The following is a 54,869-nucleotide window of genomic DNA, read 5'->3' as shown; positions in this document are numbered from 1 at the left end:
GACGGCGCAGGCCGATCTGCACGAAGTCGCCAAGGCGCTGGAGCCCGTGCTGGGCGAGGCGGAAGGCGCCAAGCTCGCCTGGCGGCCGCAGACCATGGTTGCAGTCGATGAGGCGGCGGCGGCGACGCTGTTCAAGCTGATCGACACGCTGGACGATGACGATGACGTCCAGACCGTCTGGGGCAATTACGAAGTCTCCGACGAAGTGATGGAAAAGCTGGCCTGATCCCATTCCTCCCCAAGTATGGCTTGGGGAGGGGACCGCCGGGCAAAGCCCGGTGGTGAGGGGTAGGAACCATAGATTACCCCTCGCAAGGCAGAAGATGACCCCACCCCCCGCCATCATCCTTGGCCTCGACCCCGGTCTCGGCACCACCGGCTGGGGGGTGATCGCGGCGGAAGGTAACCGGCTGCGCCATGTCGCCAACGGCCAGATCAAGACCGAGCCGTCGATGCCGCTGCCCCGGCGGCTGGCGAACCTGCACGCCGCGCTCTACGACGTGATCCGCCAGCAACAGCCGGACGGCGCGGCGGTGGAAGAGGTACTGGGCAACAGCAACGCGCAATCAACGCTGAAACTGGGCCAGGCGCGCGGCATCGTCCTGCTCGCTGCGGCGCAAGCGGGACTGATCGTCGGCGAATATCATCCCAGCATCGTCAAGAAGGCGACCGTCGGCACCGGCGGCGCGGACAAGAAGCAGGTGCAGGCGATGGTCGGTCATCTGCTCCCCGGTGTGAAGCTCACCGGCCCCGACGCGGCCGACGCGCTGGCGGTGGCGATCACCCATGCGCATCATCTTGCCAGCGCGCGGGCGATGCAGCGACGGGCTTCGGCCATTTAGAAGACATGGTTCACGAGGAGGCGCGGAGACGCGGAGGTGTGCCACTCGCCGCGTCAGCGGCCCTCTGATCTCAACCGTCGGCAAAGCCCGCATGTCGTCCGGCAAGGCAACATCTCCGCGCCTCCGCGTCTCCGCGCGAACAAAATTATCCCGCTTCGCGGCGTCGCGTGATCCATTTTCCGTTCCACCGAAAGACGTGACGAAACCCCCGTTTTGTTCTAATCCGGCCGCATGATCGCGCATCTCAAGGGACGTTTGGACTCCACCGGCATCGACCATGCGGTTATCGATGTCGGCGGTGTGGGCTATCTGGTCGGTGCGTCGGCGCGCACCTTGTCCGTCATCGGTTCGGTGGGCGAGGCGGCGATGCTGCATACCGAGATGCTGGTGTCGGAGGATTCGATCCGGCTGGTCGGCTTTGCCAGCGCCGATGAGCGCGACTGGTTCCGGCTGTTGACCGGCGTGCAGGGCGTGGGGTCGCGGGTGGCGCTGGCGATCCTGTCGGCGCTCGAACCCGCCGACCTGATGCGGGCGATCGCCAGCGGCGACAAGGCGATGGTCGCGCGCGCGAACGGCGTCGGGCCGAAACTCGCGCAGCGGATCGTCATGGAGTTGAAGGACAAGGTCGGCGGCATCGTGCTGGCCCCCGGATCGGGTGGCGGTGCGGCGGCGACGGTCGGAGCGGGTGCGGATGCGGTATCGGCGCTGCTCAACCTGGGCTTCCGCCCAGCCGAGGCCAGCGCGGCGGTGGCCTCGGCGGAAGAGGAATTGGGGGCCAGTGCTTCCCTGGACGCGCTGGTGCGGTTGGCGCTCCGGAAGGCGGCGAAATAGCGGTGGTGGGGCGTGGGCTTCGACTTTGCTCAGCCTGAGCGGCTGTGGGTAGCTTACAAATCTCCGTTCAGGCTGAGCGAAGTCGAAGCCCAAAGGAAACCCTAACCCAGCAACCCCGGTACCTCCTGCCCGGCGAAATGCGCCTCCAGATTGGCGACCACCATGTCCGCCATCGCCGCTCGCCCCTCCCGCGTCGCGCTGCCCTGATGGGGGGAGAGCACTACATGGTTCATCCGGCGCAGCGCATAGGGCACATCGGGCTCGTCGGCGAACACGTCCAACCCCGCGCCGGCGATCCGGTGGGCGTCCAGCGCGGCGATCAGCGCCTCTTCGTCGACCAGGCTGCCGCGCGCGATGTTGACCAGCACCCCGTCAGGACCCAGCCGGTCCAGCACCGCCGCATCCACCACGCCCTTCGTCTCAGGTCCGCCCGGCGCGGCGAGGATCAGCACGTCGCTCTCCTCCGCCAGCGTGGCCAGGTCGGGCACGAAGTGCCACGCGACCGGCTTGGCCGAACGTGCGGTGTAGAGGATCTCGCCGCCAAAGGGCTCCGCGCGCCGGGCGATCGCCTGGCCGATCCGGCCCAGCCCGAACAGGCCGATCCGCCGCCCGCTGGCGCGCCGGCCCAGCGGCACGGTCCAGTTGCCCATCCGCATCGCCCGGTCGTTCGCCGCGATCCGCCGGTCGACCGCCAGCCACAGCGCGATCGCCTGGTCCGCGACATCCTCGGTCAGCACGTCCGGGGTGATCGCGATGCGAATGCCGCGCGCCGCCACGGCCTCCCGGTCGATGCCGTCATGGCCGACGCCGTGGACCGCAATGATTTCCAACTCCGGGAGTCGGTCGAGCAGGTTACGATCGACCGTCATCATGCCGCCGCCGACCATGGCACGGGTGGTGGCGGGCGGTGTATCGCGATAGAGCGTGTAGTGGTCGGCAAGCGCCAGTTCGAGCGCGGGCGGTATCTGGGTGGCCAGGAAGAGATCGTGCGGCATATCCCCCATTTAGCGCGATTCTGTACGCGAGTCCGCCACCCGGATCAGCTTCGCTCGGAGCATGGCTGTCCCTGCGGTGCATCGGCTGCTATGTTCGTGCAATGTTCGCTGATGCTTCCCCGATCCTGATGCTCGACAGTCGCCCGGCGCAGCCGCTAGGGCGCGCGCTATGACCGATCAGGATCGCCTCTTGTCCGCCAGCCGCCGTCCCGAGGATGTCGATGCTGCGCTTCGTCCGAAGAGCCTGGACGAGTTTGTCGGCCAGCATGCGGCGCGCGACAACCTCCGTGTCTTCATTCAGGCCGCGAAAGGGCGTGGCGATGCGTTGGACCATGTGCTGTTCTTCGGGCCGCCGGGGCTGGGCAAGACCACGTTGGCGCAGATCATTGCGCGCGAAATGGGGGTGGGCTTCCGCGCGACCTCGGGCCCGGTCATCGCCAAGTCGGGAGACCTCGCCGCGCTGCTGACCAATCTTGAGGATGGCGACGTCCTGTTCATCGACGAGATTCACCGCCTGCAACCGGCGGTCGAGGAAGTGCTCTATCCGGCGATGGAGGACCGTGTCCTCGACCTGATGATCGGGGAAGGCCCCTCGGCGCGGTCGGTGCGGATCGATTTGCCGCGCTTCACGCTTGTTGGAGCGACGACGCGGCAGGGGTTGCTGACCACGCCGCTGCGCGATCGTTTCGGCATTCCGGTGCGGTTGCAATTCTATACGGTCGAGGAATTGACCCGCGTGGTGACGCGTGCCGCGCGGCTGCTCGACCTGCCGATCGCCGAGGATGGCGCGATCGAGGTCGCGCGGCGTTCCCGCGGCACGCCGCGTATCGCCGGGCGGCTGCTGCGCCGGGTTCGCGACTTCGCCAGCGTGGCGGGGCATGAGATCGTCCATGCCGCCGCCGCCGACCAGGCGCTCAACCGGCTGGAGGTCGACTCGCTGGGGCTGGATGCGATGGACCGGCGCTATCTGACCATGATCGCCGATGTCTATCGCGGCGGCCCGGTCGGGGTGGAGACGCTCGCCGCTGGCCTGTCCGAACCGCGCGACACGATCGAGGAGGTGATCGAGCCCTATCTCATCCAGCTCGGCCTGCTGGCGCGGACGGCGCGGGGGCGAATCTTGAACCCGGGCGGATGGAAGCATCTGGGCCTCAATCCTCCGGTCGGGTCGCAGGACGGATTGTTCGACACCTGAGGGGGGAGGGGCGTGGCCTTCGACTTCGCTCAGGCTGAACGGCGGCGGGTAATATGGCTTGGCTCCCAAACTCCGTTCAGCCTGAGCGAAGTCGAAGGCCAAGGGCCAACCCTCAGGACTTGGCCGTTGCCGGCTCCTGGAAGCACGACGGCTTGTCCTCCGGCATCATACCGCCGCCTTCACGCTCATTCCGCCTTTTCCTCGCGATATTTCATTTCCAGATAGCGCCCCCGCGTCGACAGGCTGTCGAGATCGGCTTGGGCCAGCCGCTGGGTCATGTCGCCGATCTCCTGCTCGATCAGCTTCAGGCCATCGACCAGCTGCGCGTCGGGCGTCCGCCCATTGCGCTCGACCCGGCGTAGCGGCTCGGGCACGCGCTCATAGTCGCGGAGGAAGGCGGGGAGCTGCTCGCCGATCAGGCGGCGGACCTCCATCGCCTCGACCGTGTCGTTGTCGACGGCGGCAAGCTGCGGCGACAGGGTTTCCAGCCGCTGGCCGATCCGGTCGACCAGATTGACGGCCGGGGCGGGCAGGCGGGGGCGCTGCGCCTCCAGCCAGCGTTCGGTCTGCGCGGGGAGCGCCTTGATATCGACCTGGGCCAGCTTGGCGGGGCTGGGCGCGCGCGGGGCGGGGGCCAGCGCGATCATCAGCGTCACCGCCAGCATCAGCATCATCGCCGCCAGCGCGCCGAAAATGCCGATCCCGCCGGGCAGGATCAGGCCGGTCACCATCGCCGCGATCAGGATGGCGGCGTTGGCGATGGCGATCAGGATCACGCGGCGCACCGCCGAGCGCGCCTGGCGTCGGACGCGCTTGACGGTGGCCTGGGCCGTCCCCCGATAATCCTGTGAGATGCGCGCCATCACTTCGCGCGCACGCTCGATCTGGGCATCGACCTCGTTCGAGCGGGGCGTGGTCACGGGATTACAATGCCTCCAGCTTGAAGGACGAGGCGGACGATCCGCCGGTCAACTGCGGATTGGCCGCCCCTTCGGCGCGGGCGATATAGCCCTTCGACTTCTCGACCTCCTGGCCCAGCGTGTTGACCGTGGTCTTCATCGAATCGAGCGCCTTCAGCTTGAAGCTGTCGATCGCATCCATCGTGTCATAGATGTTCTGGAAGGCGCGTTGCAGCGTCTCCAGCGGAATGGTCGAGGCCGCCGCCTGCTCGTGGATCTGCGCGGTCTGGCTGCGCAGCAGCTTGCCGGTCGAATCGATGATGTTGGCGGTGGTCGAGTTGAGCGCGGTGATCTGGTCGAGCACCAGCTTCTGGTTGGCCAGTGCCTGCGCCACGGTGACGGCGGTGCGCAGCGCCGAGACGGTGGTGGTCGAGGCGCGGTCGACGCCCTTCACCAGCTCGACATTGTTCTTCTTGACCAGGTCGAGCGCCAGATAGCCCTGCACGGTCACCGCCATCTGGGTCAGCAGGTCCTGGGTCCGCTGGCGGGTGTAGAACAGCGCGGTCTCGCGGATCGCCTTGGCTTTGGCCGGATCGGTATGATCCAGCTCATTGGCCTTGTCCTCCAGCCGCGCGTCCATCGTCTTGGACAGATGGATCATCTGCTCCAGCCGGCCCATGGCGGACCAGAGATTGGCGCGTTCGGTGTCGATCGCGGCATTGTCCATCAACAGTTCCTCGCGGCCCGAGGACAGGCTCTTGAGGATCGCGGCGATATGCGTCTGCGACGAGCGATAGCCGTCGAAATAGTCGCGCATTTTGTTGCCGAAGGGCAGGATGCCGAGCAGCTTGCGCGGCGCGGACAGATTGCCCTGCTTGCCGGGGTCGAGGCTTTCGACGACGCGGCGCAGCTCGGTCAGGTCCTTGCCGACGCCGGTTTCGCCGTCCATCGCCTTGACCGGGCGATCGAGGAAGCGGTTGGACTGGCTGGCCGCCTCGCGGATTTCCTTCTGCCCCATGGCGGTGATCGCATCGACACGACGGCCGAATTCGGGGCTGTTGACGTCCTGCGCCACCAGTTCGGCGACGAAGCCGTCGACCTTTTCCTCCAACTGGGTGCGGACCTTGTCGTCGACGGGGACGAGCCCGGCGGCCTTGGCGGGCGCCACCGTCGGCACGGGATCGGGCGGCGTCAGCGTCAGCCCCTTTTCCTCGGTCGCGGTCTCGGCGGTCGTGGCCATGCTCAAAGTCTCCAAATGCCTTGAGCGATAGTGTGGAGGGGAAGGCCTCACGGTTCAAGTGTGTTACTGGAATAATACGTGATGCGTGGGTCCTTCCAACGGCCGTTCAGCCTGAGCGGAGTCGAAGGCCACGTACCGTCCGGCGTGGATGATGCGATAGCGGATAGGGATTCCCGTGGCCTTCGACTGCGCTCAGGCTGAACGGAGGATGGGGAAAGGTAGGGGGTGCTTCCCCCAAATGAAAAGAGGCTGCCGAGGCGTCATCGCGACGACCCGGCAACCCCTAAACATGGTCAGCGGCCGGAGAGCTCCAGCCCGGGAGACCATGTGGGCCTCACGACATCCAGACACGACCGTTGTTTGGGGGAGGATACCCCCCGGCCGCATCCATCAATGTCAGAAGCCAGTCCCCCGAACGAACTGAACCGACCCCATTGCTGAACCATGAGACATCGGATCACCTCCTTTCGCTAGTGGATAGCCAACGCGCCCGATCAAGGACGCAAAGGCAATGTGTATAGTCCGATCGCGATAAACAAGTCTTGTAATGCGATGGGGTTTGCCCGACTATCTTGCGCCCGCCGGATCAGGCGGGTTCATCCCCGGCAATCCTCGATCACCCGCCCGACCTCGGCATAGGCCGGGATGATCAGTGGCGGCTGTCCGGCCTGCTCGATCGTGAAGCGGCCGCGGCTAAAGGCCATGGCATCCAGCAACCGGTCGTTGCCGGCCAGCACCAGTTCAGCGCCTGATGCGCCTGCTTGCGCGGCGACGTTGCGCACCGTGCTCGACGTGCGGATCGTCCAGGCGCCGGCGACCGATCCGGGGCGGTTCAGGCGGACGGTCCGATTGCGCAGGTCGCAGGAGAGGATGAGGCGGGGCGCACCCGCCACGCCGAAGGTCGATGTCGAGCCTTGCCCCGTCCGCTGATAGCGCCAGTCGCCCGGCGTCAGCGGCCAATCGCGCCAGTCCGCCCCCAGTACGGGGCGCGGCTCGGGCGCGGGGCGCGGGGGTTGCTGCACCGGCGGCGGCGCCTGGGGCGGCGTGGTGGCGGGGATACAGCCCGACAGGGCGGCGGCCAGGATCAGGGTCGAGGCAAGCGGGGCAAAGGACAGGCGACGCATCGCGCCCAGCCTATGGGCGAGCGGCGTGCCGTGCTCAACCCCGTGCTGCGACGGGCCGTGCCGGGGCGGCGGGCATCGGAACCTGGGCTCAGGGTAACGGGTTCATCCGTCTAAACGGAGGTTAATTATGGCTGATCACGACACCCCCACCCTGATCCTCGTCCAGTCCAATGTTTCCGGAACGTTGAAGCTGGAAAGTCGGGACGGCGACTCGATCGGTAGCGTCCATGCCTTCATGGTCCACAAGCGCTCGGGGCGTGCCACTCATGCGGTGCTGGCGCTGGGGGGCTTTCTGGGCATGGGCAAAAGCTTCTATCCGGTGCCGTTCAGCCTGTTGCAGTTCGATCCGGTGAACGACCAATATGTCATCACCGTCGATCGCCGCCTGCTGGAGGGCGGCCCGAGCTGGGCGAACAATGCGCCAGTGTTCGACCAAGCCTATGCCGACCGGGTCGCGGGCTATTATGGCGTAACGACGGAGAATCTTGACCTGGGATAACACGTCATTGCGAGGAGCGAAGCGACGCGGCAATCCAAAGCGTCTGGACCCGTGGCCCTGGATTGCTTCGCTCCGCTCGCAATGACAGACCGGCGTCAGTTCGCCTTGCGCCCGCTCGCGAACTTCTTGCTCTTCCCGAATCGCGTCTTGCGCGTACCCGGCTTGCCCTCGTTCGAGCGGCCCATGATCGGCGCCTTCTGCTCATGGACGGGCAGGCCGAGTTCCTCATTCTCCAATTGCCGAATCTCGTCGCGCAACCGGCCCGCTTCCTCGAATTCGAGGTCCGCGGCGGCCTTGCGCATCTTCTTCTCGAGTTCCTCGATATAGGCGCGCAGATTATGGCCGACCATGTGCGGACGGTCCTCGTCGATCGGTACCGTCACCTGATCGCCCGACGCCACATGCGCGATGATGTCGCCGATCTGGCGGCGGATCGTCTGGGGCGTGATGCCATGCTCGGTGTTATAGGCCATCTGCTTCTCGCGACGCCGTGACGTCTCCGACATCGCCCGTTCCATCGACCCGGTGATCCGGTCGGCGTAGAGGATCACGCGGCCATCGACGTTGCGCGCCGCGCGCCCGATCGTCTGGATCAGCGACGTCTCCGAGCGCAGGAACCCCTCCTTGTCGGCGTCGAGGATCGCGACCAGCCCGCACTCGGGAATGTCCAACCCCTCGCGCAGCAGGTTGATGCCGATCAGCACGTCATAGACGCCCAGCCGCAAGTCGCGGATCAGCTCGATACGCTCCAGCGTCTCGACGTCGGAGTGCATGTAGCGGACCTTGATCCCCGCCTCGTGCATATATTCGGTCAGGTCCTCCGCCATCCGCTTGGTCAGCGTGGTGACAAGGGTGCGATAGCCGAGTTCGGTCGTCTTGCGCGCCTCGATGATCAGGTCCTGCACCTGCTCCTCGACCGGCTTGATCTCGACCGGCGGGTCGATCAGTCCGGTGGGGCGGATGACCTGTTCGACGAAGACGCCGCCGGTCTGCTCCATCTCCCAATTGCCGGGCGTGGCCGAGACGCTGACCGTCTGCGGGCGCATCGCGTCCCATTCGTTGAACCGCAGCGGCCGGTTGTCGATCGCGGAGGGCAGACGGAAGCCGTACTCGGCCAGCGTGATCTTGCGCCGATGGTCGCCACGCGACATGCCGTTGATCTGGCCGATGGTCACATGGCTCTCGTCGACGAACAGCACCGCGTTTTCGGGTAAATACTCGAACAAGGTGGGTGGCGGCTCGCCGGGCAGGCGGCCGGTCAGGAAGCGGCTGTAATTCTCGATCCCGTTGCAGCTGCCGGTCGCCGCGATCATCTCCAGATCGAAATTGGTCCGCTGCTCCAGCCGCTGGCGTTCCAGCAATTTCCCTTCGGCCTCCAGCTCTTTCAGACGCTCGGTCAGCTCGAATTTGATCGCCTCGACCGCCTGCTTCATCGTCGGGCCGGGGGTCACATAATGGCTGTTGGCGTAGATGCGCACCGAGTTGAGATGCGCGACCTTCTTGCCGGTCAGCGGATCGAACTCGACGATCTCCTCGATCTCGTCGCCGAAGAAGGACACGCGCCAGGCGGAGTCCTCATAGTGCGACGGGAAGATTTCGAGATTGTCGCCCTTCACCCGGAAATTGCCGCGCATGAAGGCGGCGTCGTTGCGCTTATATTGGAGTGCAACGAGCTTGCGGATGATCTCGCGCTGATCGACGCTCTGGCCCTTTTTTAGGTCGAAGATCATCGCTGAATAGGTCTCGACCGAACCGATACCATAGAGGCACGACACCGAGGCGACGATGATCACGTCGTCGCGCTCCAGCAGCGCACGTGTCGCCGAGTGGCGCATCCGGTCGATCGACTCATTGATCGAGCTTTCCTTCTCGATGTACGTGTCCGACCGGGGCACATAGGCCTCGGGCTGGTAATAGTCGTAATAGCTGACGAAATATTCGACCGCGTTGTTCGGGAAGAAGTTCTTGAACTCCCCGTACAACTGCGCCGCCAGAATCTTGTTGGGCGCGAGGATGAGGGCAGGGCGCTGCAATTCCTCGATCACCTTGGCCATGGTGAAGGTCTTGCCTGAGCCGGTGACGCCGAGAAGCACCTGATCCTTGTCGCCCGCACGCGCGGCGGCGGTCAGTTCGCGGATCGCGGCGGGCTGGTCGCCGCTGGCGGTGTAATCCGTCACCAGTTCGAACCGCTTGCCCCCTTCGGCCTTTTCGGGGCGCGACGGGCGGTGGGGGATGAAGCTGACCCCGGTTTCGGGCTCGTCGAGGGTGGTGCGGATCTGGATCGCCATGGAAGCGAATATGGGTATCTGTTCCCGTTTCGTCACCCCATGGAAATCCACAGATTCAAGATGAGCCGGCCCGGTGGGGCCGGCCCCTACTCACATCAGCATTTGCCAATGACCTTGGTCAGGACGACATGGCCGGCGATCGAAATGGTGATCTTGACGCCGGTGGGAATTTTCCAGGTCGTGCAAATGTCGAGACAGGCTTGGGCAGCGGTGCCATCGGGAAAGGGCGTCGGAATGGGTAGGCAAATGCTGCCAAAGCCGAGCGGCAGCTTGAGGCAGATCTGATGGTTTTGCACGGCGACGCTGATACATTCGGAACGAACAGAAAGCTCACCGCTGGCGGCGAGGTCGACACCCTCCATGTCCTGGCTGCGCTGGGTCAGCAGTTCGTCATGCTTCTCGAAAATATCGAGGACAGCCTGCGCCTTTTCTTCGCTGAATGCGTATGTCGTCATGATTTTTCTCCCTCAACTAGAATCCTTCTGGCGCGGGATTTATACTGTGACTCAGTATGGTGAGTCTTCGATGTCATAAAACAGTTTCATCCGAAATATCATCCCTTTCGGATGTTGCATGACAGCACTGAGAAGGTGTTGAATGTTATTACCGAAGTCGGCGGACCTGCGGCGTGTCAAGGCAGTGACGCATCGTGGCATCGTCGGTTTGCCCCGATACTGGCCGCGCCATTACAGGACCGATCGATACGGGCTGGCCCAATTTTATCGCCGCGAACCGCGCACCTGCTCGTGCCTTCGAACCGCGCATCGCCGCATCGAGCAGCTTGGGCGGCGTGTCATAGGCCTCATAGGAGAGACGGAACGTTCCCCAATGAATGGGGATCGCGGTTGAAGCGCCCAGCCGCTCGAAGATCTGCACGGCTTGCGGTGGCCCGATATGGCTGCCCGCCGCCATCTGGCCGGGGACGAAGCGGAACGCGCCGATCGGCAGCAGCGCCAGGCGGACGGGCCCCAGCCTAGCCGCCTCGGCGGGCCAGCGGCCATCGCCCATGCCGGTGTCGCCCGCGAAGAAGATGTTGCCGCCGGGCAGCTTGACCACGAAACTCGACCAGAGTGCCCGGTTGCGATCGGCGAACCAGCGGCTACCCCAATGATGGTTGCGCGTGACGACCACCGACACGCCCGGCCGGATCACCCGTTCGCGTCCCCAATCAAGCGCGGTGGCGGGCACGCCCACCTGACCGATCACGCTGTCATTACCCAGGCTGGTGACGATCAGCGGCCTGTCGCGCTGCCAGAGCTTCTTCAGCGTCGCCTGATCGAGGTGATCATAATGATTATGGCTGATCAGCACGAGGTCGATCTTGGGCAGGTCGTCGAACGCCACGCCCGGTTGCGCGACCCGCTTGGGACCGAAGCCGAACGGTCCCGCCCGCTCGGCATAGATGGGGTCGGTCAGGATGTTGAGGCCTTGGGTCTGCACCAGCACCGTAGCATGGCCGATCCAGGTCGCGACCATGGCATCGCCCGTTACGCGCGCCGCCGGACGCGAGGGGTGGACCGCGACATGGTCCGGCCAGGCCGGCCGCCCGTCATCGCCGGTCAATTGCCGCCAGAGAAAACCGCCTCGCCCACCGGCACGCGGTATGCGGAGCGTGTCGGCATCGCCGTCGGGGTTGAAGAAGCGCTCGCCGTCATAATGGCCGCTTTCGGGCCCTTCATAATAGAGACGGTCGAGATAATGCGGGACGATCGTGGCGGCGAGCCCGATCAGGATGACGAGAAGTGCAAGGGTCTTGGCGATCAGGCGGACGGCTTTCATGCGCTCGCCATGCCCTTATCCGCCGGGTGGCAGACGCTGGCGGCCCCAAGGACCGTGTCGGACATATCCATCATCTGCTCCTGGCGTCAGCGCGAAAGCCGGGCGACCCGCATCTGCCACAGCATAAGAAGCGGGACGACACCCAGTTCCATCACCAGTCCGAACTGATGTCCCGTGGAGGGCGCGCCCTCCACCATCCAAGAGGTGAGACGTGCCAGCCCTCCCGCCACGACCAGCAGACCCAATAGGTGGAACCGCGCGCCCTTGCGTTCGATCGCCGGGATGCATGTGACGAAGGCGAGGCCCAGCCCCAGGAAAATGCCGGAGACATAGCGGAACTGGCTGTCCAGATCGGTGGGCACGATCGGCGGATGGCCCAGCCAGCGCGGACCCAGCACGACGCTGATCCCTCCGATCGATAGTGGCACCAGACAGGCGATGGCAACCACCGCCTGCAGGGCGCGGCGCTCACGAAGCGACGCGCTCAATCCAGGATTTCCTTGCGGACATGAATGGCACGCAGCGAAATCCGCACCTCCACGGTGAAAGCGACCAGGCAGAGAATCAACAGGCTGACCGACAGGATGAAGGCGATCGCGATCCAAGTACCGAAATGATATTTGCCGATATTGGCGATGAACAGCACCGCGATGACGATGCACGCCATCACCGCGCTCGACACCGCCATCAACAGCGCCGCATTGATGATCGACATGCGCCGATCGAGCAGCCGCAACTCCCATTTGTGACGCATCAGGTCGGGGCCGTGGTCGATCTTGTGGATCATCAGCTCGAGCGCCCGGGCGCGGTCGATCACGCGCGCCAGTCGCCCGGCGAGCACGTTGAGCAACTGCCCGATCGCCGCCAGCATGAAGACCGGGGCAAGCGACAATTGGATCGTCTGGGCGATGGTGGTGACGGCGGGCAAGGTCGGCATGGTGGCCAAATGGTGGCGTGCCCGTCGCGTCGCGACAAGGGGGGATATGGCGCGGGGCACCCCGATCCTGTCCCGCAGCGGTTATTCCGCGTCGGTGGCGGCGAGGATCGTCTCGATCTCCTGCTGCGATATGCCGAATGCGCTGGCCAGCCCGGCAAGCGAGGCACCGCGTTTGGCGAGTTCGCGTATCCGCCCCTCATCGACCAGGGTCGTATAACCACGCGTGTCGCGTTGTTCGCGCACCACATCCTTGCGGCCGGAGGTGCGGTGGCGCTTGGCGGCGGCGGCATGGGGATCGCGTGCGGCGGCGGCCGTTTCGGCGTCGCGGCGCGCCGCCCGTTCGGCCTCGCGTGCCGCCGTCTCGCGCAGCCGGTTGGCGGCGCGTGCCTCCATCCGGTCGGCCATGATCGCAGAGCGCTGGCCTTCGCGCTCCTGCCTAGCCTTGGCGCGCGCGGCGGCGCGTTCCTCCAGGCTGTCATTGGTGCGGATGCGCAGTCCGCCACGCGGCGGCGTGACGCCCCAGCTATCGTCGACCATCGTCTTGCCCTCAATCCCGTCGCGCCTGCGATTAGGTCCACGCGACCGCCTTTGGCAACCCGAGCGCGAGCCGCTTGTTATAGGTTGATAAAATAGGCTGGGAGGATTCGCGGTGAACCCGATGCTCGACCCCGATCTGATCGAATATATGGACGACGCAACATTGTTGGAGGCCTTCGCCCTCGTCCAGGAAACGTCCGACCAAGACGATCGCGACGTCATCCTGGCGGAAATGGCACGACGCAATCTGGGCGGCACCACGCCCATGGCGCCCGTCCGGATGGAGTGTCGTCCTTGAGCCGATATCAGTCGGTCACTGCCGGATATACCGGAAATACCACACCTCATGCCCCTGACGGCGCGCCTTGCGCTCATAGCGGGTTTCCGGCCAACCGGCGGGGCGGGTGAGGAAATCGGCGGGGGTGCGGGCCTGCCAGACGAAATCCTGGCGCGCGTTCATGATCATCATCGACCAGTGGCAATAGGTCGGGTCGTCGGTGCCCAGCCGGAACTCGCCGCCCGACTTCAGCTTGCGCGCGATCGTGTCGAGCGGGCCATGGTTCATCATCCGCCGCTTGGCATGGCGGGCCTTGGGCCAGGGATCGGGGTGGAGCAGATAGACGCGGGTCAAGCTGGCATCGGGCAGCCGCTCGATCACCTCCAGCGCGTCGCCCATGTGCAGGCGGACATTGGTCAATTCGCGGTCGCGGATATGGCCGAGTGCCCCGACAACGCCGTTCAGAAACGGTTCACAGCCGATGAAGCCGGTGCCCGGTGTCGCCTCGGCCTGTCCCGCCAGATGCTCGCCCGCGCCAAAGCCGATTTCGACCTGAAGCGGACGCTCGTCGCCGAAGAGCCGCATCGCATCGAGCGGCCCGTCCTCGGGCACGCTGAGCGTCGGCAGCATGTCTTCGACCAAGGCGGCCTGGCCCTGGCGCAGCTTATGGCCCTGTCGCCGGCCATAGAGGCGGCGGATCGTCGTCGGATCGTTCATCGCCGGGCCCTTAGCCTGGGCAGGGGGTGGGAGCCAAGGGTGTGTCCGCTCGTTGGCGTGCAATGGCTGAACACGACAAATCGCAAAATGAAGGGCAGGAGGGCGAGGCGCAAAAGGCCGCCGATGCCAAGGAACTGCACCGCGCGGTGCGCGAGGCGGGGGAGGCGGAACTGGATCGGCCGGCCGGCGCGCTGTTCTGGTCGGGGCTGGCGGCGGGGATCGCGATCCATTCGTCACTGATCGCCGAGGGCGCGCTTCATGCCGGCCTGCCCGATGCGCCGTGGCGGAATCTGGTCGCGGCGCTCGGCTATCCGGTCGGTTTCCTCGTCGTGATCCTGGGGCGGATGCAGCTCTTCACCGAAAGCACGATCACGGCGATGCTGCCGCTGGTGACCAAACCCTCGGGCTGGGCGTTGCGGCGGACGTTGCGGCTGTGGGGTATCGTGCTGCTCGCCAATCTGATCGGCACCGCGCTCGCCGCCGGCATGGTCGCGGGCGGGGCGCTGGGCAATGCCGAAATCCGCGAATCGATGCTGGCCGTTTCGGAGCGGATTCTCGCGCTGGGCGGGTGGGAAACCTTCGTCAACGCGATACCGGCCGGCTTTCTGATCGCGGTGGTTGCCTGGATCTTGCCCAATGGCCGGACCCAGGCCTTCTGGATCATCCTGGCGATCACCTATGTCATCGCCATCGCCGGATTCAGCCACTCGATCGTCGGTGCAGACGAAACCTTCCTGCTACTGTTCACCGGCAAGGTCGATGCGGCGCGGGCGTTCTTCGGGCTCTTGATCCCGGCGATCCTCGGCAATCTGGTCGGCGGCGCGGGGCTGTTCACGCTGCTGGCGCATGGCCAGGTGCAGGGGGAGGCGCGAGGGTAAGCCGCAGGGTCAGGAACGCGCCGGCCGACAGGCCCCGCCGAAACCGGTCGTGATAGGTAAGATACAATAGGAAGCCGCTGAGTGTGAAGAACAGGACGACGGCCAGATGCCCATAGCCCAGCCAGGTTCTGGAAATGGGCCGCAAGGCCGATGACATGGTAATAGACGATGATCGCCGCCAGCCTGCGAAAGCCGTCCAGCGCAGGATAGCCGCGGCCGGTATCGCCCAAGGGAGAACCTGGCCGCGATCATTCACCCAAATCGGTTCCGCCATCCCTGTATCCTCGCCCCCGATCCTAGGTGAGACGAGCGGGCATAAAAAACGCCCGTGCGAGGGGACTCCCCGCACGGGCGTTTGTGCTTACCGGTCCGACAGGATCAGGCGACGGCGCCCTTGATCTGGTCGACCAGGTCGGTCTTTTCCCAGGTGAATAGCGCGCCTTCGGCTTCGCGGCCGAAGTGACCATAAGCGGCGGTCTTGGAATAGATCGGCGCGTTCAGCTTCAGATGCTCGCGAATGCCCTTCGGCGTCAGGCGGACGAGCTTCGGCAGCGCCGCCTCCAGCTTGGCTTCCTCGACCTGGCCGGTGCCGTGCAGGTCGACATAGACCGACAGCGGCTCGGCGACGCCGATCGCGTAGGAGAGCTGGATGGTGCAGCGCTTGGCCAGACCTGCGGCGACGACGTTCTTGGCGAGATAGCGCGCGACATAGGCGGCCGAACGGTCGACCTTGGTCGGGTCCTTGCCGCTGAACGCACCGCCGCCATGCGGAGCCGCACCACCATAGGTGTCGACGATGATCTTGCGGCCGGTCAGGCCAGCGTCACCGTCCGGGCCACCGATTTCGAACAGGCCGGTCGGGTTGACGTAGATCTGCTTGTCGTCGGGCAGCCAGCCCTCGGGCAGGATGTCGGTCAGGACCGACTTCACATAATCGCGAAGCTTGGCCTGGCCCGCTTCGTTCGACAGGTCTGCCGAGTGCTGGGTCGACACGACGATCGCGGTCGCGCGGACAGGCACGCCGTTCTCATATTGCAGCGTGACCTGGCTCTTGGCGTCCGGCTCCAGGAAGGGGGCCGCGCCGGAGTGGCGGTCGGCCGCCATCTTTTCCAGGATCTTGTGGCTGTAATAGAGGGTGGCGGGCATCAGGCCGGGCGTCTCGTCGGTCGCATAACCGAACATGATGCCCTGGTCGCCGGCGCCTTCGTCCTTGTTGCCGCTCTCGTCCACGCCCATCGCGATGTGCGCCGACTGGGCGTGCAGGTTGTTCGAGAAGTCGAAATTCTCCCAGTGGAAGCCCGACTGTTCATAACCGATCCGCTTCACGGTATCGCGCACGGTCTTCTCGATCTCTTCCAGCGCGCCCTCGGCCCACTGGTCGTTCTCGAACACGCCCTTGCAGCGGATTTCACCGGCCAGCACGACCTTGTTGGTGGTGGTCAGCGTTTCGCACGCGATGCGCGCTTCGGAGTCCTTGGACAGGAACAGGTCGACGATCGCGTCGCTGATCTGGTCGGCGACTTTGTCGGGGTGACCTTCGGAAACCGATTCCGAGGTAAAGATGTACGAGTTCCGCATTCCCGTCCTCATAAGGATATAAAGATAGCTTTATATCTCTCCTAGCGGGCGCGGCGCCTTATGGCAACGCCGATCGCGGCCAGCGCCATGGCGACGGCCAGCGCCAGCATGTTGCCGAGCCGCGAGAAGACCGTCGGCGGCAGCGCGGCGGGCAGGGGGGCTTCGGCCGCCCCGGCGGTCAGATGCGGGACCGTCGCGAGCAGCCGCCCGTCCGCGGCGATGATGGCCGAAATGCCGTTGGGCGTGGAACGGATGATGGGCAGCCCTTCCTCGATCGCGCGCATCCGCGCCTGCGCCAGATGCTGCGGCGGACCCCAGCGACCGAACCAGGCATCGTTGGACGGGTTGAAGAGCAAGCGGGGGCGATGCGCCTCATCGACCACCTGGCCCGAGAAGATGATCTCATAGCAGATCTGCACCCCCACTTGCCCGAAAACGGGAAGGCGCAGATTGCGGGGGCCGGGGCCCGCGCTGAAGTCCATGTCGCCGGGCACGAGCCGCGCCAGCCCCAGCGGCTTGAGCAGCCAGGGCATGGGCAGATATTCGCCATAGGGCACCAGATGTGCCTTGTCATAGCGACCGATGATCTGCGCGCGCGGGTTGATCGCGAAGACGCTGTTGGTGGCGCTCGTTACCCGCCGCCGATCGGACGAGAAGTTGAGCGCGGTGCCGCCGACCAGCGCGGCATCGCGCGGACCCAGCACATTGGCGATCTGGCGGCGCGTCCAGGCGGGCGGGGCATAGTTGAACCCGAAATAGGCCCAGTCGGGATAGCCATCCTCGATCATGTCGCGCACCACGCCCTCGGGCCAGACGACCAGGCGCGGACGCGGACCCGACCGACCCGACAGGCCGGTCAGCGTGCGCAGGAGGAGCGGGCCGTCACTCTCGCCGCGCTGGTCCTGGCCGATATTGGGCTGCACGACGCGGACCAGCGGCGCGTCGGCCGCCGGTCCTGGCGCACGGGTGAGGGGGGCGGACAGCGCGGCGACTCCGGTCGCGGGCACCATCACCACCGCCAAATGCCAGCGCCGCCGCAAGCCCAGCCAGATCGCGCCCGCCAGCACGACGGTCAGCCCCGACAGCGCATAGGTGCCGACGAACGCGCTCATCCGTGCGACGCCGATGACGGGCAGCCACGCGACCGACAGCGGGTCCCAGGCATAGCCGGTGAAGAGCCGCGCGCGTAAGTATTCGGTCGCGATCCACGCGGCGCCGAAGATCAGGACATAGGCCGCATCCGGCCGCCGCCCGCGAAACCGCCACGCCACACCCGCCGCCGCCATCGGGAAGATCGCCAGATACAGTGCCAGCCCGACCGCGGCGAAATAGCCCAGCACGGGGGGCATCTTGTCCTGGAAGTCGAAGGCGTGCTGGAACCAGTTGTTGTTGATCGTGAAATGCCCGACCCCGAATGCCCATCCACGCCATAGCGCGCCGCGCATGGTGGACGCGTCATGGACAAGCGCCAGCAGGACGATCAACCCGGCCAGCAACAGCGGCCAAAGGTCGAGCGGGGCAAAGCCACAGGCGGCGACGGCACCGGCAAGCAGCGCGATAAGGGCGGGATAGCGGGTCACGGCGACAGGCTATGGCGCGTGCTCATGACAGGAGCAATGCGGATGACGCGATCCTCCCCGTGAGGGGCGCCCGAAGCATGGTCGGAAAGCGTGCGATGAGGTGTGCCAGATGATGAAGCCCCTTGGGGAGGAAAGGGTGGCAAAACGGCCCCCGTCACCCTAGCTTTCCTATATGACCCTTCGCCCCTTCCATCTCGCCTTCCCGGTCCATGATCTGGCGGCCGCTCGGCATTTCTACGGCCGGGTCCTCGGCTGTGCCGAAGGGCGGTCCAGCGATCATTGGATCGACTTCGACCTGTTCGGGCATCAGATCGTTGCCCATCTCGACCCGGCGGCCGAGCCGGTCACGGTCGAGAATGCGGTTGATGGCCATCAGGTGCCGGTGCCGCATTTCGGTGTCGTACTGACCATGGCCGACTGGGAGGCATTGGCCGCGCAGGTGGAGGCGGCGGGCATATCCTTTGGCATCGCGCCCTATGTCCGGTTCAAGGGGCAGCCGGGCGAGCAGGCGACGATGTTCTTCCGCGACCCCAGCGGCAATGCGCTGGAGTTCAAGGCCTTTGCCGACGACGCGATGCTCTTTGCCACGGAGATGACCGCATGAGCGCCCCGATTTCCCTCGATATCCCGCACAAGCTCGGCAAGGCGGCGGTGCGCGAACGCCTGGACGGTGGAGTCGGCAAGATCGGCCGGCTGATCCCCGGCGGCGCCACGGTCGAGCATCGCTGGGACGGCGACACGATGCACTTCACCGTCGGCGCGATGGGACAGTCGGTCGCGGCGCAGGCGACCGTGTTCGAGGACAAGGTCCATGCCGTGGTCCACCTGCCGGCGTTCCTGTCGCTCTTTTCCGGGCAGATCGAGGCGGTGATCCGCTCGGAGGCGCCGAAGCTTTTGAAGTAAAACGGTTCTTCATCCTCCTGCTGCTAAGGGAGGGGGCGCGAATTGCGCTGACGGAGGATGTCGCTGCTGGTGAGGTCGTGCCGGCCATTTGCCGTCCTGGCCTACGGCTCTTAGAACAATTCCGTAACACCGCAGGCGGCAAAAGGGAGCATCGATGGCGCTGCACACTTGGTGGCTCTTTGTCGGAGCCGTATTTCTTCTGTCGGGCACGCCGGGCCCCAACATGCTTCACATCATGACCCGCTCGGTCGATCTCGGGCTGAAGCGCAGCGTTGCGGCCATGGCGGGGTGCCTGTCCGCCGTGGTGCTCGTATTGGCCGCGTCCGCCGCCGGCCTGACGACGCTGCTCCTGGCACTCCCGGGAGCGTTCGAGGTGATCCGCTATGCGGGTGTCGCCTATCTGTTGTTCCTGGGCGTCAAGGCATGGCGGGCGGACAGTGCCCCGATCGATGTCAGCGAAGGCGTGATCATGCCGAGCATGTCGAGGACAGCCGTGTTCCGGGGCGGTTTTCTCATCGGTATCAGCAATCCCAAGCTGATCCTGTTCGCCGTGGCATTCCTGCCGCAATTCATCAATCCGGCCAGAGCGCAGGTGCTTCAGTTCGCGATCCTTGTCGGCACTTTCGCGGTCATCGAGGCCTTCTGGTACGCCATCTATGCGCTCGGCGGGCGTTCGCTGTCGCGTTACCTCAACAGGCCGGCGGTCAAGCGCGCGTTCAACCGCGTGACGGGCGCCATCTTCATGGGCTTTGGCCTGGCCCTGCTGCGGGTGAAACCGGCCTGATCGTTGTCGGACGGGAGCCGTCGCCGGCTCCCGTCCCGCAAGGTCATTTCGCCGCGCTGACCCGCCACACGACATTGCCGACATCGTCGGCGACCAGAAGCCCGCCCGCCTTGTCGACGATCACGCCGACCGGCCGGCCCTGCGCCTCGCCCTTGGCGTCGAGAAAGCCGCTGACCACGTCGATCGGCTTGGCACCAGGCACCGGGAAGCCATTGGCGCCGAACGGCACGAACGCGACCTTGTAGCCCGAGGCCGGCTTGCGGTTCCACGAACCATGTTCGCCGATGAACGCGCCGCGCGCATAACGGTCGCCCAGCTTGGCGCCCTGCGAGAAGGTCAGGCCCAGCGCGGCGACATGCGGGCCCAGCGCATAATCGGGGCGCTTCACATATTGCTGGAGTGCGGGGTTCGCGGGCTCGACCCGATCGTCGGGATAGCCGCCCCAATAATACCAGGGCCAGCCGAAGTGATCGCCCAACTCGATCTGGGTCAGATAATCGGGCGCCAGGTCCGAGCCGAGCATGTCACGCTCGTTCACCACCGTCCATAGCCGGTTGTTGATCGGGTTCAGCGCCATGCCGACCGGATTGCGCAGGCCGGCGGCATAGATGCGCCAATATTTGTCCTTCGGCCACACCTGCAGGATGGCGGCGCGATTCTTTTCGGCGGCCATCCCGTTTTCGGCGATATTGCTGGCCGAACCGACCGAGACATAGAGCGTCTTGCCATCCTCGGCGGCGATGACGTTGCGCGCCCAGTGATTGCCCGCCGGCGCCAGCGGCACGACCTTTTCGGGCTTGGCCGTCATCTGCGTCTCGCCCTCGCGATAGGGCACGCGGACCAGCGCATCGTTATCGGCGATGTACAGATAACCGTCGAACAGCACCATGCCGAAGGGCGAATTGAGCCCGGTCATGAAGGCGGTCTTCCTATCGGCCACGCCGTCGCCATTGGTGTCGCGCAGCAGCGTGATTCGGTTGGCCGAAGGCACCGCCGCCCCGGCGCGACCCAGGAAGAAGTTCATCACCCGCTGCGTGATCCCGGCGGCGGGACGTGGCGGCGAATTGGTCTCGGCGACCAGCACATCGCCATTGGGCAGTTGGTACAGCCAACGGGGATGATCGAGGCCGGTGGCAAAGGGCTGGATTGCCAGTCCGGCCGCCACCTGGGGCTTGGCCCCCTGGGCCCAGCCGACCGGCTTGGCGATGTTGACGGTCGGGATGACCTGTTCGCGCGGCGCGCTGATCATGGGCTGCTTGCCCGCGACCTGATCGACGCTCAGCCGCGCGGTATCGGGCCAGGCCAGCCAGGTGACGACGGCAATGCCGATCAGAATGATGATGCCGAGCAGGATCAGGACGTGTTTGCGCATGGTCCTGAGATACGCATGGCGGCGCGCGGGGGGAAGGGGTTGCGCACGAGGACCTGACCGTCATCGTGCGCGAAAAGGGTTGGCCGCCGGTGTTTAGGGAGCGCACCGGCGGCCGTCGAAGGCGCGAAGGTCAGGGAGTTATTTCGCGCCCTCGAACTTGGGAGCTTCAGCTTCGGTGTTCTTGTGCGGCTCGGTCATGGCCATGCGATCCACGTCCTTGTGGGTCTCACGGTCCTCCTCGCTCTTGTCGAGCGTGGCGAGCGCATCGCGGACGCCTTGCGCATAGGCCGGATCGACCTTGGCGAAATGGCCGAGCTGGCGCTCGATGATGAAGTCGGGGATGCCGTGCATCGCCGCCGCCAGATTGTGATACAGACGGCCCTTCTGCTCGTCCGAGAACATGGTCCACAGCGCGCGCGGCTGGACGAAGTCATCGTCGCCGACCGGCTGTTCCCAACGCTTGGCGATGCCTTCGACTTCCATCGGCGGCTCGTTGTAGCTCGGGTCCTGCGCCGGACCGTCGAAGCTGTTGGGCTCGTAATAGGCGTCTGGATTGCCATTGTCCGCGAAGAAGCGGAGCAGGCCATCCTTGTGATAATGTGCGACCGGCGCCTTGGGCTGGTTGACCGGCAACGCCTCGTAATGCGCGCCCAGGCGATAGCGATGGGCATCCGCATAGGAGAAGATCCGGCCCTGGAGCATCTTGTCAGGTGAGAAGCCGATACCCTTCACCACGTTCGACGGCGAAAAGGCGGCCTGCTCGACCTGCGCGAAATAGTTTTCCGGGTTCTTGTTCAGCTCGATCTCACCGACCTCGATCAGCGGAAACTCGCTATGCGGCCACACCTTGGTCAGGTCGAACGGGTTGTAGCTGGTGTGCTTGGCCTGTTCCTGGGTCATCACCTGGACGTACATCGTCCATTTCGGGAAGCGGCCCTCATGGATCGCGCCGTACAGCTCCTCCTGATAGGATTCGCGGCTCTTGCCGATGACTTCGGCAGCTTCCTCATTGGTGTAGTGCTTGTGGCCCTGCTGGGTCTTGAAGTGAAACTTGCACCAGTAACGCTCACCCGCATCGTTCCAGAACGAGAAGGTGTGGCTGCCATAGCCGTTCATATATTGCGGGCCGACGGGCAGGCCGCGGTCGGAGAACAGGATGGTGACCTGATGCACCGACTCCGGGCTCAACGACCAGAAATCCCACATCGCGGTCGGCGAACGCAGATTGGTGCGCGGATGGCGCTTCTGGGTACGAATGAAGTCCGGAAACTTATACGGGTCCCGCACGAAGAAGATCGGCGTATTGTTGCCGACCAGATCCCAGTTGCCGTCCTCGGTATAGAATTTGAACGAGAAGCCGCGCACGTCGCGCTCGGCATCGGCCGCGCCCTGCTCGCCCGCGACGGTCGAGAAGCGGAGCAGCAGATCGGTCTTCTTGCCGACCTCGTTGAACAACTTGGCGTTGGTGTATTGGGTCACCTCGGTCGAGGTGACGGTCAACGTGCCGAACGCGCCCCAGCCCTTGGCATGGACGACACGCTCGGGGATACGCTCGCGATTCTGGTGGGCCAGCTTCTCGATGAGCTGGTAATCCTGGAGCAGCAGCGGCCCGCGCGGACCGATGGTGATCGAATTCTGGTTGTCACCGACCGGTGCGCCGGCCGTCGTCGTCAGACGATTCTTGATATCTGCCATCGGAACTCTCCCTTGCAGCATTCTGGCCTGTTGAACGGACCATAGGGGAGAGGGTTCGATCGCGATAACGTATTAAAATGCGGTCTGTGATCGATTGAGTGATTTTCGGGGTGGGTGGCTTCGGGGGGCCGGACGAAGGGTAAAGCATGGCCTTCGACGTCGCTCAGGCGAAACGGAGCGAGGGGGAAGGGCAAGCATGCCAACCTCCGTTCGGCCCGAGCGCAGTCGAAGGCTGAGGGCCCTATTCTTCCGCCGTCGCCACCGCCGGATGCAGACGCAGACGATGGATGCGTCGCTCGTCCGCCTTGGTCACCTCGATCCGCCAGCCGCTGGGATGGTCGATGCAGGTCCCGACCGGCGGCACCTGTCCCGCCAGCACGGCGGTGAGACCGCCCAGCGTGTCGACATCATCCTCGGCCTCTTCCAGCGCGGGGTCGACCGCGCGGCCGACTTCTTCCAGCCCGACACGCGCATCGGCGTCCCAGGCACCGCCGTCGAGCGGGACGAGCATCGCCTGCGGCGCCTCGTCATGCTCATCCTCGATTTCGCCGACGATCTCCTCGATCAGATCCTCGATGGTGACGAGGCCCTCGGTGCCGGAGTATTCGTCGAGCACCACCGCCAGATGCACCCGCTTCTGGCGCATGTCGGCGAGCAGATCGAGCGCGCCGCGCGACATCGGCACATAGAGCGGATCGCGGATCAACCCGACGATGGTCGCAGGATGCTCCGCGCCGGTGGCCAGGATGTTGAACACGTCCTTGATATGGACCATGCCGATGATCGAATCGAGCGTCTCTCGATAGACGGGCAGGCGGCTATGCCCGGCTTCCGCGAAAATCTGGACGAGATGGTCGAAGGTGGTCCGCTCTTCCACCGCGATGATGTCGGCGCGGGGGACACCCACATCCCCGGCATCACGCTCGCCGAAATGGAGGAGATTGCGGACCATCTGCCGCTCGAGCGGGGTCAGATCGCCCTTGGCATCGGGGCCGGGATCGCCCTCATGCCGATCGATCGCCTCTTCGAGCTGATCGCGCAGCGATTCTTCCTGATCCTCCCCGAAGATCAGGCTTTTCAGCCCGCGCCATATACCATTTTCGTTGGAGTCACCGTTGCCGGTGCTGCTACTGGGGCCGTCGGCCATCGGGGGGTGTCAGTCCTCGCGCACTAGATAAGGGTCGGCGATGCCAAGGCTGGCCAGCGCGTCGCGTTCGATCGCTTCCATCGCTTCGGCCTCGTCATCCTGCATATGATCATAGCCTAGCAGATGCAGCACGCCATGCACCAGAAGATGAGTCGCATGCGTTTCGGGCGAAATTCCACGGTCGGCCGCTTCCGCGATACAGACGCCATGGGCCAATACGATATCGCCCAGCAGCACCTCGCCATCGTCCGAATTCTGCGTCACCGTTTCGATCAGATCGGGCTGCACCATCGGGAAGGAGAGGACGTTGGTCGGCTTGTCCTTCTGCCGATACTGGCGGTTGAGCGCATGCACCTCGTCATCGCTGGTCAGCCGGACCGAGATTTCGATCGACGCGGGCGTGGTCAGCAAGGGGCCATGCGGCGTGCGTTCGATCGCGGCGCGCGCGGCGCGGGTGGCGATCGCCTCCCAGCTATCCTCGTCGCCGGACCAAGGCTCTTCGTGGATCAGCGCAATCTCGATCATCGGAGCCTTTCAGGGTTGGCTGGGCGGACGAGTGTGAAATCGCCGCCCCCTATCAACAGTTCCGGCGTTACGCCATCGAAAGGACCAATCAGGCGTTGGGCCCTTCATAGGCATCAACGATCCGGCCGACGATCGGGTGGCGGACGACGTCGGCGGCGGTGAAGCGGCTCATCGCGATGCCCTCCACGCCTTCCAGGCGACGGACCGCATCGGCGAGGCCGGAGGCCGCGACGCCGCCGGGCAAGTCGACCTGATTGGGATCGCCGCAGATCACCATCCGGCTGTTCTGGCCGAAGCGGGTCAGGAACATCTTCATCTGCGCGGGCGTGGTGTTCTGGGCTTCGTCGAGGATGACGAAGGCGTCGGCCAGCGTCCTGCCGCGCATGAAGGCGATCGGCGCGATCTCGATCTCGCCGCTGGCGATCCGACGCTCGACCTGCTCGGCGGGCAGGCAGTCATAGAGCGCGTCGTAGAGCGGGCGGAGATAGGGATCGACCTTCTCCTTCATGTCGCCGGGCAGGAAGCCCAGCCGCTCGCCCGCCTCGACCGCCGGGCGCGACAGGATCAGCCGCTGGACCGATCCGGTGATGAGTTGCGCCACCGCCTGCGCCACCGCGACATAGGTCTTGCCGGTACCCGCCGGGCCGAGCGCGAAGATCATGTCGTTCGACACGAGCTGCTTCATATAATGCGCCTGGGCGGGGGTGCGCGGCACGATCGTCTTTTTGCGCGTCCGGATCATGATCGGCGGCGCGGAGGTGCGTTCAGCGCTGAGGATGCCGTCGAGCGTCGGCTCGGAGGCCATCGCGATCGCGGCGTCGACCAGACCGGTATCGACCTCCTCGCCGCGCTGGATACGGGCATAGAGATCATTCAGCACGTCGCGCGCCAGCGCCACCTGCTCGGCGGTTCCCTCCAGCCCCACCCGGTTGCCGCGTGCGGTGATGTAGACGCCCAATCGATTTTCCAACGCGACCAGATTGCGGTCATATTGGCCGAACAGCTGCGCCAGCACTTGCGGTTTGTCGAAGCTGATTTCCGCCCGGCTACGTTCACCGGCCTGGGCGGGGAGGGGCTTGCGGCTCATGCGGTCCTTTCACCGTCTGTGTTTCGGCCAAGATGGGATGGCCCGGCACGGAACGCCAGCGAAATTGCGTGACATAGGTGTGACGGGGACAAGGTTTTTGCGCGCGGAGACGCGGAGGCGCGGAGATGGCGTATCCGGCGGCGCGTTTGGCTTTTCCGCCTCGGGCCAACCCAATGGCTTCCGATCGTGACGATAGGGCGTGGGCTTCGACTTCGCTCAGCCTGAACGGGGGGGGGGGCGTTACGCCGCTTCGCGCACCTTCGCCTGCCCGGTCAGCGAATTGGGGCCTGCTGCGACCAGTTCCACCTCGATCAGGTCGCCAATTTGATGGTCGCCGATCAGGTGGACCGACTGGAGCCAGGGCGACTTGCCGAGCATCTGGCCGGGCAGCTTGCCGCGCCGCTCGATCAGGACGGTGCAGGTGCGGCCGACGCTGGCGGCGTTGAACGCATGCTGGTCGCGGTTGAGCGCGGCTTGCAAACGCTGGAGCCGGTCGTCCATCACCTCGGCCGGAAGCTGATCCGCCATGGTGGCCGCAGGCGTGCCGGGGCGGGGGGAGTATTTGAAGCTGAACGCCTGGGCATGGCCCATCGCATCGACCAGGCTCAGCGTGTCGGCGAACTCCTCCTCGGTTTCGCCGGGGAAGCCGACGATGAAGTCGCCCGACAGCGCGATATCGGGGCGCGCCGCGCGGACGCGGTCGATCACGCGCATATAGCTGTCGCGCGTATGCTGGCGGTTCATCGCCTTCAGGATGCGGTCGCTGCCCGACTGGACGGGCAGATGGAGGAACGGCATCAGGCTTTCGACATCGCGGTGCGCGTCGATCAGACCTTGCGTCATGTCGTTGGGATGGCTGGTCGTATAGCGGATGCGGTGAAGGCCCGAAATCCGGTCCAGCTCGCGGATTAGGCCGTGCAGGCCGCGATCGTCGGCATCGTTCCACGCATTGACGTTCTGGCCCAGCAGCGTGATCTCGCGTGCGCCCGCATCCACCAGCGCCTTGGCCTCGTCGACGATCGCCGAGAAGGAGCGGCTGACCTCCGCCCCGCGCGTATAGGGCACCACGCAATAGGTGCAGAATTTGTCGCATCCCTCCTGCACGGTCAGGAAGGCCGAGGGGCCGACCTTGCGGCGGCCGGGCAGATGGGCGAATTTCGACTCGACCGGCATGTCCGTGTCGAGCGCGGCCTCGCCTGCTACCGCCTTGGCGACCAGCTCGGGCAGATTGTGATAGGCTTGCGGGCCCACCACCACATCGACCTTGGCGCGGCGGACGATCTCCGCGCCTTCGGCCTGGGCGACGCAGCCGGCGACCGCGATCATGGGCTTGCGACCCTGCTCGCCGGCGTCCTTGCGCAGGCGGCCAATATCCGAATAGACCTTCTCGGTCGCCTTTTCGCGAATGTGGCAGGTGTTGAGCACCACCAGATCGGCGGCGCTGGCGTCGTCGGTCGCGGACAGGCCTTGCGCGGCCATCAACTCGGCCATGCGCTCGCCGTCATAGACGTTCATCTGACAGCCGAAGGACTTGACGTGAAAGGTCTTGGGAGATGCGGGCATCCGCGCCCCTTATCGCAAATCCCGAGTGGTCGCCAGACTTGGCTCTTCGCCCAGCAAATGGAGTCTATCCGCCTGCGATCCGGCGACGTGCTTCGGCCGCCAGCGCCTTGCGATCGGGGTAATCGGCCGGGTCGAAGGGCTCCAGATAATGGAGCGTCACGGTGAACCGTCCGGCCCGGCGCAGCACGCGCTTGGCATGGGCGTCACCCGGATCTGTGCCCAGCCAGGCGAGGTCACTCGCCGCCGCGCCATAGTCGATCCGCACCGGCTGGACTTGGATGCCCGCTATCGGCGGCACCAGTGCGGCGAACAGCGCGGGCTTGAAGGGCAGGAGGGTGAGGTCGTCGCCCGTCGTCCCCTCCGGAAAGACCGCCAGCGGCTGTCCATCCGCCAGCGCGCCGCGGATCGCCACCACCTGATCGGCAACGCCCAGCCGATCGGCGCGCTCGACGAACAAGGTCCGGTTTAGCCCGGCCAGCCAGCCGATCAACGGCAGGCCGGCAACCTCGGCCTTGGCGACGAAACGGGCGTTCGCCGTTCCCGCCAGCAGGAGAATGTCGAACCAGCTCAGGTGGTTGGCGGCGATCATCACGTTGCGGCGCACGGGCGTGCCGATCACGCGGATATCCGCACCCAGGATCACCGCCACCCGGCGCAGGAAGCGGGGCGGCCAGGGCGAGGCACGGCCCAGCCCTCGCCATATCCCGTGCAGGATCAAGGCGATCAGCAATGCCCCGACGATATGACAAAGGCGACCCGCTGCGCGCAGGCCGCCCTTATGATCGGCGTCGACAGGGGCCGCGACGGCGCTCACCCCTTGCGGTCGAGGCTGACGCCGTAGAGTTCCATGCGGTGATCGACCAGGCGGAATCCCAGCTTCTCGGCGATCGCCTTTTGGAGCTGTTCCAGTTCGGGGTCGACGAACTCGATCACTCGGCCGGTCTCGACATCGATCAGATGGTCGTGATGCGCCTCGGGCGAGGGTTCGTAGCGTGCGCGCCCATCGCCGAAATCATGGCGGTCGAGGATGCCCGCTTCCTCGAATAGGCGGACCGTGCGGTAGACGGTCGCGATCGAGATGCCCGGATCGATCTTGGCAGCGCGCTCATAGACCTTTTCCACGTCCGGATGGTCCTCCGCCTCCGACAGGACGCGGGCGATCACGCGGCGCTGTTCGGTGATGCGCAGTCCCTTTTGTGCGCACAGCGCTTCGAGATCGATTTTGCGGGCCATGATATTCAAACTCCTCGGGCTGCCCCCTCTCTACGCGCAAAGGCTTGTTGCGAAAAGAGGATAGCGACTCGCAATAACCCGGAAACAGTGATCGGATCAGGCGATAGCGCGGCGATAGGTGTGCGCGTCATACTGACGCTCATCGGCGCCGCGATAATAATTGCGCCGTTCGCCGCACTTGGTGAAGCCGTGGCGGGTGTAGAAGAGGATGGCGGGATTGTTCGATCGCACCTCCAGATGCAGGGTGACCACCCCGGTGGCGGCGCAGTCGCGCACCACCTGTTCGATTAACGCGCTGCCGATGCGGCTGCGTCGATGCTCGGGCGCGACGCCCAGCAACAGCAGCTCGGCCTCATCCATCACCGAGCGGACCAGCGCGAAGCCGGCGGCCTCGTCCCCCATCTCCGCCAGCAACAGGTGAATGCCGGGCAGCGCCATCACGCCCAGCAATTGGGCGCGCGTCCAGGCCTCTCCCCATTGCGGGTCGAAGGCGGCGGCCATCACCGCCTCCACCGCCCCGGCATCGCGGGCGTCGCCGGGGCGCAACGAAAGGCTGAGGCTCGCCATCAGGCGGCGGTCGCCTCGGGCGGGGTGATGCCGCCGGGCAGCTTGGCGTCGGGCGCGCGCCCATAGACCGGGCGCGGGGCCATATCGGTCAGCGCCGGGGGCAGGCGCCAGGCCTCGGCCGCATTGGGCAGGGCTTCGACCACCGGCAAGTCGGGAGCGATCGCGCTCAGCCAGCGAACGCCATTGCCTACCGCCACACGGCCTTCGAGCGTCGCCAGTGCGGCCTCGGGCTTCATCGAGGCAAAGGCGCTGAGCGGCGTCAGGTCGCGGGCAAAGGCCTGGACGAAGACCTCGCCATGCCCGCCCTCCAGCACGACCGACACGGCATCGACGTCGCGCGTGGCGAAGGCGGCGGCGGCGACCAGCGCCAGCGAGCTATAGCCCGAGGCTCCGATCCCCCATCCGAACGCCAACCCGCGCGCGGCCGCGATGCCGACACGAATGCCGGTGAAGCTCCCGGGGCCGCAATCGACCAGGATACGCTCCGCTCGGCCGCCGTCTGGCAGGTCGGCGATCATCGGCACCAGCTTTTCGGCATGGCCGCGCCCGACCACGTCATGGGCACGCGCGATCACCCGATCGCCGTCGAGAAGGGCGACCGAACAGGCGGCGGTGGCGGTGTCGATGACCAGTGTGCGCAAGTTCGGCTCAGACGATCCGGTTGGCCTGTTCGAACGCCAGGCGCGGATTGCGCGGGTGCAGCGTGCTCCGATCGCCATAGCCGAGGGTCGCGATGAAGTTGGATCGCACGCCCGGCTGATCGGCGAAGAACGCCTTGTCCACCGCACCCTGGTCGAAGCCTGACATGGCCCCCGTGTCGAGGCCCAGCGCCCGCGCCGCGAGGATCAGATAGGCCCCCTGAAGCGAGCTGTTGCGGAACGCCGAGGCTTCGCGCAGCTCGGTATTGCCGTCGAACCAGCTCTTGGCATCGACATGCGGGAAGAGCTGCGGCAGGTTTTCGTGGAAATTGACGTCCATGCCGATGACGACGGCGGCGGGCGCGGCGCGGATCTTCTCCGCATTGCTGCCCGTCGCGCAATCAGCGAGCTTGTCCTTGGCGTCCTGGCTCAAACACCAGACGAGCCGCGCTGGCATCTGGTTGGTCGAGGTCGGACCCATCTTCATCAGGTCCCACAGCACGTGGATCTCGTCCTCGCCGACAGGCGTGTCGAGATAATGGTTGAAGGTGCGGCCCTCGCGGAACAGCCGATCGAGGCTGGCGTGGTCGATCGGGTTCATCAAACGGCCCTGACTTCGGTCACTTCGGGGACATAATGGCGCAGCAACTGCTCGATGCCGTTCTTCAGCGTCGCGGTCGAGGAGGGGCAGCCGGCACAGGCGCCCTGCATTTTCAGATAGACCTTGCCCTTGTCGAAGCCACGATAAACGATGTCGCCGCCGTCATTGGCGACGGCGGGGCGCACCCGCGTGTCGATCAACTCGCGGATCTGTGCGACGATGTCGGCATCCTCGGGATTGTCGGCGAAGGTTTCTTCCTCGGCCGGAACCGCGAAATCGGCCGCACCCTGCTTGAACAGCGGCATCTGCGCCGAGAAGTGATCGAGCAGGATGCCCAGCACATCGGGCTTCACATCCGACCAGTCGACACCCGGCGCGATCGTGACCGACACGAAGTCGCGGCCGAAGAACACGCCCGTCACATCGCCCAGATTGAAGATCGCCTCGGCCAGCGGGCTGGCGGCGGCTTCCTCGGGCGAGGCGAAGTCGCGGGTGCCGCTGTCCATGACCTTGCGGCCGGGCAGGAATTTCAGCGTCGCCGGGTTGGGCGTCGGTTCGGTCTCGATCAGCATGGGTCCCATGTGGCGCGGGCGGCGGCAGGGATCAAGCGCGGGAGGAGAAAGGTTGCGTTTCGCGGGGACAAGCCATGATGCGGATGGCGGTCAAAAGGCCGACCACCCGCCATCATTGGCCGCGCGCCGCCGGACGTCGTGGACCGGGCTCGCGGATGCGGTGCGCGATGCCATGACGGACGTCGGGGCCGATGTCGGGGCGGTCAACCGGAAGCGCGACACGGCGTCGTTCAGTTGCTCGGCTTCCTGCGCCAGGTTGCGCGCGGCGGCGGTCGCCTGTTCGACCATCGCGGCATTTTGCTGAGTGACGCCGTCCATCTCCAACAGGGCGGTGTTGATATGGCCCATGCCATTGGCCTGGCGCGCGGTATCATCGGCAATTCCGGTCATCAGGGCGCCGATCTGCGCCATGCCCTGGTTGATCCGGTCGAGCGCGTCCCCGGTTTCGCCGACCAGTGCCACCCCGGCACGGACCTGATCGGAACTGGCGAGAATCCGCGCCTTGACGTTGTGCGCCGCCTCGGCCGACCGCTGGGCGAGCGCGCGGACCTCGGAGGCGACGACGGCAAAGCCCTTGCCTGCATCGCCCGCGCGCGCCGCTTCCACCCCGGCATTGAGGGCCAGGAGATTGGTCTGGAACGCGATCCCGTCGATCACGCCGATGATCTCGGCGATTTCGGTCGAGGCCTGCTCGATCCCGCCCATCGCCGTGCGGGCGCGGTCGACCACTGCACCGCCGTCGCGCGCATCGTTCCGGGTCCGTTCGACCGCGCGCGCCGCCTCCGCCGTGCCGCTGGCGGCATCGCAGACGGTAGCGGTGATCTCCTCGACCGCCGCCGCGGTTTCCTCCAGGCTGGCCGCCTGTTGTTCGGTCCGCTGCGACAGGTCGTCTGAGGCCTGGCGGATGTCCATCGATCCGGCGCGAATGCCGCCCGCCGCGTCCGCGACCAGAGCCAACGCTGCCTCCAGCGCCTCCATCGCGCCGTTGAAATCGGCCTTCAACCGGGCAAAGGGCTCGTCGAGCGGTGCGTCGATTCGCGCGGTCAGGTTGCCCTGTGCCAGCGAGGAGAGGCCCCGGCCGATGCTGTCGACGATCAGCGTCGTCTGCGCCGCCTTGGCCTGTTCCGCCTGTGCCAACTGATCGCGGAACGCGGCCATGGAGCGGGCCATCTCGCCCACTTCGTCGTCGCGTGCGCCGTGCGGGATGACGGCATCGGTCTGTCCCTCGGCCAGCGATCCCATCGCGGCGCGCAATTCGTGGAGCGGGCGCACGACCGTGCGCAACGCCATGAAGAGCCCAGTGGCCAGCCCGGTGATGGCGAGCAGCACGGTCGCGCCGATCAGGATCCAACGGCCCCGTTCGGCAATATCCTCGGCGCGCGCATGGAGCGTCGCGACCTCGCCGTTCAGGCTGTCGATCTTGGCGTCGGCGATCTTGGAGGCGAGCCGTTCGGCCGGCCGCACCCGCTGGCGGAAATGCGCCATGGCGCCGGCGCGATCGCCGGCATTGGCCAGCCGCCCGACGATCGCCAGTTCCTCGCGCACCTGGGCCTGCGAGTTGAGATAGTCGGGCGTCGCAACATGGCCGGTATAATCCTCGGCCAGGGCCGTGAGTTCGTCGCCAAAGATCTTCAGTCGTTTGTGGAACTTGTTCAGGATCACCTGGCGTTCGTCGGGATCGTCCTCGGTCGACAGGTTGAGCGCGTCGCGTTGCAGCGAACGGCTGACCGAGCGTAATTCGGCGAGCTGGAACATCGCCGTTTCGGCATCGGTGGCGGTCGCATTGGCGCCGGCGACCCGGGTCTCGATCCGCAGGGTGACGGCCGACAAAATGCCCAACAGAACCATCGAGATGAGCACAGGCGCGATCAGGCGCGCAGCGACACTCTTCAGGAACATGACAAATCCATGACAGAAAACCCGAGGCAATAGAATGATTTGGGCCTTTGTCCCTGTCGGGTTGCCGGAAAGTTAACGCGCCGCTGGCAGCGAACCGTTCGATAAAAATTTAATCTGGGTCAATATTCCAGGGTCTTGATGTCACGCCTGAATTTCAGGCCCGCGTCGACGACGAAGAATATGAAGAATCGCCCGCGCCAGCCAGGATCCCGGCCCGCGCAAGGGACGGGCGAAGCGGATGCGAAGGACGAGTCGCGGGCCATTCGCCTCGTTCCAGGCTTCATGCGCAAAGCTGTCGTCGAACATCAGTGTCTCACCTTCCGCCCAGCGGACGATCCGGTCATGGATGCGCATCCGGACATCACCACAACGCGGCACGCGAAGCCCGAGGTCGCAGGTGATCAGCGCCTTGGTCGGTCCGCGCCGCATCGGGCGATGGGTCGCGGCGGGCAGGATCACAAAGGCCGCCGACTCAAGTCCCGGAATCTGATGCAGCAAGGCCATGGTCTCGGGGCAGCGGGGCAGCGCATCCGCTACACCCGAGCCCTGATGCCAGAGGGGTGTCTCGCCATCGTCCGCCACGATCGCCAGCGCTTCGTCGTGGACGCTTCCCCAGTGACGGCGCAGCGTCGCGGTCCAGTCGAATGCGCGCACGTCGAGCACCGGTCCGGTCGAAACCAACGAAAAGGAGCCGATCAGCCGATCGGCCAGCCGCTGCGCGCCATGGCGAAGGCCTATCGCAGCGGCGGGGCGTGTATCATGCGATTCGCGGCGGGGCGCGGGAACCAGCGACAAATCGGGGCGGGGGGAGGCGGTGTTCGAGGCGGCCCCCAGGGGCTCGCCCGATTTGTGCCATATTGTGCCCGGCGCAGGACGCTGGACACCGGCATTCATCGACTTGGTCATAACGCTCCGCACATCCCCGGTCTGGCCCTTCGCGTCCGGGGCTTTTCGCCCCTGGGCCGCAACGCCAGCATCATTCGGACTAAGCGCATTGTGGGTCGAAATCATGGCGTCCGACCGGCTTCGCGCGGGCCGACCATGGCGATTGTGGGGCGGCTGGCGATCCGCCGCCGGCCGCGATAAGAGGGGGAATGGCGTTTCCGTCCCGCGCGATGCGCGCTCTTGCCCTGCCGGTCCTTCTCGGGCTGGCGCTTCCGGTCATCGGTCAGGCTCCCCGGCCGGCCCCGACCGACAATCGCTCCGTTCCGCAGGGGATGCCGGTCCCCGCGACCGTGGCCACCGCGCCGCAAGGCGAGGCGACGCGTGATCCGCTGGCGCCGCTGCCGCCCATCCCAGGCGTCGACCAGTCGGCCTGGCTCTACAAGGATTCGGACCTTCCCCAGGACAAGGCGTGGAAGTTTGGCACCCTGCCCAACGGCCTGCGCTATGCGGTGCGGCGTAATGGCGTGCCGCCGGGGCAGGTGGCGGTGCGGGTGCGGATCGATGCCGGTTCACTAAACGAGCGCGATTCGGAGCGCGGCTTCGCCCATCTGATCGAGCATCTGTCGTTTCGCGGGTCGCAATATGTCCCCGATGGCGAGGCGAAGCGGATCTGGCAGCGGCTAGGCGCGACCTTCGGGTCGGACTCCAACGCCTCGACCACGCCGACCCAGACCGTCTATCAGCTCGATCTCCCCGGCGCGACCGAGGGCGGGCTGGACGATAGCCTGAAGATCCTGGCCGGCATGATGGCCGCGCCGTCGCTGACCACGCAGGCGCTGAATGCCGAACGCCCGGTGGTGCTGGCCGAACGTCGCGAACAGCCGGGTCCCCAGGTGCGCTATTCGGACAAGGTGCGGGAGACCTTCTTCGCCGGCCAACCACTCGCCGAACGCTCGCCGATCGGCCAGCTCGCCACGCTGGAGGCCGCGACGCCCGAGAGCGTGCGCGCCTTTCACGATCGCTGGTACCGTCCCGAACGCGCGGTGGTGATCATCTCGGGGGATCTCGACCCGCTGCTGCTCGCCAAGCTGGTCGCCAAGAATTTCGGCGACTGGAAGGGCGTCGGCACCAGTCCGCCCGATCCCGATTTCGGCACGCCCAAGGCCGATGCGCCGGCCGTCGGCGCGCTGGTCGAGCCGTCCATGCCGCCGATGGTCGCGATGGCGGTGCTGCGACCGTGGAAATATCAGAGCGACACCGCGATCTTCAATCAGAAGCGCATGGTCGACATGGTCGCCGCACGGCTGATCAGCCGGCGATTGGAGAATCGCGCGCGCGCCGGGGGCAGTTTCCTCCAGGCCGCCGTGTCGCTCGACGACGTCTCGCGCTCGGCGAACATGACGACGGTCAATGTCATGCCGATCGGTGACAATTGGGAAGCCGCGTTGAAGGACGTACGCGCGGTCATCGCCGACGCGATGGCCACCCCGCCGACCCAAGCCGAGATCGACCGCGAACTCGCCGATTATGACGCGATCATGCGCACCCAGGTCGAAACCGCGCGCGTCGAAGCCGGCGCCAAACAGGCCGACGACATGGTCGGCGCGCTCGACATTCGCGAGACGGTGACCGCGCCCGACACCAGCTATGAGATCCTGAAACAGGCGGTGGCGGCGAAGATGTTCACGCCGGAGACGGTGCTGGCCTCGACCCGCAAGATTTTCCAGGGCACCGCGACCCGCGCGCTGGTCAACACCCGTACGCCGCAGCCCGATGCGGTGGCGCAGCTGACCGCCGCACTGAAGGCCGATGTCCGTCCGCTGGCCGAGCAGCGTCGGCGGCAGGGCAATATCAGCTTTGCGCAACTGCCCAAGCTGGGTGCCCCCGGCAAGGTCGTCAGCCGCGAGCGCTTCCCCGAACTGGGGGTGGAGAAGGCCGTGTTCGCCAATGGCGCACGCCTGCTCCTGCTCGCCAATGACGGTGAGACGGGCCGCGTCTACTTACGCGTGCGGTTCGGGCGGGGCTATGACGCCTTGCCCGCCAATCGCGAAAGCCCGGCTTGGGCCGCCGACATGGCGCTGGTCGCGGGCGGTATCGGCAAGTTCGACCAGGGTGATCTCGACCGGCTGACTGCCGGGCGGCGCATGGGCATGGACTTCGACATCGACGACGATGCCTTCGCCTTCAACGCGCTCAGCTCGCCCGATGATTATGCCGACAATCTCAAGCTGATCGCCGCCAAGCTGATTGCGCCGCGCTGGGACGCCGCACCGATCAACCGGGCCAAGGCGGCGATGCTGGCGGGCTATGAGGGTTTCGATTCCTCGCCCGATGGCGTGCTGGGCCGCGATCTGGAGCGGTTGCTGCGCGACGGCGATCCCCGCTGGGGCACGCCGCCGCGCGCGGTGGTCGAGGCGACGACGCCCGAATCGTTCAAGGCGCTCTGGGCCCCGCTGCTCGCCTCCGGGCCGATCGAGGTCTCGATCTTCGGCGATGTGAAGGCCGATGACGCGATCAAGGCGGTCGCCGCCAGCCTGGGCGCGATCCCGGCGCGGAAAGGGGATACCGGTCCGGTGCCGCCGATCCGCTTCCCCGCCCATGTCGCGACCCCGGTGGTGCGCACCCATGGCGGCCCGGCGGACCAGGCCTCGGCCGTGATCGCCTGGCCGACCGGCGGCGGCTCGGCCGACGATCGTATCCGCAACCGGCTGGACGTGCTGGCGCAGGTCTTTTCCGATCGGCTGTTCGACCGGCTGCGCTCCGAAGCAGGGGCGAGCTATAGCCCGCAGGTCGCCAGCCAATGGCCGATCGGTCTGCCCAGCGGCGGCCGGATGATCGCGATCGGCAATGTCGCGCCCGACAAGGTCGACCTGTTCTTCGCGACCGCCCGTGCGATCGCCGCCGACCTCGCTGCCAAGCCGATCGATATTGACGAGCTGCAACGCATCAAGCGGCCCATGGCGCAGCGGCTGCTGCGCATGTCGTCGGGCAACCAGTTCTGGATGCAGCGACTGGGCGGCGCGGCCTATGATCCGCAGCGGATCGAGGCGACGAAGCGGCTGGCCGAGGATTTCGTCTCGATCGGTCCGGCCGATATCCAGGCCGTGGCGCAACGTTTCCTGCGACCCGACACCGACTGGACGTTGAAGGTCGTGCCTAGGGCGAAATAAATTCCTCCCCTGCAAGGGGAGGGGGACCAGCGAAGCTGGTGGAGGGGTGCCGCTATCGAGAGGGTGACACCCCTCCGTCGCGCTCCGCGCGCCATCTCCCCTTAAAGGGGAGGAACAAGGTGGGCGACGAGACGTTTCACACGCCTTTTGCCTTTGCGCGGTGCAAAATCTGCGCTGCCCTTTCGCTTTGCGCGCTTTTCGGCTATGGCGCGCGCCGACATACCCTCCGAACAAGAGAAACCTGCATGAGCCTCCGCAACGTGGCGATCATCGCGCACGTCGACCATGGCAAGACGACCCTGGTCGATCAGCTGTTCCGCCAGTCGGGCACCTTCCGTGACAACCAGCGCGTCGAAGAGCGCGCGATGGACTCCAACGACCTGGAAAAGGAGCGCGGGATCACGATTCTCGCCAAGCCGACCTCGGTCGACTGGACTCCCCCGGGCAGCGACGAGTCGATCCGCATCAACATCGTCGACACCCCCGGCCACGCCGACTTCGGCGGCGAGGTGGAGCGCATCCTGTCGATGGTCGACGGCGTCGTCCTGCTGGTCGACTCGTCGGAAGGCGCGATGCCGCAGACGAAGTTCGTGACCGGCAAGGCGCTGGCGCTGGGCCTGAAGCCCATCGTCGTCGTCAACAAGGTCGACCGTGCCGACGCGCGTATCCAGGAAGTGCTGGACGAAGTGTTCGACCTGTTCGTCTCGCTCGACGCGAATGACGAGCAGCTCGACTTCCCCGTCCTCTATGCCTCGGGTCGCAACGGCTATGCCTCGACCGACATGGACGCGCGCGAAGGCACGCTGATCCCGATGTTCGAGACGATCGTGAACCATGTGCCCGCCCCCAAGGTCGAGGTCGAGGACGTGCCCTTCACCTTCCTGGTGACGCTGCTCGACCGCGACAACTTCCTCGGTCGTATTCTGACCGGCCGCGTCAATTCGGGCACGGTCAAGCTGAACCAGGCGATCCACGCGCTCGACGCCGATGGCAATGTCATCGAAACCGGCCGCGCGTCGAAGATCCTGTCGTTCCGTGGTCTGGACCGCGTGCCGGTCGAGGAAGCCAAGGCGGGCGACATCATCTCGCTGGCGGGTCTGGCGGTCGCGACCGTCGCGAACACCATCGCCGACACCTCGGTCAGCGAGCCGCTGAAGGCGCAGCCGATCGATCCGCCGACGCTGTCGATGCGTTTCGCGGTGAACGACTCGCCGATGGCGGGCCGTGAGGGCACCAAGGTCACCAGCCGCATGATCCGCGACCGCCTGATGCGCGAAGCGGAGTCGAACGTTGCGGTGAAGGTCACCGAGAGCGACGATCGCGACAGCTTCGAGGTTGCCGGTCGCGGCGAACTCCAGCTGGGCGTTCTGATCGAGACGATGCGCCGCGAAGGTTTCGAGCTGGGCATCAGCCGCCCGCGCGTGCTGTTCGGTGAGGACGAGGACGGCAAGAAGACCGAGCCGTACGAAACCGTCATCATCGACGTGGACGAGGAATATTCGGGCACGGTCGTCGAGAAGATGAACCTGCGCAAGGCCGAGATGACGGACATGCGTCCCTCGGGCGGCGGCAAGACCCGCATCACCTTCTCCGCGCCGTCGCGCGGCATGATCGGCTACCACGGCGAGTTCCTGTCGGACACGCGCGGCACCGGCATCATGAACCGCCTGTTCGAGCGTTACGGCCCGCACAAGGGCAAGATCGAAGGCCGCAAGAACGGCGTCCTGATCTCGAACGGCGCCGGCGAAGCGCAGGGCTATGCCCTGGGTCCGCTCGAAGAGCGCGGCATCCTGTTCGTCGGTCACGGCGAGGCGCTGTACGAAGGCATGATCATCGGCGAGAACGCCAAGACGGATGACCTCGAGGTCAATCCGATGAAGGCGAAGCAGCTGACCAACTTCCGTGCGTCGGGCGGCAAGGACGATGCCATCCGCCTTACCCCGCCGAAGAAGATGACGCTGGAACAGGCGATCGCCTATATCGACGACGACGAGATGGTCGAAGTGACCCCGAAGTCGATCCGTCTGCGCAAGCGCTACCTCGACCCGAACGAGCGCAAGCGCGCGGCTCGCTCGAAGGCGGCGTAAGGGACAAGGGGCCGGACGGAAACGTCCGGCCCTTTTTCTTTGGGGGATGCCGACGTCATCATCTCTCTTGTTCAGACCCACCCTCCGTTCAGCTTGAGCGAAGTCGAAGGCCAAGGGAAACGCTCTGCCAAATTGCCCTAGCGGCAAATGCGCAGGCGTGGCCTTCGACTTCGCTCAGGCTGAACGGGGCGGGGTGGACGTAAGGGCTGGGGAAAACCCATCTCAAACCCTCATTCCGTTTCGCCGCATTCCCGCCTATCGGCCTTTCACCATCGATGGGTAAAAGGGATGAAACCGATATGAGGATCGCGGCGCTGTTGGCCTTGGCCATGACTCCGACGATATTCGGCACAGCACCTGCCCTCGCGGCCGAGACCCGCTCGCCGATCCTGCTGTCCGAATTCATCGACGCCAACGCCCCCTATCCGCAGGCGCATGCCTCCACCATCGCCGAACTCCCCGATGGCACTTTGGCCGCCGCCTGGTTCGCGGGGTCGGGCGAAAGCCGCCCCGATGTCCGCATCTGGTTCGCGCGGCGCGGGACCAAGGGCTGGGATGCCCCGGTACCGGTCGCGGACGGGATCAGTGCCGATGGCCGGCGCTATCCGACCTGGAACCCCGTGCTGTTCCAGCCGCCGGGCGAGCCGCTCCACCTCTACTACAAGGTCGGCCCCAATCCGCGCCAATGGTGGGGCACGGTGATCCGCTCCAGCGATGGCGGACGCCACTGGACCCGGCCCGAACGACTGCCCGATGGCGTGCTGGGCCCGATCAAGAACAAGCCCGTCATCGCCCCCGATGGCGCCTGGCTCTCCCCCTCCAGCCGCGAGGAAGGGACGGCCGAGGCCAATATCTGGTCGCTGCGCATCGAACGCAGCACCGACAAGGGCAAGAGCTGGACGGTCGGCCCGCGCATCGCCAGCCCGATGCATATCGAGGCGATTCAGCCCAGCATCCTGTTCCATCGCGACGGCCGGCTCGAACTGGTCGCGCGCACGCGGCAGGGGGCGCTGGCGCAAAGCTGGTCGCGCGACAAGGGCGTCACCTGGTCGCCGATCGCGGCGATCGACCTGCCCAATCCCAACGCCGGCACCGATGCGGTGACGCTGGCCGATGGGCGGCAATTGGTCGTCTATAATCATAGCGCCCATGCGCCCGATACGCCCGGCGACGGGCCGCGCTGGCCGCTCAATATCGGGCTGTCGGACGATGGCGTGCGGTGGCGCAACGCCCTGACGCTGGAGAGCAAGCCGATGCCCGATGGCTATGCCTATCCGGCGGTGGTGCAGACCCGCGACGGACTGGTGCATGTGACCTATACGTGGAACCGCCAGCATATCCGGCATGTGGTGATCGATCCGCGTTTGTTGCGGTAAGGGGGCGTGGGCTTCGACTTCGCTCAGCCTGACATCCTCTTCTCGCTCCGTTCAGCCTGAGCGCAGTCGAAGGCCAAGGGAATTCCTTAGTAAGCTAAGGGGATGCGCCCGCCCCCCCGCTCCGCTAAATCACCGCCATGACCACCAAACCCCCCATCGGTCGCGACACGCGGCTGTGCATGTCGCTGTCGGCGCGGCCCGGCAATTTCGGATCGCGGTTCCACAACCGGCTCTACGAGCTGACCGGGCTCGATTATGTCTACAAGTCGTTCAGCACGACCGACCTGGCCGCTGCGATCGGCGGCATCCGCGCGCTGGGTGTTCGCGGCTGTGCGATCTCGATGCCGTTCAAGGAGGCGGTGATCCCGATGCTCGACGGGCTGGCGGGATCGGCGGTGGCGATCGACAGCGTCAACACCATCGTCAATGATGACGGGCGACTGACCGGCTACAACACCGATTATGCCGCCGTGGTCGAACTGATCGCCGATATCGACCCTGCCACGCCGTTTATGCTGCGCGGCTCGGGCGGCATGGCCAAGGCGGTGGCGGCGGCCTTGCGCGATTCGGGATTCACGCGCGGCACCATCGTCGCGCGGAACGAGGCGGTCGGGCGGCCGCTGGCCGCGCTTTATGGTTTCGACTGGGCGAGCGAGCCGGTCGAGGGGGCGGCCATGCTGATCAACATCACGCCGATCGGCATGACCGGCGGCAATGAGGCCGATCTCGCCTTTCCGGAGGCGATGATCGCGGCAGCCGAGATCGCTTTTGACGTGGTGCAATATCCGCCCGAAACCCGATTCCTGACCACTGCCAAGGGGCTGGGCAAGCGAATCATCACCGGCACCGAGGTCGCCACCATCCAGGCGCTGGAGCAGTTCGTCCTTTATACGGGTGTGCGGCCCAGCGCGGAGCAGGTCCGTGAGGCGGCGGAATACGCCTATAGCTCGGGCTGACCCCAGACCTTCCTCCCAGCGCTGGCGGGAATCATAGGCCGGCCATTGTCATCAATATCGCCCATTCGGTGTCCCCGACCGGCGATACCGAAAGCCGCGACTGGCGCAGCATTGGCAGGTCGGCGAGCTTGGCCTCGGCCTTCATCGCCGCCAGCGGGACGGGTTGGGGAAGCGGCCGGTCGGGTGCCACGGCGACGGATACCCAGCGGCCGTCCTCGCCATCCGCCTGGGCCGCGCGGGTGATGGTCGCGATGCCGACCGCCGCCTTGTCCTTGCCGCTATGATAGAACAGCGCCGAGTCGCCCGGCTGCATCGCCCGCAGATGCTTGGCGGCGGCGGCGTTGCGCACGCCATCCCATTCGGTCGCGCCGTCGCGGACCAGATCGTCCCAGCCATAGCTGTCCGGCTCTGATTTCAGCAGCCAATAGGCCATATCCGCTCCGCTCTCCTGAACCGCAACTAAACGCCATATTCCAACGCCATTCAGCCCTGTCGTGGCAGGAAAGGCAACACGGACGCATTATGCGCGTTTTGCAAACAGCGGACCGGGCGTATCTGTATTGGAGGTTCGAGATGAACGGGATGTTCAAGAAATTGGGGCTGGGCCTGGCGCTGGGTGCGACCGCGCTGACCGCCGCGGCGCCGGCCGAGGCGCAGCGTTGGGGCCGCGGCTGGGGTGGCGGCGGCTATTACCATCGTGATCGCGGCGGCGATGCGGTGGCCGGCGCGCTGCTGGGCGGGATCGTCGGTCTGGGCGTGGGCGCGGCGATCGCGAGCAGCAACCGCCCGCGCTATGTCGATCGCGGCTATTATTACGACCGTGGCTATGATCCCTATTATGCGCCGCCGCCCCCGCCGGTGGTCTATCAGTATCGCAGCTATGCGCCGCGCTGCTGGAACGACTGGCGCTGGGACCCCTATTGGGGCCGCAACGTGCCGGTTCAGGTCTGTAACTAAGGCCCATGGCGGCGTCGGGAGCGATCCCGACGCCGCTTTTTCTAAGGCTTGCTGCTTGGCAGCGCCCCCGAGTCGGCGTTAAGGCCCGGAGCATGACCGATACCGTTCCCGATCGCCTGTCCACCAACCCGGACAGCCCCTATTTCGACCAGGACCTCCTATCGCGGGGGGTGGGCATCCGCTTCAAGGGTACCGAGCGCCGTGACGTCGAGGAATATTGCATTTCCGAAGGCTGGATCCGCGTCGCGCTGGGCAAGAAGGTCGACCGCCATGGCCGCCCGCTGACCCTGAAGCTGACCGGTGAGGTCGAGGCGTGGATCGAGAATCCGGCGCAGGGTGATCACACCGCCGAAGGTTCGGAAGAGGCCGGAGCCTAACTATCTGGACCACCCCGGCGAAAGCCGGGGTCCAGTTGCTGGGCGATGTCGAGGGTGGGTGCTTTTGCCTCCCGCGCCGCGAGTGGCGCGCCACCGGCTTGGTGGCACCTAGCCCCCGGCCTTTGCCGGGGTCGAAAGGATCATAGAGGCGGGCGCGTACCCAACCTCCGTTCAGGCTGAGCGAAGTCGAAGCCGACGGGAGAACCTCACCGCACTTCAACTTCGCTCTGCGCGAACGGCGGAGACGGTTTACGCCGCCTCCATCGCCTCGCCCGCTTCCATCCAGCGCATTTCCGCATCGGCCAGCTTGTCGACCACCTCGGCACGGCGCTTGTTCAGCTCGCCCATCGACAGTTTTGCATGGCGCGGTTCGGCCGCCGCCGGGTCGTTCATCGCCTTGTCCAGCGCATCGCGTTCGCGAGTCAGCTTGGCCATCTCGTCCTCGATACCGCGCAGCGTCTTCTTCATCGCGTTGAAGCGCTCGCGCTGCTCCGCCGAGGCCTTCTTGCTCGCCGCCCGGTCCGCCTTGGAGGCACCATCGCCCTGGCCCGCATCGCCCTTGAGGACGAAGGCGATGTAATCGTCCAGCGACCCGTCGAACTCCTTCGCGGTGCCGTTGTCGACCAGCACCAGCCGGTCGGCGGTCATCTCCAGCATGTGGCGGTCATGGCTGACCAGCACGACCGTGCCCTTGTACATGTTGAGGGCCTGGACCAGCGCCTCGCGCGCATCGACGTCGAGGTGGTTCGTCGGTTCGTCGAGGATCAGCATATGCGGCGCGTCGCGGGTGATCAGCGCTAGCGCCAGGCGGGCACGCTCGCCGCCCGACAGCTTGCCGACCTTGGTCGTCGCCTTGTCGCCCGAAAAGCCGAACCGGCCGAGCTGCGCACGCACCGCCGCCGGGGTCGCGCCGCGCATGATCCGCGTCATATGCTCGAGCGGGGTGTCGTCGGTGTCGAGTTCCTCGACCTGATATTGGGTGAAGTAGCCGACGCGCATCTTGCCGGACGCGTTCATGTCGCCTTCCATCGGCGTCAGTTGCGCGGCGAGCAGGCGGGCGAGGGTGGTCTTGCCGTTGCCGTTGCGGCCCAAGAGCGCGATCCGGTCGTCCGGGTCGATGCGCAGGTTCAGCCGCTTCAGGATCGGCGTGTCCGAGTAACCGACGCTCGCCAGATCCAGCGTGATCAGCGGCGGGCGCAGCTGGTCGGGATCGGGGAAGTCGAAGGACAGCGACGGGTCGTTCGCCATCTCCGCGATCGGCTGCATCTTCGACAGCATCTTGGCACGGCTCTGCGCCTGCTTGGCGGTCGAGGCGCGGGCCGAGTTGCGCGCGATATAGTCCTGCAGCTTGGCGCGCTGCGCCTCCTGATTCGCCTTGGCGGCGGCCAATTGCGCCATCCGCTCGGCACGCTGGCGCTCGAACGAATCATAGCCGCCGGGGTAGAGCGTCACCTTGCCATTCTGCAGGTGCAGGATGTGGTCGACGACATTGTTCAGAAAGTCGCGCTCGTGGCTGACCAGCAGGATCGTCGCGCGATAGGATTTGAGGAAATCCTCCAGCCACATCACCGCTTCGAGGTCGAGGTGGTTCGAGGGCTCGTCGAGCAGCAGCACGTCCGGTGCGGAAAAGAGCAAGGCGGCGAGGGCCACGCGCATCTTCCACCCGCCCGAATAGCTGGACAGCGGCCGCGCCTGCATCGCCTCGTCAAAGCCCAAGCCCTGGAGGATGCTGGAGGCGCGGGCGGGGGCGGTATAGGCGTCGATCGCGATCAGCCGCTCGTAAATGTCGCCCAGCTTTTCCGGATCGCTCTCGGTCTCGCTGCGCTCCATCAACTCGGCGCGTTCGACATCGGCGGCCAGCACCGTGTCGAAGGGGGTGGCGGTGCCGTCGGGGGCTTCCTGCGCGATATAGCCGAGGCGCGCGCCTTTCGGCATTTCGCACGCGCCGTCATCGGCCTCGAGCTGGCCCGCGATCACGCGGACGAGCGTCGACTTGCCCGCACCGTTACGACCGATCAGGCCGACCCGGCTGCCGGGGGGAAGCGCGGCGGATGCGCCGTCGAGGATCGTGCGGCCGCCTAGGCGCACGGTGATGCCATTCAGATTGAGCATGGCGCGGCGCCTAGCAAATTCCGCGCGAAAAGGGGAGGGGGGCATTATCCTCCCCGGTACGGGGAGGCACCGCGAAGCGGTGGTGGAGGGGGCGTTCCATACAGAGGTCCCTAGCGGAAGCCCCCCGTGTCAGCGCATCCGCGCTGCCACCTCCCCGTACCGGGGAGGATTTGGGCTCAACGTGCCGCGATGCTGGTCGCGCCGGCCGGGCCGGCGGGCGGCCAGTTCTGCGCGCCGCACTTCTTGGGCACCCATTCGGCTTTCTTGTTCCAGCACAGCGTATCCAGGCGCGGCATCGTCACGTTGAACCGCTGCTCGCGGCCGACATAGCGCGGGAAACGCTGCTCGCCATAAGGCACCAGGCTGTTGCGCAGTTCCTGCATCCGATCGACCGCCAGTTCGCCCAGATGGCCGCGCGGGGTGAATACCGCCTGATGCGCGATCGACCCGGCCGTCGAGCAGAAGCCGAGCTGACCGGCGACCGACGAGAAGCTGGAATAGGTGCGCGTGCCGTATTGGTCGAGCGCCATCTGGCCTTCGCGCGGCGTCTTGCTGGTCCGCTTGAAATAGGCGGCGAGGGTGTCGAACGCGCCCTTCAATTCGGAATCATGATCCTTCAGGATCGCGTTATAGTTGATGACCGAGGCCAGCATCGGTTCGAACTGGCATTGCAGGGCCGCGACGTTCAGCGCCGAGCGCATGTTCCAGAGCACGCCCGCGCGCAATTCCGCCGGCGTCGCGCCGGGCAGCGGCTGGCCGATGCCGGGTTCGTCGCCCCGGACGGGCTTGCCCTGGAAATTATAGGGTTGCAGGAAAAACTGCGCCGATGCGGGTGCGGCGGCACCCATCCCCCAAAACGCCACGCCGGCCGCCAGCGCGGTACGCACCACCTTCATCTCTATGTGATCCTTCCCCCGTAGGGCTTCGAAAGCGTCCCGAAACATAACGCTTTTTCGGGTGCGACCCAATGAAAATCGTAACACATTCTACATTCCATGGCCGCCGCTTCGTTCCTGAAAAGTAACGAGATCGGTACGGGCAGAACCGCCGTCGGAACGGGCCGACATGGAGGCGATGGGCGACGTCGATGCAGGATATCGCCCAAAGACCAGCCGCAATGAAAAAGGGCCGCCCGGTCGCCCGGACGGCCCTTTCCTTCATCGTGGGAATGACCCCGACGATGATTACATCGCGTTCGACGTGTTGGTCATCATGGTGTCGTTCGACATCATCATGTCGTTGCCCATGGTGTCGTTGGCCATCATGCCACCGTTCATGGCGCCGTCGACAGCGGTCATGTTGTCGGTGGTGGTGTCCATGCCTTCGGTCGCGTTCATGTCGGTGACCATGTTGGCGTCGGTGGTGTTCTCGGTCTTCGAGCCGCAAGCCGAAACCGCGAGCGCCGCGCCGGCGATGACCGAGCCCATCAGGACCTTGGAGATGATTGCACGCATTGGAAGCTCCCTTGATATTTAGGATTTGGAACGGCTTGCTGGCCCTAATACCCAAATCGGGGTGGACATTAATCGGATACCGCCCGGTCCTCAAGCCTCGTTTTGTCGGACCGGATGGAGGTTGTTGAGAAAGGCCGGAAAGGTGAACGCCAGCGCCTCGTCAAAGGTTTCCAACGACTTGACGCCGTTTAACGCGAAAAGGCTGGTCACGGGGAATTCGGGTAGGCCGCATGGCACGATCCCACCGAAATGGGACAGGTCGGGCGCGATGTTGATCGCAAAGCCGTGCAACGTGACCCAGCGGCGCACGCGCACGCCGATCGCGCCGATCTTGGCCTCCGGGCCGCCATCGCGCGTCCAGATGCCGACGCGGCCCTCCGCCTGAAAGGCATGGACGCCCAGCCGGGCGAGCGCGGCGATCAACCAATCCTCCAGGCTGTGGACGAAATGGCGGACGTCGCGCCCCCGCTTGTTCAGGTCGAGGATCAGATAGCCGGTGCGCTGACCCGGGCCGTGATAGGTATATTTGCCGCCGCGCCCGGTCTGGAACACGGGGAAACGCGGATCGACCAGCTCGACCGGATCGGCGCTGGTCCCCGCGGTATAGACCGGCGGATGTTCGAGCAGCCATACCAGCTCGCGTGCCTCGCCGGCCGCCACTGCGGCGGCGCGCGCCTCCATCTCGGTCAGCGCCTGGTCATAGGGGGTCTGGCCGGGGCTGATGCGCCATTCGATATCGGGGATGACAGGGTCTTGGGTCACGATGGCGGCTATCTGCGCCTCGCGCCCCGGGGATGCAAGCGGCGGCGATGGCGTTGCGCGGGGCGATCGGCTAGGCACCGCATGGGGTTTGATCGCGGAGGCGCGATCGCGTGCGGCAGGGAGGCCAGGATGACGGTCAGAATCGGATCGGTGTGGGACAGCACCCAGCAAGTGCTGGCGGGCAGGACCGGAATGCTCGCGCCCTTTGCCGCGATCGGTTTCGTTCTGCCCGTGATATTGCAACTGCTGCTGGTTCCCCAGACGACCATGGCCAATATGTCCGCCGGCGCGAGCGTGACCGGATTGCTGGTCACCCTGGTGGCGATCGGGCTCGGCATCTGGGCGCAACTGGCGATCATGGCGCTGGCGACGCATCCGGCGACGACCTCGGCGGAGGCGTCGCGGGCCGGTCTGCGCCGGCTGCTCCCGCTGCTCGGCGTCGCGGTCGTGCTTGGCCTCGTCTTTGCCCTGGTGGTGCTCGTGCCCGTGGTCGTGCTCGGTGTGTCGGGCTTCGACTTTGCCCGGGCGATCGCGGCGCAGGGCAATCCGGCGCTGATGCCTCCGATGCCCCCTGGAGCCGGGCTATTCGTGATCCTGTACGGCCTGACCGCCTTCATCCTGGCCTTCTGGGTCATGGCGCGGTTGATGCTGACCTATGCGGTGGTGCTCAACGAGCGTCGCGGGCTGGGCGCCATCCGCCGCTCGATCACGCTGACCAGGGGCATGACGTGGCGGCTGATCGGCGTGACGATTTTGTTCGTGATCCTCGTCTTCGTCACGACTGCGGCGGCACAGGGCGTCACCGCCATCGCCTTCCGCCTGATCCTGGGCAGCGGGCATCAGGCGCTGGTGATCGGCCTGGCGAGCCTTGTCGGATCGATCGTCAGCGCGGGGTTCATGACCCTGGCCTATGTCTTCATCGCGCGGCTCTATGTCGCGGCGGCGGGTGTGCCGGTGGTCGAGGCTGCTGAGGTGACGGAGGACGGTTCGCCGACATTGTGATGGGATTGGATGTTGTTGCGACCTTGCGGGACGCGTGGAGTCTGTTCCGCCGGGACCGCGATCTGTTGATCCGACTGGGCGCGCCATTCCTGTTCTGGCCGCCGCTGGCGCTGGGGCTGCTGGTTCCGGAACCGCCCATGCCCGCCGAACCCACCTCTGGCGATGCGCGGGCGGAGGCGACGGCGCGCGCCATGGCGTGGTTCGATTCGGTCGGAACCTGGGCGGGCCATTATGGCAGCTGGTATTTCGCGGCCTATGCACTGGGCATGATCGGCTCGGCGGCCTTGTTCGCGCTGTGCTTGAGCGGTGGACGGTTCAGCGTGGGGCAGGCGCTCAAACTCGCCTTGCGGGTGGCACCGCGATTCCTGCTCGCGATGATCCTGATCGCGCTGCCGGTCGGGGCGGGGATGCTGCTCTATATCCTGCCGGGCCTGTACGTCGCCGGGCGATTGATGCTGGTCGGCCCGGTGCTGTTCGCCGAGCGGCGCATGCCGGCTTTGGCAGCCATCGCACGCTCGCTGGTGCTGACACGCGGCGTCGGTCTGCCGATGGCGGCTCTGGCGTCCTGTACTTCGCTGGGCGGCATGATCGCGGCCCAGCCCTTCCTGTTGCTCGTCGAGTGGGCACAGGCGAATGACGGTGGGCCCATCATGATCGCCTTGCTCCACGCCGGGGCGGCGGCGGTGGCGATGGCCGCCGGCATCGCCCAGGTGCTGATCGCGATCGCGGCCTATCGCCGGTTGGTCAGCCGGGGGATCTGAGGTGCGGCCTCTTCGGGCAGAATGCCCAAGTCGCGCGGGTCGGGAAAGGTCTCGATCGCGCGCGACACCGCTTCGAAACCCTGTTTGCGATAGAAGTTGAGGGCGGCGGGGTGGTCCAGCGTACAGGTATGGACCCAGACCCGATCGACCTGCGTGGTCCAGGCGCGCATCAGCGCCTGCGCTATCAGCCAGCCGCCATGGCCTTGCCCCGCCAGTTCCGGGATCAGTCCGAAATAGCTGATCTCGCAAGCGCCCGGCTGCCGATGGTCGAGTTCGAGCATGCCGACCTCGATCCCCGCCCGGTCGACCACCGCGAAGACGGCGACCGCAGGGTCGTGGACGATCGCGGCCAGCGTGGCATCGTCCATTACCAGCCGCGAGAACCATAGCCAGGGCGCGCCGACGCGCCGGAACAGCGTCCGATATTTGGCCAGGTCCGGCATCTTCCAGGCGGACAGCGACAGGGGCGAAGGCGGCATTGGCCGGGGCCGGGGACGCTCGCGCATCTCCAGCGTCGTGACGATCGTCGCGATCTCGGCCGGATCGACGGGGATCAGCGCCATGGCCGCTTATTCCCAGGTCGCGAGTGGCGGCAGGCTCATCAGGATCGCGTCGATATTGCCGCCGGTCTTGAGCCCGAACAGCGTGCCACGATCATAGACCAGGTTGAACTCGGCATAGCGACCGCGCCACGCCAGCATCGCGGCGCGATCGGCCTCGGTAAAAGGCAGCCCCATGCGCCGCCGGACGATGCGCGGGAAGACGTCCAGGAACGCCTCGCCGACATCGCGGGTGAAGGCGAAGTTGCCCGTAAAATCCCCCTCCAGATGGTCGTAGAAGATGCCGCCGACGCCGCGATGCACCTGACGGTGCGGAATGTAGAAATAATCGTCCGCCCAGGCCTTGAACCGGGGATGATACTCCGGGTTATGCGCGTCGCAGGCGGCCTTCAACCGGGCGTGGAAATCGGCGGTGTCCTCTTCGATCGGCAACGGCGGATTCAGGTCCGCACCGCCGCCGAACCAGCGCTTGGTCGTGGTCAGGAAGCGGGTGTTCATATGAACCGCTGGAACATGCGGATTGGCCATATGTGCGACCAGGCTGATGCCGGTCGCGACGAAGCGGGGATCGTCGCCCGCGCCGTGAATCGTCTTGGCGAAAGGCCCCTCGAACGTGCCACCGACGGTCGAGACATTGACCCCGACCTTTTCGAACACGCGGCCCTTCATCACGCCGCGCACGCCACCGCCACCGGGCTCGCCACTGGGATCGGCCCGGTCCCAGGCCGTATAGGTGAAGGTCGCGTCCGACCCGGCCTCGCGCTCGATCGCCTCGAACTCCGCGCAGATCCGGTCGCGCAGGGTTTCGAACCAGAGGCGGGCGGCGTCCTGCTCGGCGTCGAGCGCGATGTCGGGGGTACGGCTGTTCATGGCGTTCGGCTTCTGGGCTGGGGTGGTGCAGAGGGTCAAGGCGTGATCTGATCCCAACCCGTCTGGCGGCGCGCTTCCGCCATTAGAATTCCGCCGGTTATCGCGACGTTGAGCGAACGTACGCCAGCGCGCATGGGCACACGCACGCGGATATCGGCGGCGTCATGCACCGCCGATGGCACGCCCGCCCCTTCGGAGCCGAGCAGGATGACGTCGTCAGGGCGGAACCGCATATCGGGCAGGGGCAATGCGCCCAAGGTCGTCGCGAGCACGATTCGGCCGCGCGCCGCCGCCTGAAACGCCGTCCAGTCGGCATGGCGCACGACTTCGGCCCGATCGACATAGTCCATCGCCGAGCGGGCCAGCGCCCGGTCGGAATAGGGAAAGCCCATCGGCTCGATCAGGTCGACCGCGATGCCGAAACAGGCGGCGGTGCGGATCAGCGTGCCGACATTGCCCGCGATATCGGGCTCGTAGAGTGCGAGCCGCATCAGTGACCGGGAAAGGAGACCAGCGCGTCGACCGCGATCTCGTCGCCGCGTAGCGCATCCGCCCCGCCCAGATCGGGCAGGTCGACCAGGAACTGCGCCTGCTCGACCAGGCCACCCGCTTTCCGGATCAGCCGGACGGCAGCCCGCGCGGTGCCGCCGGTTGCGATCAGGTCATCGACCAGCAGGACGCGCGCGCCGGGGACCAGCGCATCCTCATGGATGGCGATGCGGTCCTGGCCATATTCCAGCGCATAATCCTCGGCGATGGTGGTGCCGGGCAGCTTGCCGTCCTTGCGGATCAGCAGCACGCCAGCGTTCAGCGGCACGGCCAGCGCGGCGGCGAAGAGGAAACCCCGCGCCTCGATCCCGGCAACCAGATCGACGGGCCCCCGCGTGGCGGTGACCATCCGCTCCACCGTGCGCGCCACTCCGCTGGGGTCGAGCAGCAGGGTGGTGATGTCGCGGAACTGGATGCCGGGCTTGGGGAAGTCCGGGATCGTCCGGATCAGGGCTTTCAGATCGTCATTGGCGTTCATGTGGGACGTCATGGGCCGGACGGCTTCGGGGGTAAAGGGGGGGGAAGCCCCAACGCTCCCGCTCCGTTCAGCCTGAGCGAAGTCGAAGGCCAAGGGAAACCGCTTCCAAGATGGATATGGGAAAAGGGCAGCGCTTGGGCTTCGGCTTCGCTTAGCCGGAACGGAGATTGCAGCTCCAATAAAAAGGGCGGCTCCCGCATCGGAAACCGCCCCAGGCTCTCACATCAAATAGTCCCGTCTCAATGCTTCACGTCGCGCCAGACATTCTGATACGCGCCCCAGGCCAGGAAGCAGAAGATCAGGATGAAGATGAACGCCCCGATCCCGGCGGCATGGCGCGATTCCAGCTTGGGCTCGGCGGTCCAGGTCAGGAAGGCGGCGACGTCCTTGGCCATCTGGTCGCGGGTTGCGAGCGTGCCGTCGGCATATTGCACCTGGCCGTCCTGGGTGATGGGTGGCGGCATCGCGATGTTGAGGTTCGCGAAATAGGGATTGTAGTGCAGACCCGTCGGCGTCTTGGCGTCGGGGAACTTGCGCAGCAGCTCGGCCGGCTGGTTGCGATAGGCATCGGGCCCGACCAGCGAATAGACATAGTTGGTGCCCTCATGCCGCGCCTTGGTGATCAGCGACAGATCGGGCGGCAGCGCGTTGTTGTTCGCCGCGCGCGCCGCGACCTCGTTGGCGAAGGGCGAGGGGAAGCGGTCGGCGGGCATGTTCTTGCGCGTCGTCGCCTCGCCCGTCTCCGGGTTGATCGACGGCTGCTCGATCGCCCACTGATTGGCGATCGCCTTCACCTCGGCCTCATTATAGCCGAGATCGGCGAGGTCGCGGAACGCCACCAGCCGCAGCGAGTGGCAGGCCGCGCACACCTCCTTATAGACTTGGAAGCCGCGCTGGAGCTGGCGACGGTCGAAACGACCGAATACGCCGTCCGAAGCCAGATGCGCCTCCTTGGGGTGAAGGTGGAACTCCTCCTCGGCGGTGGGGATGGGCGGCTCGGAGATGAGTCCCGAGATGCTGCCCCACAGCGCGATGGCGAGAACGAAGGTGAAGGCCGCCCCGACCAGGAATGCGATGCCACGAACCATGTTCTTTTATCCTCTCTCGGTTCGCGTCAGGCCGAGGCCGAAGGGGTTAGGGCCGACTTGGTGGGGGCCGTGCCGCCATGTTTGGCCAGCACCGCCTCGGTGATCGAGTTGGGCAGCGGTGCGGGCCGCTCCGTCCGGGCGATCCAGGGCAGAATCACCAGGAAGTGGAGGAAATAATAGGCCGCCGTGATCTGGCTGAGGATGATGAAGAAGGGCGTCGCGGGCGAGCCTCCGCACCAGCCGAGCAGCAGCACGTCGACCACCAGCACCCAGAAGGCCACCCGCGCCTTGGGCCGGAAATTGTTCGAGCGCACCGGCGAGCTGTCCAGCCAGGGGAGGAAGAACAGTAGCAGGATCGACCCGAACATCGCCAGCACGCCCCACAGCTTGGCGGGCAGGATGAAGTCGGCAGTGAAGGCGCGCAGGATCGCGTAGAAGGGCCAGAAATACCATTCGGGCACGATATGCGCGGGCGTCGAGAGCGGGTTGGCCGGAATGTAATTGTCCGGATGGCCCAGATAATTGGGGAAGAAGAACAGCAGGCTGGCGAAGACCAGCAGGAACACACCCAGCCCCACCGCGTCCTTGGCGGTGTAATAGGGGTGGAACGGCACTGTATCCTGCTCGCCCTTCACGTCCACGCCGGTTGGGTTGTTGGAACCCGGAATGTGCAGCGCCCAGATGTGCAGGATGATGACGCCCGCGATCACGAAGGGCAGCAGATAGTGGAGCGAGAAGAAGCGGTTGAGCGCGGCATTGTCCGGCGCGAAACCGCCCAGCAGCCAGATGCGGATGGTGTCGCCGACCACCGGGATCGCCGAGAAGAAGCCGGTGATGACCTGCGCCCCCCAGAAGCTCATCTGCCCCCAGGGAAGGACATAGCCCATGAAGGCAGTCGCCATCATGAGGAGGAAGATGACGACGCCAAGTAGCCACACCATCTCACGCGGGGCCTTGTACGATCCGTAATAGAGGCCGCGGAAGATGTGGGTGTAGACGACGATGAAGAACATCGACGCGCCGTTGGCGTGGGCATAGCGCAGGAACCAGCCGGCATTGACGTCGCGCATGATGCTTTCGACCGAGTCGAAGGCGACGCCCGCATTGGCCGCATAATGCATCGCCAGCACGACGCCGGTGATGATCTGGATGGCGAGGGCTGCCCCCGCCAGCACGCCGAAATTCCAGAAATAATTCAGGTTGCGCGGCACCGGATAGCCGGCGCCCACCGCATTGTAGACGAGGCGCGGCAGCGGCAGCTTCTCGTCCAGCCAGCGCATGACCGGCTGCTTGGGTTCATAATGCTTGGCCCAGGGAAAGCTCATCTCTCGGGTCCCCTTTAAGCGGCCGCGCCGACCGTGACGGTCGTGTCGCTGTCGAATTTGTAATCGGGCACGAACAGGTTCAGCGGCGCCGGGCCCTTCCGGATCCGCGCGGCGGTGTCATAGGCCGAGCCGTGGCAGGGGCAGAAATAGCCGCCATAAGGGCCCTTATTCTCGCCTTCGCCCGCGCCCAGCGGCACGCAGCCCAGATGGGTGCAGACGCCCAGCGTGATCAGCCAGTTCTTCTTGCCCGGCTTGGTCCGTTCCGCCAGCGTCTGGGGATCGCGCAGCTCGGACAGCGGCACCGCGTCGGCCTCGGCGATTTCCTTGGGGGTCAGGTTGCGGACGAACAGCGGCTGCTTGCGGAAGCTGGCCTTGATCGCTTGGCCCGGCGCGATCTTGGACAGGTCGATCTCGGTCGTCGACTGGGCCAGCACATCGGCCGAGGGGTTCATCTGGTTGATCAGCGGCAGGACGATCGCCAGCGCGCCCACCCCGGCAAAGGATACGGCCGCGATGTTGATGAAGTCGCGGCGACGGGGATCATGGACCTCTTCCTGGAATGGCTCCGGCGCCTCGCCGGGGGGTACGGTGTTCTCCGTCATCGCCATTCGTCTTGTCCCTCCACCTTCGATCGCGTGCGCAAACGGTACGCTCTGGACGGTCGTGCCGGATTGGTCCCGGTCATGCGCCGCCCTGTCACAACCCGCCCATGATGAACGGTACTTCAGGTTAGCCTTGCTTGGCGGGCTTTGCCAATCCCCTTTGGGCCGATCCTCGTCGGACCGCGGTTCAGCACGGGTGCAGCCTTTGACGCTTAGGAACTGACGTCACTACGGTGGGTTGACCGCTGATCGACGTGGATGACGGACCCCTGCCGCACCCGCCAGAATTTGCCCAGGGGCGTGGAGAGGCATGATGGTCCTTGGCAAGACGGGTTGGGCCGCATTGATGGCGGCCGGTTTGCTGGCGCTCGGCGGCTGCACCGATGGCTATGGCTATAGCGGTGTGTCGGTGGGGGCCGGCTATGGCGGCGGATATGCGCCCGGCTATTATGGCGGCGGCTATGGCTATGCGCCGTCCTATTATGGCTGGTACGACAATTTTTATTATCCAGGCACGGGCATCTATGTCTACGACCGCTACCGCCGCGCCTATCCCTGGAATGACGGGCAGCGCGCCTATTGGCAGGGCCGGCGCGATGCGTGGCGCGGGGGTGCGATCCGTGATCAGTGGCGGGGATGGGGCCGGGGTGGCTGGCGCGGGCCGGTGCCCGGCGCCGCACCCGGCTGGCGTGGTCGCGGTGCCGTGGCGCCGACCC

57 protein-coding genes and 1 pseudogene (1 of these 58 running past the window's edge) are annotated in these 54,869 nt (G+C 65.8%); 19 read left to right on the top strand and 39 right to left on the bottom strand.

The genetic code is table 11. The annotated features are described in order from the left end of the window. The 3 genes from SP6_RS17860 to ruvA form a co-directional block, all read left to right on the top strand. Positions 1–226, top strand: partial view of a YebC/PmpR family DNA-binding transcriptional regulator gene (locus tag SP6_RS17860; protein WP_007407072.1) — the 3' portion only. It extends 518 nt beyond the left edge of the window; only the last 226 of its 744 coding nucleotides appear in the window; its start codon lies beyond the left edge, outside the window; its stop codon occupies positions 224–226. 97 nt (positions 227–323) lie between these two features. Continuing rightward, entirely contained in the window at positions 324–842 is a 519-nt protein-coding gene (gene ruvC, locus SP6_RS17855; RefSeq protein WP_007407071.1) for a crossover junction endodeoxyribonuclease RuvC, read from the top strand. A 231-nt stretch (positions 843–1,073) separates the two neighbouring features. Continuing rightward, positions 1,074–1,673 carry a Holliday junction branch migration protein RuvA gene (gene ruvA, locus SP6_RS17850; protein ID WP_007407074.1) on the top strand — a complete coding sequence of 200 codons (600 nt, stop codon included), beginning with the start codon at positions 1,074–1,076 and terminating at the stop codon, positions 1,671–1,673. Positions 1,674–1,774: 101 nt separating this feature from the next. Here the strand turns inward: ruvA and SP6_RS17845 are convergent, their stop codons facing one another. Then, positions 1,775–2,677 carry a 2-hydroxyacid dehydrogenase gene (locus tag SP6_RS17845; RefSeq protein WP_007407076.1) on the bottom strand — a complete coding sequence of 301 codons (903 nt, stop codon included), beginning with the start codon at positions 2,675–2,677 and terminating at the stop codon, positions 1,775–1,777. 160 nt (positions 2,678–2,837) lie between these two features. Between SP6_RS17845 and ruvB the strand changes: the two genes are divergently transcribed. Beyond that, entirely contained in the window at positions 2,838–3,863 is a 1,026-nt protein-coding gene (gene ruvB / locus SP6_RS17840) for a Holliday junction branch migration DNA helicase RuvB (RefSeq protein WP_007407078.1), read from the top strand. A 185-nt stretch (positions 3,864–4,048) separates the two neighbouring features. On the opposite strand, the gene SP6_RS17835 is transcribed toward ruvB, so the two are convergent. The 3 genes from SP6_RS17835 to SP6_RS17825 form a co-directional block, all read right to left on the bottom strand. Continuing rightward, positions 4,049–4,783, bottom strand: coding sequence for a hypothetical protein (locus SP6_RS17835; protein WP_007407085.1), 735 nt, complete (start codon positions 4,781–4,783; stop codon positions 4,049–4,051). Positions 4,784–4,787: 4 nt separating this feature from the next. Continuing rightward, the gene (locus tag SP6_RS17830) at positions 4,788–6,002 is read right to left on the bottom strand and encodes a toxic anion resistance protein (RefSeq protein ID WP_007407073.1); all 1,215 of its coding nucleotides are present in this window, start codon (positions 6,000–6,002) and stop codon (positions 4,788–4,790) included. Between the two features lie 596 nt (positions 6,003–6,598). Continuing rightward, positions 6,599–7,126, bottom strand: coding sequence for a hypothetical protein (locus tag SP6_RS17825; protein WP_007407086.1), 528 nt, complete (start codon positions 7,124–7,126; stop codon positions 6,599–6,601). Positions 7,127–7,253: 127 nt separating this feature from the next. Between SP6_RS17825 and SP6_RS17820 the strand changes: the two genes are divergently transcribed. Beyond that, positions 7,254–7,625, top strand: coding sequence for a PRC-barrel domain-containing protein (locus SP6_RS17820; RefSeq protein ID WP_007407070.1), 372 nt, complete (start codon positions 7,254–7,256; stop codon positions 7,623–7,625). Positions 7,626–7,720: 95 nt separating this feature from the next. On the opposite strand, the gene uvrB is transcribed toward SP6_RS17820, so the two are convergent. From uvrB to SP6_RS17790, 6 genes are all read right to left on the bottom strand, one after another. After that, the gene (gene uvrB / locus SP6_RS17815; RefSeq protein ID WP_007407081.1) at positions 7,721–9,913 is read right to left on the bottom strand and encodes an excinuclease ABC subunit UvrB; all 2,193 of its coding nucleotides are present in this window, start codon (positions 9,911–9,913) and stop codon (positions 7,721–7,723) included. A gap of 95 nt (positions 9,914–10,008) precedes the next feature. Continuing rightward, a complete protein-coding gene (locus SP6_RS17810) occupies positions 10,009–10,368 on the bottom strand; it encodes a hypothetical protein (RefSeq protein WP_007407069.1) in 360 nt (119 codons plus the stop codon). Positions 10,369–10,516: 148 nt separating this feature from the next. Next, positions 10,517–11,692: an MBL fold metallo-hydrolase gene (locus SP6_RS17805; RefSeq protein WP_042469412.1), complete on the bottom strand. Its 1,176-nt coding sequence runs from the start codon at positions 11,690–11,692 to the stop codon at positions 10,517–10,519. Between the two features lie 86 nt (positions 11,693–11,778). Further along, complete coding sequence (locus SP6_RS17800; protein ID WP_007406980.1) at positions 11,779–12,180, bottom strand: DUF4345 domain-containing protein; 402 nt, start codon at positions 12,178–12,180, stop codon at positions 11,779–11,781. After that, a complete protein-coding gene (locus tag SP6_RS17795) occupies positions 12,177–12,629 on the bottom strand; it encodes a DUF2721 domain-containing protein (protein ID WP_007406979.1) in 453 nt (150 codons plus the stop codon). The genes SP6_RS17800 and SP6_RS17795 overlap by 4 nt, the downstream gene beginning before the upstream one ends. A gap of 81 nt (positions 12,630–12,710) precedes the next feature. Continuing rightward, the gene (locus SP6_RS17790) at positions 12,711–13,166 is read right to left on the bottom strand and encodes a hypothetical protein (protein WP_007406975.1); all 456 of its coding nucleotides are present in this window, start codon (positions 13,164–13,166) and stop codon (positions 12,711–12,713) included. 112 nt (positions 13,167–13,278) lie between these two features. On the opposite strand from SP6_RS17790, the gene SP6_RS21085 reads away from it, so the two are divergent. Next, positions 13,279–13,464, top strand: a complete 186-nt coding sequence (locus tag SP6_RS21085; protein WP_007406976.1) for a hypothetical protein — start codon at positions 13,279–13,281, stop codon at positions 13,462–13,464. 15 nt (positions 13,465–13,479) lie between these two features. Here the strand turns inward: SP6_RS21085 and trmB are convergent, their stop codons facing one another. Continuing rightward, positions 13,480–14,160, bottom strand: a complete 681-nt coding sequence (trmB, locus tag SP6_RS17785; protein ID WP_007406970.1) for a tRNA (guanosine(46)-N7)-methyltransferase TrmB — start codon at positions 14,158–14,160, stop codon at positions 13,480–13,482. A 62-nt stretch (positions 14,161–14,222) separates the two neighbouring features. On the opposite strand from trmB, the gene SP6_RS17780 reads away from it, so the two are divergent. Continuing rightward, positions 14,223–15,038, top strand: coding sequence for a formate/nitrite transporter family protein (locus SP6_RS17780; RefSeq protein WP_007406978.1), 816 nt, complete (start codon positions 14,223–14,225; stop codon positions 15,036–15,038). Between the two features lie 378 nt (positions 15,039–15,416). Here the strand turns inward: SP6_RS17780 and metK are convergent, their stop codons facing one another. Next, on the bottom strand, positions 15,417–16,616 hold the full coding sequence (metK, locus tag SP6_RS17775; protein ID WP_007406981.1) for a methionine adenosyltransferase: 1,200 nt from the start codon (positions 16,614–16,616) through the stop codon (positions 15,417–15,419). A 41-nt stretch (positions 16,617–16,657) separates the two neighbouring features. Further along, positions 16,658–18,196 carry an apolipoprotein N-acyltransferase gene (gene lnt, locus SP6_RS17770; protein ID WP_007406994.1) on the bottom strand — a complete coding sequence of 513 codons (1,539 nt, stop codon included), beginning with the start codon at positions 18,194–18,196 and terminating at the stop codon, positions 16,658–16,660. Positions 18,197–18,368: 172 nt separating this feature from the next. Here lnt and SP6_RS17765 point away from each other — a divergent pair, with 172 nt between their 5' ends. From SP6_RS17765 to SP6_RS17755, 3 genes are all read left to right on the top strand, one after another. Continuing rightward, positions 18,369–18,800, top strand: coding sequence for a VOC family protein (locus SP6_RS17765; protein WP_007406972.1), 432 nt, complete (start codon positions 18,369–18,371; stop codon positions 18,798–18,800). Continuing rightward, entirely contained in the window at positions 18,797–19,099 is a 303-nt protein-coding gene (locus SP6_RS17760; protein ID WP_007406986.1) for a polyhydroxyalkanoic acid system family protein, read from the top strand. Before SP6_RS17765 ends, SP6_RS17760 begins: the two co-directional genes overlap by 4 nt. 154 nt (positions 19,100–19,253) lie before the next feature. Then, positions 19,254–19,883, top strand: coding sequence for a LysE family translocator (locus tag SP6_RS17755; RefSeq protein ID WP_007406984.1), 630 nt, complete (start codon positions 19,254–19,256; stop codon positions 19,881–19,883). A 43-nt stretch (positions 19,884–19,926) separates the two neighbouring features. Here the strand turns inward: SP6_RS17755 and SP6_RS17750 are convergent, their stop codons facing one another. From SP6_RS17750 to SP6_RS17685, 14 genes are all read right to left on the bottom strand, one after another. After that, positions 19,927–21,255: a PQQ-dependent sugar dehydrogenase gene (locus SP6_RS17750; protein WP_007406971.1), complete on the bottom strand. Its 1,329-nt coding sequence runs from the start codon at positions 21,253–21,255 to the stop codon at positions 19,927–19,929. 138 nt (positions 21,256–21,393) lie between these two features. Next, positions 21,394–22,950: a catalase gene (locus SP6_RS17745; RefSeq protein ID WP_007406996.1), complete on the bottom strand. Its 1,557-nt coding sequence runs from the start codon at positions 22,948–22,950 to the stop codon at positions 21,394–21,396. A 241-nt stretch (positions 22,951–23,191) separates the two neighbouring features. Continuing rightward, on the bottom strand, positions 23,192–24,097 hold the full coding sequence (locus tag SP6_RS17740; protein WP_007406988.1) for a hemolysin family protein: 906 nt from the start codon (positions 24,095–24,097) through the stop codon (positions 23,192–23,194). Positions 24,098–24,106: 9 nt separating this feature from the next. Beyond that, entirely contained in the window at positions 24,107–24,622 is a 516-nt protein-coding gene (gene ybeY, locus SP6_RS17735) for an rRNA maturation RNase YbeY (protein WP_007406993.1), read from the bottom strand. 88 nt (positions 24,623–24,710) lie between these two features. Then, positions 24,711–25,709: a PhoH family protein gene (locus SP6_RS17730; protein WP_007406991.1), complete on the bottom strand. Its 999-nt coding sequence runs from the start codon at positions 25,707–25,709 to the stop codon at positions 24,711–24,713. Between the two features lie 240 nt (positions 25,710–25,949). Continuing rightward, the gene (miaB, locus tag SP6_RS17725) at positions 25,950–27,272 is read right to left on the bottom strand and encodes a tRNA (N6-isopentenyl adenosine(37)-C2)-methylthiotransferase MiaB (RefSeq protein WP_007406985.1); all 1,323 of its coding nucleotides are present in this window, start codon (positions 27,270–27,272) and stop codon (positions 25,950–25,952) included. Between the two features lie 64 nt (positions 27,273–27,336). After that, positions 27,337–28,086, bottom strand: coding sequence for a lysophospholipid acyltransferase family protein (locus SP6_RS17720; RefSeq protein ID WP_007406974.1), 750 nt, complete (start codon positions 28,084–28,086; stop codon positions 27,337–27,339). Beyond that, the gene (locus SP6_RS17715) at positions 28,083–28,505 is read right to left on the bottom strand and encodes a Fur family transcriptional regulator (RefSeq protein ID WP_007406973.1); all 423 of its coding nucleotides are present in this window, start codon (positions 28,503–28,505) and stop codon (positions 28,083–28,085) included. The genes SP6_RS17720 and SP6_RS17715 overlap by 4 nt, the downstream gene beginning before the upstream one ends. Before the next feature lie 96 nt (positions 28,506–28,601). Next, the gene (rimI, locus tag SP6_RS17710; protein WP_007406992.1) at positions 28,602–29,072 is read right to left on the bottom strand and encodes a ribosomal protein S18-alanine N-acetyltransferase; all 471 of its coding nucleotides are present in this window, start codon (positions 29,070–29,072) and stop codon (positions 28,602–28,604) included. Continuing rightward, on the bottom strand, positions 29,072–29,713 hold the full coding sequence (tsaB, locus tag SP6_RS17705; protein ID WP_007406989.1) for a tRNA (adenosine(37)-N6)-threonylcarbamoyltransferase complex dimerization subunit type 1 TsaB: 642 nt from the start codon (positions 29,711–29,713) through the stop codon (positions 29,072–29,074). The genes rimI and tsaB overlap by 1 nt, the downstream gene beginning before the upstream one ends. Before the next feature lie 7 nt (positions 29,714–29,720). Beyond that, a complete protein-coding gene (locus SP6_RS17700) occupies positions 29,721–30,311 on the bottom strand; it encodes a malonic semialdehyde reductase (RefSeq protein WP_007406977.1) in 591 nt (196 codons plus the stop codon). Continuing rightward, complete coding sequence (locus tag SP6_RS17695) at positions 30,311–30,883, bottom strand: NifU family protein (protein ID WP_007406982.1); 573 nt, start codon at positions 30,881–30,883, stop codon at positions 30,311–30,313. The genes SP6_RS17700 and SP6_RS17695 overlap by 1 nt, the downstream gene beginning before the upstream one ends. 90 nt (positions 30,884–30,973) lie before the next feature. Continuing rightward, on the bottom strand, positions 30,974–32,782 hold the full coding sequence (locus SP6_RS17690; RefSeq protein ID WP_007406987.1) for a methyl-accepting chemotaxis protein: 1,809 nt from the start codon (positions 32,780–32,782) through the stop codon (positions 30,974–30,976). 141 nt (positions 32,783–32,923) lie between these two features. Beyond that, on the bottom strand, positions 32,924–33,688 hold the full coding sequence (locus SP6_RS17685; protein WP_007406983.1) for an aspartyl/asparaginyl beta-hydroxylase domain-containing protein: 765 nt from the start codon (positions 33,686–33,688) through the stop codon (positions 32,924–32,926). Between the two features lie 188 nt (positions 33,689–33,876). On the opposite strand from SP6_RS17685, the gene SP6_RS17680 reads away from it, so the two are divergent. From SP6_RS17680 to SP6_RS17665, 4 genes are all read left to right on the top strand, one after another. Beyond that, entirely contained in the window at positions 33,877–36,837 is a 2,961-nt protein-coding gene (locus SP6_RS17680) for a M16 family metallopeptidase (RefSeq protein ID WP_007406995.1), read from the top strand. 245 nt (positions 36,838–37,082) lie between these two features. Next, positions 37,083–38,924 carry a translational GTPase TypA gene (gene typA, locus SP6_RS17675; RefSeq protein WP_037570231.1) on the top strand — a complete coding sequence of 614 codons (1,842 nt, stop codon included), beginning with the start codon at positions 37,083–37,085 and terminating at the stop codon, positions 38,922–38,924. A gap of 299 nt (positions 38,925–39,223) precedes the next feature. Continuing rightward, entirely contained in the window at positions 39,224–40,300 is a 1,077-nt protein-coding gene (locus SP6_RS17670; RefSeq protein ID WP_007407101.1) for a sialidase family protein, read from the top strand. Between the two features lie 137 nt (positions 40,301–40,437). Beyond that, positions 40,438–41,256: a shikimate 5-dehydrogenase gene (locus tag SP6_RS17665; RefSeq protein ID WP_007407098.1), complete on the top strand. Its 819-nt coding sequence runs from the start codon at positions 40,438–40,440 to the stop codon at positions 41,254–41,256. Positions 41,257–41,287: 31 nt separating this feature from the next. Here the strand turns inward: SP6_RS17665 and SP6_RS17660 are convergent, their stop codons facing one another. Beyond that, positions 41,288–41,689 carry an EVE domain-containing protein gene (locus SP6_RS17660; protein WP_007407090.1) on the bottom strand — a complete coding sequence of 134 codons (402 nt, stop codon included), beginning with the start codon at positions 41,687–41,689 and terminating at the stop codon, positions 41,288–41,290. A gap of 140 nt (positions 41,690–41,829) precedes the next feature. Here SP6_RS17660 and SP6_RS17655 point away from each other — a divergent pair, with 140 nt between their 5' ends. Both SP6_RS17655 and SP6_RS17650 read left to right on the top strand, forming a co-directional pair. After that, complete coding sequence (locus tag SP6_RS17655; protein WP_037570233.1) at positions 41,830–42,213, top strand: hypothetical protein; 384 nt, start codon at positions 41,830–41,832, stop codon at positions 42,211–42,213. A 92-nt stretch (positions 42,214–42,305) separates the two neighbouring features. Next, the gene (locus SP6_RS17650; RefSeq protein ID WP_007407097.1) at positions 42,306–42,590 is read left to right on the top strand and encodes a DUF3297 family protein; all 285 of its coding nucleotides are present in this window, start codon (positions 42,306–42,308) and stop codon (positions 42,588–42,590) included. A 249-nt stretch (positions 42,591–42,839) separates the two neighbouring features. Here SP6_RS17650 and SP6_RS17645 read toward each other — a convergent pair whose 3' ends face one another. The 4 genes from SP6_RS17645 to lipB all read right to left on the bottom strand — a co-directional run bounded on the left by SP6_RS17645 (position 42,840) and on the right by lipB (position 46,918). Beyond that, positions 42,840–44,702, bottom strand: a complete 1,863-nt coding sequence (locus tag SP6_RS17645; RefSeq protein WP_007407106.1) for an ABC-F family ATP-binding cassette domain-containing protein — start codon at positions 44,700–44,702, stop codon at positions 42,840–42,842. A gap of 176 nt (positions 44,703–44,878) precedes the next feature. Continuing rightward, positions 44,879–45,598, bottom strand: a complete 720-nt coding sequence (locus tag SP6_RS17640; RefSeq protein ID WP_007407100.1) for a hypothetical protein — start codon at positions 45,596–45,598, stop codon at positions 44,879–44,881. Between the two features lie 288 nt (positions 45,599–45,886). Further along, positions 45,887–46,156: a hypothetical protein gene (locus SP6_RS17635; protein WP_007407094.1), complete on the bottom strand. Its 270-nt coding sequence runs from the start codon at positions 46,154–46,156 to the stop codon at positions 45,887–45,889. A gap of 90 nt (positions 46,157–46,246) precedes the next feature. Further along, positions 46,247–46,918 (bottom strand): lipoyl(octanoyl) transferase LipB, encoded by a 672-nt coding sequence (lipB, locus tag SP6_RS21555; RefSeq protein ID WP_007407099.1) that lies wholly within the window; start codon positions 46,916–46,918, stop codon positions 46,247–46,249. 129 nt (positions 46,919–47,047) lie between these two features. Here lipB and SP6_RS17625 point away from each other — a divergent pair, with 129 nt between their 5' ends. Then, positions 47,048–47,920: a DUF7847 domain-containing protein gene (locus tag SP6_RS17625; RefSeq protein ID WP_007407103.1), complete on the top strand. Its 873-nt coding sequence runs from the start codon at positions 47,048–47,050 to the stop codon at positions 47,918–47,920. Then, on the top strand, positions 47,920–48,681 hold the full coding sequence (locus SP6_RS17620) for a YciC family protein (protein ID WP_007407107.1): 762 nt from the start codon (positions 47,920–47,922) through the stop codon (positions 48,679–48,681). The genes SP6_RS17625 and SP6_RS17620 overlap by 1 nt, the downstream gene beginning before the upstream one ends. Here SP6_RS17620 and SP6_RS17615 read toward each other — a convergent pair. From SP6_RS17615 to petA, 7 genes are all read right to left on the bottom strand, one after another. Beyond that, positions 48,651–49,244 (bottom strand): GNAT family N-acetyltransferase, encoded by a 594-nt coding sequence (locus SP6_RS17615; protein WP_007407092.1) that lies wholly within the window; start codon positions 49,242–49,244, stop codon positions 48,651–48,653. The genes SP6_RS17620 and SP6_RS17615 overlap by 31 nt on opposite strands. Positions 49,245–49,250: 6 nt before the next feature. Continuing rightward, a complete protein-coding gene (gene hemF, locus SP6_RS17610; protein ID WP_007407105.1) occupies positions 49,251–50,111 on the bottom strand; it encodes an oxygen-dependent coproporphyrinogen oxidase in 861 nt (286 codons plus the stop codon). A gap of 35 nt (positions 50,112–50,146) precedes the next feature. After that, complete coding sequence (locus SP6_RS17605) at positions 50,147–50,602, bottom strand: tRNA (cytidine(34)-2'-O)-methyltransferase (RefSeq protein ID WP_007407095.1); 456 nt, start codon at positions 50,600–50,602, stop codon at positions 50,147–50,149. After that, complete coding sequence (locus SP6_RS17600; RefSeq protein WP_007407091.1) at positions 50,602–51,150, bottom strand: adenine phosphoribosyltransferase; 549 nt, start codon at positions 51,148–51,150, stop codon at positions 50,602–50,604. Before SP6_RS17600 ends, SP6_RS17605 begins: the two co-directional genes overlap by 1 nt. A 227-nt stretch (positions 51,151–51,377) precedes the next feature. Beyond that, positions 51,378–52,226 carry a cytochrome c1 gene (locus SP6_RS17595; RefSeq protein WP_007407108.1) on the bottom strand — a complete coding sequence of 283 codons (849 nt, stop codon included), beginning with the start codon at positions 52,224–52,226 and terminating at the stop codon, positions 51,378–51,380. Positions 52,227–52,252: 26 nt separating this feature from the next. After that, complete coding sequence (locus tag SP6_RS17590; RefSeq protein WP_007407089.1) at positions 52,253–53,551, bottom strand: cytochrome b; 1,299 nt, start codon at positions 53,549–53,551, stop codon at positions 52,253–52,255. A 14-nt stretch (positions 53,552–53,565) separates the two neighbouring features. Beyond that, complete coding sequence (petA, locus tag SP6_RS17585; protein WP_007407104.1) at positions 53,566–54,159, bottom strand: ubiquinol-cytochrome c reductase iron-sulfur subunit; 594 nt, start codon at positions 54,157–54,159, stop codon at positions 53,566–53,568. Between the two features lie 307 nt (positions 54,160–54,466). Here petA and SP6_RS17580 point away from each other — a divergent pair. Beyond that, positions 54,467–54,869, top strand: a pseudogene (locus SP6_RS17580) (hypothetical protein); the annotation flags it as partial.

The organism is Sphingomonas paucimobilis NBRC 13935 (genome assembly GCF_000739895.2).
Classification (GTDB): Bacteria; Pseudomonadota; Alphaproteobacteria; order Sphingomonadales; family Sphingomonadaceae; genus Sphingomonas; species Sphingomonas paucimobilis.
Note: the sequence above shows the minus strand (reverse complement) of the source record. Positions and strands in the feature narration are given on the sequence as shown.

What these genes read in the sequence shown, in the direction of transcription:
- SP6_RS17820 (WP_007407070.1), top strand. Translation starts at nt 7,254, where the DNA reads ATGGCTGATCACGACACCCCCACCCTGATCCTCGTCCAGTCCAATGTT.
- rimI (WP_007406992.1), bottom strand. Translation starts at nt 29,072, where the DNA reads ATGGCGAGCCTCAGCCTTTCGTTGCGCCCCGGCGACGCCCGCGATGCC.
- SP6_RS17590 (WP_007407089.1), bottom strand. Translation starts at nt 53,551, where the DNA reads ATGAGCTTTCCCTGGGCCAAGCATTATGAACCCAAGCAGCCGGTCATG.
- hemF (WP_007407105.1), bottom strand. Translation starts at nt 50,111, where the DNA reads ATGAACAGCCGTACCCCCGACATCGCGCTCGACGCCGAGCAGGACGCC.
- SP6_RS17615 (WP_007407092.1), bottom strand. Translation starts at nt 49,244, where the DNA reads ATGGCGCTGATCCCCGTCGATCCGGCCGAGATCGCGACGATCGTCACG.
- typA (WP_037570231.1), top strand. Translation starts at nt 37,083, where the DNA reads ATGAGCCTCCGCAACGTGGCGATCATCGCGCACGTCGACCATGGCAAG.
- SP6_RS17765 (WP_007406972.1), top strand. Translation starts at nt 18,369, where the DNA reads ATGACCCTTCGCCCCTTCCATCTCGCCTTCCCGGTCCATGATCTGGCG.
- SP6_RS17645 (WP_007407106.1), bottom strand. Translation starts at nt 44,702, where the DNA reads ATGCTCAATCTGAATGGCATCACCGTGCGCCTAGGCGGCCGCACGATC.
- SP6_RS17755 (WP_007406984.1), top strand. Translation starts at nt 19,254, where the DNA reads ATGGCGCTGCACACTTGGTGGCTCTTTGTCGGAGCCGTATTTCTTCTG.
- SP6_RS17605 (WP_007407095.1), bottom strand. Translation starts at nt 50,602, where the DNA reads ATGCGGCTCGCACTCTACGAGCCCGATATCGCGGGCAATGTCGGCACG.
- SP6_RS17600 (WP_007407091.1), bottom strand. Translation starts at nt 51,150, where the DNA reads ATGACGTCCCACATGAACGCCAATGACGATCTGAAAGCCCTGATCCGG.
- miaB (WP_007406985.1), bottom strand. Translation starts at nt 27,272, where the DNA reads ATGCCCGCATCTCCCAAGACCTTTCACGTCAAGTCCTTCGGCTGTCAG.
- SP6_RS17685 (WP_007406983.1), bottom strand. Translation starts at nt 33,688, where the DNA reads ATGACCAAGTCGATGAATGCCGGTGTCCAGCGTCCTGCGCCGGGCACA.
- SP6_RS17740 (WP_007406988.1), bottom strand. Translation starts at nt 24,097, where the DNA reads ATGGCCGACGGCCCCAGTAGCAGCACCGGCAACGGTGACTCCAACGAA.
- SP6_RS17660 (WP_007407090.1), bottom strand. Translation starts at nt 41,689, where the DNA reads ATGGCCTATTGGCTGCTGAAATCAGAGCCGGACAGCTATGGCTGGGAC.
- SP6_RS17665 (WP_007407098.1), top strand. Translation starts at nt 40,438, where the DNA reads ATGACCACCAAACCCCCCATCGGTCGCGACACGCGGCTGTGCATGTCG.
- SP6_RS17780 (WP_007406978.1), top strand. Translation starts at nt 14,223, where the DNA reads ATGGCTGAACACGACAAATCGCAAAATGAAGGGCAGGAGGGCGAGGCG.
- SP6_RS17745 (WP_007406996.1), bottom strand. Translation starts at nt 22,950, where the DNA reads ATGGCAGATATCAAGAATCGTCTGACGACGACGGCCGGCGCACCGGTC.
- SP6_RS17805 (WP_042469412.1), bottom strand. Translation starts at nt 11,692, where the DNA reads ATGAAAGCCGTCCGCCTGATCGCCAAGACCCTTGCACTTCTCGTCATC.
- ruvB (WP_007407078.1), top strand. Translation starts at nt 2,838, where the DNA reads ATGACCGATCAGGATCGCCTCTTGTCCGCCAGCCGCCGTCCCGAGGAT.
- SP6_RS17825 (WP_007407086.1), bottom strand. Translation starts at nt 7,126, where the DNA reads ATGCGTCGCCTGTCCTTTGCCCCGCTTGCCTCGACCCTGATCCTGGCC.
- SP6_RS17730 (WP_007406991.1), bottom strand. Translation starts at nt 25,709, where the DNA reads ATGAGCCGCAAGCCCCTCCCCGCCCAGGCCGGTGAACGTAGCCGGGCG.
- trmB (WP_007406970.1), bottom strand. Translation starts at nt 14,160, where the DNA reads ATGAACGATCCGACGACGATCCGCCGCCTCTATGGCCGGCGACAGGGC.
- ruvC (WP_007407071.1), top strand. Translation starts at nt 324, where the DNA reads ATGACCCCACCCCCCGCCATCATCCTTGGCCTCGACCCCGGTCTCGGC.
- uvrB (WP_007407081.1), bottom strand. Translation starts at nt 9,913, where the DNA reads ATGGCGATCCAGATCCGCACCACCCTCGACGAGCCCGAAACCGGGGTC.
- SP6_RS17670 (WP_007407101.1), top strand. Translation starts at nt 39,224, where the DNA reads ATGAGGATCGCGGCGCTGTTGGCCTTGGCCATGACTCCGACGATATTC.
- metK (WP_007406981.1), bottom strand. Translation starts at nt 16,616, where the DNA reads ATGCGGAACTCGTACATCTTTACCTCGGAATCGGTTTCCGAAGGTCAC.
- SP6_RS17845 (WP_007407076.1), bottom strand. Translation starts at nt 2,677, where the DNA reads ATGGGGGATATGCCGCACGATCTCTTCCTGGCCACCCAGATACCGCCC.
- SP6_RS17695 (WP_007406982.1), bottom strand. Translation starts at nt 30,883, where the DNA reads ATGCTGATCGAGACCGAACCGACGCCCAACCCGGCGACGCTGAAATTC.
- SP6_RS17830 (WP_007407073.1), bottom strand. Translation starts at nt 6,002, where the DNA reads ATGGCCACGACCGCCGAGACCGCGACCGAGGAAAAGGGGCTGACGCTG.
- SP6_RS17760 (WP_007406986.1), top strand. Translation starts at nt 18,797, where the DNA reads ATGAGCGCCCCGATTTCCCTCGATATCCCGCACAAGCTCGGCAAGGCG.
- SP6_RS17795 (WP_007406979.1), bottom strand. Translation starts at nt 12,629, where the DNA reads ATGCCGACCTTGCCCGCCGTCACCACCATCGCCCAGACGATCCAATTG.
- SP6_RS17715 (WP_007406973.1), bottom strand. Translation starts at nt 28,505, where the DNA reads ATGGCCCGCAAAATCGATCTCGAAGCGCTGTGCGCACAAAAGGGACTG.
- SP6_RS17700 (WP_007406977.1), bottom strand. Translation starts at nt 30,311, where the DNA reads ATGAACCCGATCGACCACGCCAGCCTCGATCGGCTGTTCCGCGAGGGC.
- SP6_RS17680 (WP_007406995.1), top strand. Translation starts at nt 33,877, where the DNA reads ATGGCGTTTCCGTCCCGCGCGATGCGCGCTCTTGCCCTGCCGGTCCTT.
- SP6_RS17635 (WP_007407094.1), bottom strand. Translation starts at nt 46,156, where the DNA reads ATGCGTGCAATCATCTCCAAGGTCCTGATGGGCTCGGTCATCGCCGGC.
- SP6_RS17640 (WP_007407100.1), bottom strand. Translation starts at nt 45,598, where the DNA reads ATGAAGGTGGTGCGTACCGCGCTGGCGGCCGGCGTGGCGTTTTGGGGG.
- ybeY (WP_007406993.1), bottom strand. Translation starts at nt 24,622, where the DNA reads ATGATCGAGATTGCGCTGATCCACGAAGAGCCTTGGTCCGGCGACGAG.
- SP6_RS17595 (WP_007407108.1), bottom strand. Translation starts at nt 52,226, where the DNA reads ATGGTTCGTGGCATCGCATTCCTGGTCGGGGCGGCCTTCACCTTCGTT.
- SP6_RS17810 (WP_007407069.1), bottom strand. Translation starts at nt 10,368, where the DNA reads ATGACGACATACGCATTCAGCGAAGAAAAGGCGCAGGCTGTCCTCGAT.
- SP6_RS17650 (WP_007407097.1), top strand. Translation starts at nt 42,306, where the DNA reads ATGACCGATACCGTTCCCGATCGCCTGTCCACCAACCCGGACAGCCCC.
- SP6_RS17655 (WP_037570233.1), top strand. Translation starts at nt 41,830, where the DNA reads ATGAACGGGATGTTCAAGAAATTGGGGCTGGGCCTGGCGCTGGGTGCG.
- ruvA (WP_007407074.1), top strand. Translation starts at nt 1,074, where the DNA reads ATGATCGCGCATCTCAAGGGACGTTTGGACTCCACCGGCATCGACCAT.
- SP6_RS17625 (WP_007407103.1), top strand. Translation starts at nt 47,048, where the DNA reads ATGACGGTCAGAATCGGATCGGTGTGGGACAGCACCCAGCAAGTGCTG.
- SP6_RS17790 (WP_007406975.1), bottom strand. Translation starts at nt 13,166, where the DNA reads ATGGTCGACGATAGCTGGGGCGTCACGCCGCCGCGTGGCGGACTGCGC.
- SP6_RS17690 (WP_007406987.1), bottom strand. Translation starts at nt 32,782, where the DNA reads ATGTTCCTGAAGAGTGTCGCTGCGCGCCTGATCGCGCCTGTGCTCATC.
- SP6_RS17750 (WP_007406971.1), bottom strand. Translation starts at nt 21,255, where the DNA reads ATGCGCAAACACGTCCTGATCCTGCTCGGCATCATCATTCTGATCGGC.
- SP6_RS17620 (WP_007407107.1), top strand. Translation starts at nt 47,920, where the DNA reads ATGGGATTGGATGTTGTTGCGACCTTGCGGGACGCGTGGAGTCTGTTC.
- petA (WP_007407104.1), bottom strand. Translation starts at nt 54,159, where the DNA reads ATGGCGATGACGGAGAACACCGTACCCCCCGGCGAGGCGCCGGAGCCA.